Here is a 41,597-nt window from a genome sequence, read left to right as displayed (position 1 = left end):
CGTCATCAAAGGCTTCCTCACAGAAGTCGGCTACGCCATGACTGTCGAGGCCCAGCAAGTCTATGGCGGCCACGGCTAAATCGAAGAATGGGGCATGTCGCAGTTCACCCGCGATGCGCGCATCGCGATGATTTACGAAGGCGCCAACGGCGTCCAAGCGCTTGATCTTGTCGGCCGCAAGCTCGCCCAAGACGGCGGCAAGCATGTCATGGCCTTCTTTGAAATGATCAAGAGCTACTGTGCCGAGCAAAAAGATGTTGAGGGCATGGAACCCTTCATCGAGCCGCTCAAAAAAGCCTCGAAAGATCTTCAGGCTGCAGGCATGTTCTTCATGCAAAACGGCATGAAGAACCCGAACGCCGCCCTCGCTGGCTCGACAGACTTCATGCACATAATGGGCCATGTCTGCTTGGGTCTGATGTGGGCGCGTATGGCCCGCGCCAGCCTTGATGCCCTCGCGTCATCCCCCGCTGACGCAGCGTTCTACAAGACGAAGCTCGCCACAGGCCGCTACTATATGGCACGTCGCCTACCAGCGACTGCGCTGCATCTGGCCCGTATCGAAAGCGGAGCAGACACTGTCATGGCGCTGAGTGAAGACCAGTTCTAACGTTTTAAAAAGGAGCCATGCCCAATGCCAAAACGCTTCCGCCTGACCCGCCGTTTTCCCGCCGCAATGACGGAAGATGGCTACCGAAGGCTCAAGCGCTTCGCCTCCGACGCGGGGCTGGATGAGGGCGAGGCGCTGAGTTTTCTTTTTGAAAACTTTGAAAGCGTGATGAATCACGAAAACCTGACAGCGCGCCTGCGGCTCTTCAATTCGGAGCTGGATGCGCGCAAAAGATAAAATCTTCTGGGGAGGAGAGACACTATGGCTTCCACATGGATGACTGAAGAACACCAAATGATCGCCGACATGACGCAGAAGTTCATTACTGATGAATGGATGCCGCGTTACGACAAATGGCGCAAACAAGGCGAGATGGATCGCTCCACATGGAACGAAGCTGGTGCGCTTGGCCTCCTTTGCCCCAGTATCCCCGAAGAATACGGCGGCGCAAGCGGCGACTTCGGCCATGAAGCCGCGATCCTGATTGAAGCCTCCCGCGCCAACCTCGCAAGCTGGGGCAATGGCATTCACTCGGGCATCGTCGCGCATTATATCCTTGCCTACGGCTCTGAGGAACAAAAGCAGCGCTGGCTCCCCAAGATGGTATCAGGCGAGATGGTCGGCGCACTGGCCATGACAGAGCCGTCAGGCGGCTCTGATGTACAACGCCTCAAAACCCGCGCCATCAAAGATGGCAACGCCTACCGCCTGACAGGCTCCAAGACTTTTATCACCAACGGCCAGCACGCTGACCTCATTATTGTTGCAGCCAAAACAGATCCGAAAGAAGGCTCCAAAGGCACATCTCTCATCGTCGTTGAAGCCGACAACGCGACAGGGTTCTCACGCGGGCGCAACCTCGACAAAGTCGGCTGCCACGCCGCAGACACCTCCGAACTCTTCTTTGACAACGTCGAAATTCCGCCTGAAAACCTACTGGGTGGCGAAGAAGGCCAAGGTTTCTATCAGATGATGAAGCAACTCCCCCAAGAGCGCCTCATTATCGGCTGTGGCGCAGTTGGCGCCATGCAAGGCGCTGTCGAACGCACGATTGAATATTGCCGCGAGCGCGAAGCCTTCGGTGGTCCGATCATGCAGTTCCAGAACACCCGCTTCAAACTGGCCGAATGCAAAACCAAGCTTACAGTCGCCCGCGCTTTCCTTGACGAGTGCATGGCCGAGCACCTGCGCGGCGAGCTGACGGTCGAAAAAGCCGCCATGGCCAAATACTGGCTCACCGACACCCAAGGTGAAGTCCTTGACGAATGCGTCCAGCTTCACGGCGGCTACGGGTATATGCAAGAATATGCCGTCGCGGAAATGTGGGCTGACGCGCGTGTTCAACGCATCTACGGTGGCACCAACGAGATCATGAAAGAGCTCATCTCCAGAAAGCTCTGACGCTCTTCTATATGCCCAAAACATCCTGCGGGGATCTGGGGGTGTAAAACCCTCAGCCGCGCCAGCCACAAGGACCACGACATGACGATCAAACTCCACTGCTTCGGCGAAAGCGGGAACGCTTACAAAGCCGCGCTCGCCCTAGAACTCTCTGGCCTGGCGTGGGAGCCCGTCTTCGTCGACTTTTTTGGCGGTGAAGGCCGCTCGCCCGAGTTTCGCGCAAAGAACATCATGGGCGAAGTACCCCTCTTGGAAGACGGCGATATCCGCCTGACCCAGTCGGGTGTGATCCAACAATATATCACCGACAAAAGCGGCAAATTTGGCGGCGCACCAGAAGACAAATACGAAGTCCTGCGCTGGGTGCTCTGGGACAACCACAAAATGTCCTCCCAAGCAGGCATGACCCGTTTCCTGATGAACTTCCTGCCAGAAGACAAACGGCCCCAAGAGGTCATCGGCTTTATGCAAGGCCGCCTCAAAGGCGCCTACGCCACGCTTGAGAGCCACCTTGAGGGCCGCGACTATATCGTTGGCTCAGGCCTGACAAACGCCGACATCTCAAACTGCGGCTATCTGTTTTATCCAGAGCCTTTCGGCTTTGTGCGCGCCGACTGGCCCAATATCGACCGCTGGCTTGCCAACATCGAAAACACACCGGGGTTCAAATACCCCTACGATCTCATGCCCGGCAGCCCCGCTGACCGCGCCTAAATTCTTGCCAAAGACAGGAGTCACACCATGACCGAAGCCTATATCTATGACGCTGTGCGCACCCCCCGTGGCAAAGGCCGCAAAGACGGCAGCCTGCATGAAGTCTCTGCCGCGCGTCTCTCCGCCGTGGCGCTCAACGCCCTCAAAGAGCGCAATGGCCTCGAAGGCCACGCCGTTGAAGACGTTATCTGGGGCAATGTCACACAGGTTGCAGAACAGGGCGCATGCCTTGCCCGTACAGCCGTTCTCGCCTCCGATCTCGATGAAAGCATCCCGGGCCTCAGCATCAACCGCTTCTGCGCCTCGGGTCTTGAGGCCGTAAACGTCGCCGCCAATCAGGTCCGCGGCGGCGCAGGCAACGGCTATATCGCCGGCGGTGTCGAGTGCATGTCGCGCGTTCCAATGGGCTCCGACGGCGGCGCAATCGCCGTTGATCCCAGCATCGCGATTGACAACTACTTCGTCCCCCAAGGCATCTCAGCCGACATCATCGCCACCAAATATGGCTTCACCCGCGACATGGCCGATGCCATGGCCGTTGAAAGCCAGAAGCGCGCCAAAGCGGCGTGGGATGCGGGCCACTTCTCCCGCTCCGTCGTTCCTGTTTATGATGTCAACGGCCTGCCCATACTTGCCTATGACGAGTTCATGCGCCCCGAAACAGATATGCAAAGCCTCGGCGCGCTGAACCCCTCGTTCAAGCAAATGGGCGAAGTCATGCCCGGCTTTGATAAAATTGCGATCCTCAAGTACCCGGAGCTTGAGCGCATCAACCACATTCACCACGCGGGGAACAGCTCAGGCATCGTCGATGGCGCAGCCGCTGTCCTGATTGGCAACAAAGAGCTGGGCGAACAACTTGGCCTTAAGCCGCGCGCGCGCATCCGCGCCACCGCCAAGATCGGCACAGACCCGACAATCATGCTCACAGGCCCCGTCCCCGTCACAGAGAAAATCCTGCGCGAAAGCGGCATGAGCATCGGCGACATCGACCTCTTCGAAGTCAACGAAGCTTTCGCCTCGGTCGTTATGCGCTTTGAACAGGCCTTCAATGTCGATCACGCCAAGGTCAACGTCAACGGCGGCTCCATCGCCATGGGCCACCCTTTGGGCGCGACAGGCGCGATGATCCTCTCCGCCCTGCTGGATGAGCTTGAGCGCAGCGATAAAGAGACAGGCCTCGCCACGCTCTGCATTGGCTCAGGCATGGGCGCAGCAACAATCATCGAACGGGTCTAAGCCAAACCGATGATGTGCCCTAAAGACATATATCAAGCTCATATCAACACCGTCGGGCAAGCCTTATGGGATATGGATTTTTCCACAATACTGGATCACCTCCACTATCCCTGCTTTGTCGAGACAGATGACACGATCTTGCATATTCCCACGAGAGAGACCTACCTGCCCTCTCTCAAAAGCCTGCGCGACAACCTCACCAGGCGTGGGGTTACAGCCTACCACAGAATCTGCCGTGAAGCGGTTTTCGCCCACGATGATCCAAACCGCATCGAAGGCATTCACGAGGTCTATGCCCTTAGCGGTGCAACCCCCGTGATCGAGCCTTGCCTCACCCATATGACACTGATCTATCGCGATGAAAAATGGCTCGGCGCAGGCCTGCGCTCGGCCACTTCAAACACGCATTGGCAGATGATCAAACACCCAGAGCCTATCAAAGCCTCACCGGTCCCTGAGACCGCGTTAAAGGAGACACAAACATGAGTGATTTTACCCTCACAAAAGACGCCCAAGGCATCGCCACCATCACATGGGACACGGCTGGAAAGTCGATGAACGTGATGAGCATCCAAGGCTTCTCTGATCTATCCGACGTCGTCGATGACGCCCTTGCAGATGACGCAGTCAAAGGCATCATCATCACCTCTGGCAAAGAGGGCAGCTTCGCAGGCGGAATGGACCTCAATGTCATCGCCAAGATGAAGGACGACGCGGGCGATGAGCCAGCCAAAGGCCTTTTTGACGGCGTCATGAACATGCACGCCATTCTGCGCAAAATCGAACGTGCAGGCATGGACCCAAAGACAAACAAAGGCGGCAAGCCTATTGCCTGCGTCATGCCAGGCACAGCCCTCGGCATCGGCTTTGAAATCCCCCTTGCTTGCCACCGCACATTTGTCGCCAACAATCCAAAGGCCAAAATCGGCCTGCCCGAAATCATGGTAGGCATCTTCCCCGGTGCGGGCGGCACAACCCGCCTCGTGCGCAAGCTCGGCGCAATGGCGGCAGCACCCTTCCTATTGCAAGGCAAACTCTCTGATCCCGCCCGCGCCAAGCAAGCAGGCCTCGTTGATGAAGTCTCCGACGACCCCATGTCAGACGCCCGCGCATGGGTGCTCTCCGAGCCAAACATCGTCAAGCCGTGGGATGAAAAGGGCTACAAAATGCCGGGTGGCACGCCTTACCACCCCGCTGGCTTCATGACTTTCCTCGGCGCTTCCGTCATGGTGCACTCAGAAACCCAAGGCGCATTTCCCGCCGCCAAGGCGCTCTTGTCCGCCGTCTACGAGGGCGCGCTTGTGCCTTTTGACACCGCGCTCAAAATCGAAACACGCTGGTTCGTCCACACCCTGATGAACCCGAGTTCCGCCGCCATGATCCGCTCGCTCTTCATCAACAAAGAAGCGCTCGACAAAGGCGCAGTCCGCCCCGCCGATGTGCCTGATCAGCGCGTCAAAAAGCTCGGCGTCCTCGGTGCGGGCATGATGGGCGCAGGCATCGCGCTTGTCTCGGCTCAAGCAGGCATCGAAGTGGTCCTGATCGATCGAGATCAAGCCGCAGCCGACAAAGGCAAAGCCTATACAGCGAGCTATATGGACAAAGGCATCGCCCGCAAAAAAGCGACGCCCGAGAAAAAAGAAGAAATGCTTGCGCGCATCACAGCCACGCCTGATCTTGATGCGCTCAAAGGCTGTGATCTGATCATCGAAGCCGTCTTTGAAGACCCAGCCGTCAAAGCCGAGATGACCAAAAAGGTCGAAGCCGTGATCCCCGAGGATTGCATTTTCGCCTCCAACACCTCGACCCTGCCGATCACCGATCTGGCCCGCGCCAGCACGCGCGCGGAGCAGTTCATCGGCATTCACTTCTTCTCACCCGTTGAGAAAATGCTTCTGGTCGAGATCATCAAAGGCGCAGAGACAGGCGACCGCGCTGTTGCCAAGGCGCTCGACTATGTGCGCCAGATCCGCAAAACCCCTATCGTTGTGAATGATGCACGCTTCTTCTACGCCAACCGCTGCATCATCCCCTACATCAACGAAGGCCTGCGTATGGTCACCGAAGGGGTCGCGCCCTCGCTTATCGACAACGCCGCACGCCAACTTGGTTTCCCTGTCGGCCCGCTTCAGCTCAACGATGAAACCTCGATTGATCTGGGGGCAAAAATTGCCCGCGCGACCAAAGCTGCGATGGGCGCGGATTATCCCGAAAGCCCAGCGGACGACCTTATCTTCTGGCTCGAAGCCGAAGGCCGCTTGGGACGCAAAGCCAACGCTGGCTTCTTTGACTATGACGACAAAGGCAAGCGCACAGGCTTCTGGCCCGGTCTCAACGAAAAATACCCCTTGCCCAAAGAACAGCCCACGCTCATCGAAGTTCAAGAGCGCCTCATGTTCGCTCAGGTGCTTGAGGCCGTGCGTGCGCTCGAAGAAGGCGTGCTCATGGACATCCGCGAAGGCGATGTCGGGGCCATTCTCGCTTGGGGCTTCGCACCGTGGTCTGGCGGCCCCCTCTCATGGCTCGACATGATCGGAACGCCCTATGCCGCCGAACGCACAGCCGAGCTCGCGGACCAATACGGCCCACGCTTCGCGACACCTGCGTTGCTTGAAGAAATGGCCAGAAAAGGGCAAAGCTTCTATACTCGCTTTGCCCCTGCCTCTGACAAAGCGGCCTAAAGGCTAGCGAGTGGGTGCGCGTGGAAGGCGCACCCACTCTACTATGACCGGACGTTGCAAACGCGAGACTCTTACGAGCCGGGGATTACAGAACGCAGCATTGCACAGGCACAGGTACCTGCCGAATGCCATGTGAACCTAAAGGGGCGTCGCTCAAAGGAGCGGCGTCTTTTGTGTCGCACGGACCGCTTCCCCCAAGTGTTCAGTCGCTGGCAGACGACGTGTAACTCTTGATTCAAATTGTCTCTCAATCCTGTTGGCCGTGGGGCCAAATTACGACAATTTCGCGGCATTTCTCACTCAATTATGGCAACAATGTGGCAGATTGGAGCTTATTGTTTCCAATTTCAGATCAACACGCGCCATAATTCACCGTCAATCTGTCCATATTTCATAAAGTTTCAGGCCCAGACCGCCCCGCTCTGAATCACCTCAGTCGCCAAAACAAGCGAGAGCACCGTGTAGGCTGGCGTAGCGTCAAACGCCCGTGTCGCTGTGTCGAGCATATCGCCCCCAGCCGCACAAAAAAGCAGCGCGCCCTGCTCCGCAAAAACAACCTGAGCGCAGTCAAAATGCAGCGTCACAACGCACATGTCATCCTGCGGAAAGACCCGCTCGATCCCATGCACCCCCTCAAGTGCCGCCGCAGGAACAATCGCGAACGGATCGCCAAGCGTTTCCTCCGCCACATCACTTTCAAGCATCACGCCCTGACGCGGCAACAGAACCATCGCCACATCGTTTTCCAAAATGCCCGCAGGCACAAGCAGAGGCCAGAAGCTTCTCGGGCAAGCCCCCTCCCCGCTCCAGAGCGGCGTGCGGCTGACTGAAGTGATAGGCTGCAGACCGGCGTCAAACGTCAAAACCAGATCGCCTGCTTGCAGCGAGGCAACATCGCGCCAGCCAAACTCTGTGGCCACTTTTGTACCAGACACAACTCCAGACATCACGCCTGTCTTGGCGCGATAGCCCCCCTCTGAACCCTTCGATGCCAAATAGGTTTTCTGACGCTTTGCGCCATTCCATCCAAACATTTTATCGTCCCCAGGTTTTCTAACCGCTGGCAGGCGGTTTTTTGTAGCGCCGCTGGCAGGCGGCTTTTCATAAGCAGTGAAAAGATATGGCCTGATTCTCTTGCAAGTTGTGGGGCGGGTTTGCGAGAAGTTTTAGGCACTGTCCCGCCCAGCGAAACAGCGCAGCATCACGCGACCAAATTGTTCTGATTTTTGACGTTTTAATCGAAACTGTAGTTAAATTTCTCAATATCTTCCGCACAGAGCTCCGCCACAACCTCCGAATCATCGGCGCTAAAATAGCGACGGCAATCATCCTCTCGTGCGCTGGCATTTGCCCGTGGCAGCTCAAGCTCAAAGCCCAGATGCTCCATGAGTGGAGCAGCATCTTCGGCAAAATGCTCCAACCTGATATAGAGCGCCTCGCGCGCCCGCCCGTCACTCGCGCGCAAATAGCTCTCGTAAGGATGCGTCTTTATCGGACCAGCCACAGCCGGCGCGCGCAGAAAGTCGCTAAAGCCCAGCGTCTTGGCCGTCGCTACTGCGGGGTGTTCAAAGTTCTGCACTTTCAGCCAATGATAATAGCTCACAATGCGGTCCCAAGGGTTACGCACCAAGGTAAAGCACAGCATCTCTCGCATCTCATCGCGGCTCACCAGCCCCTCGATGTCGGCCAGTGTCGAGTGCTTCCAAAGCCGCCCACGCGCCTCCGCACCCATCAGCTTCTTGCGCCGCTTCAGCGCTTTAGGCGTATCGCCCAGCATCAAGTCGTCGCGCATCGCCCGCGCCTCAAGCGCGAGAGCAAGCGAGGTTCCCCCCGTCTTCGGGATATGCACAAAAATATACTGTCGCCCGCGCGAAATAATCATGGCCGAAGCCTAGCTTTGCCGCGAGCGCAAAGCAATCACCGAGCCCGCGACAATGATCAGCGCAACCCCCGCCATCTGCACCGCGCTCAGGCTTTGCCCAAACCAGACAAAAGCAAAGGCAGGCCCGAACACCATGATCGAATATTCAAACACAGCCACATGCGAGGCCTCACCGAGCTGATAGGCTTTGGTTAGGCAAAAGACGCCCACGATCGAGCCGAGCACATGCGCCACCACAAGCAGGCTCACCCCTTCCATCGGCCAGACCCAGCCCCGTGTCACAAAGGCCAGTGGCCCGCTGATCTCTTCCACTCCAAAGACTGTAATCGCAAAAAGCCCGAGAATTCCGAGCACACCCTGCATCCCCATCGTGGCCGCCAAGAGCGTGCAGGTGCTCTCCGCTCCGCACATCCGCCGCGTAATCACAGCATTCAGCGCATAGAGCACCCCGCCGATGACCGGCACAATAACAAGCGGGCTAAAGCTGCTCGGGCTGACCTGAAGCACAACAAGTGTTCCGACAAAGCCTGCAATCACCGCACCAATGCGATAGGCGCCAATCGGTTCTCGCAAAAAAAGCGCGGTGATCAGAACAACAATGATGGGCGAGGTAAACAAACCTGCAAGCGACTGCGCAATCGGTAAAAAGGCGAGCGAGGCAAAGTAAAACACCATCGCCGAAGCAAACAGAAAGCTGCGCAACAAAACAGGCCACCAGTTCACAGGCAAAAACGGCTGCCCCAAAAGTCGCGCCACACCAAAGACCACAGGAATGGATATGAGCAAACGGATCACATACATCTGCCAAAGGCTGATCACCTCTGCCATCACGACGATAAAGTTATCGATCACCCCAAGGATAAGCATGCTCGCAAGCATCCAGACTGCCGCCGCTACAGGTCTTGTCTCAGTCACGTCATTTCCGTCCCCAATTTGTCGCACATAGGCTTTTCAAATATGCCTTCCTGCGCGTAGTCTCTCCCGAACCCGACATAAGCGGGAAAAAACAGGGAGAAGACAATGGCTCAAATGCGCGATGAAACTGGCTTGGATAAAAATGCCGCAAACTTTGTGGCCCTGACGCCGCTCTCTCACCTCAAGCGCGCTTCCTATATTTTCCCCGATCGTCTGGCTGTTGCCTACGGCACGCAGCATCGCAAAACATACGCCGAGTATCATGCCCGCGTCAGCGCGCTGGCCTCTGCTCTGTCCCGCGCAGGTGTTCAGCCAGGCGATGTCGTCACAACGCTTCTGCCCAATATCCCGGCCCATTGTGAGGCACATTTCGCCGTTCCTGCCGCAGGGGCCGTTCTCAATGCCGTCAACACACGGCTCGATATCGAAACCATTCGCTACATCTTCGAGCACGGCGAAGCCAAAATGGCGCTGGTCGATACAGAGTTCCTGCCCTCGGTCGAGGCCGCCATTGCGGCCATGGACGGCAAAGGCCCTCAAATTATCGAAGTCGCCGATCCCTCCCATGGCCACCCCGCCACTGGGCGATATCCGGAATATGAAGCCTTCCTCGCTGGCGGGGATGCCGCGTTCAAATGGATCATGCCACAAGATGAGTGGGAAAGCCTCGCACTCAACTATACGTCTGGCACAACGGGCCGCCCCAAGGGCGTTGTCTACCATCACCGCGGCGCATACCTGATGACCATGGGCACTGTCGTAAGCTGGCAACTCACCCTGCGCCCTGTCTACCTGACAATCGTGCCGCTGTTTCACTGCAACGGCTGGAACCACACATGGATGATGCCGCTTCTGGGCGGCACAATCGTCTGCTGCCGCAATGTCACAGCCAAGGCGGTCTATGATGCCATCGCCGATGAAGGCGTGACCCATTTTGGCGGCGCCCCCATCGTGCTCAACACGCTGGTCAACTGCGATGATGAAGACAGACGCGGCTTTGATCACACCGTCGAGGTCTTCACCGCAGGCGCGCCGCCCCCCGCCGCAACCTTGGCGGCGATCGAGCCGCTCGGGTTTAACGTCACACAGGTCTACGGCCTCACCGAAACATACGGCCACGTCACAGAATGCCTCTGGCGCTCGCGTTGGGATGAGCGCCCCTCCGAGGAGCGCTATGCCATCAAAGCGCGCACAGGTGTTCTCATGCCCATGATGGACGAAGCCGTGGTGCTGGATCCCGACACAATGGCCCCCGTCCCCCATGACGGCCAAACCCAAGGCGAAATCATGATCCGCGGGCATACCGTCATGAAAGGGTATTTGAAAAACCCCGAGGCCACAGCCGAGGCCTTCAAGGGCGGCTTCTTTCATTCGGGCGATCTCGCGATCCAGCACCCCGACACCTATCTGCAGATCATGGACCGCTCCAAAGATATCATCATCTCGGGTGGCGAAAATATCAGCTCTGTGGAGGTCGAAGGTGTGCTCGCCAGCCATCCCGCCGTTTCGCTCTGCGCCGTTGTCGCCAAGCCCGATGACAAATGGGGCGAAGTGCCCTGCGCCTTTGTTGAGCTCAAGCCCCGCGCAACCGCCAGCGAAGAGGAGCTGATCGCTTTTGCCCGTACAAAACTTGCTGGCTTCAAAACGCCCAAGAAAGTGGTCTTTCAAGACCTCCCCAAAACCTCCACGGGCAAAATCCAGAAATTCGAGCTGCGCACAATCGCCAAAACCCTCTAAAACCGCTCAGCTTCCTCTTTCCAAAACACCCTGGGGGAGGGGGCGAGCTCCCTCCCCCCCGCGCCGTGGCAAAGCCTCGGCGCAATCCCTCTTTCCACTGGCGCACACCGCATGCTACCCTCTGTAAAAAGAGGCAGGAGCAGCCCCATCCGATGACCGCGCTTAAAGAGTATGACCGTATAGAAGCCACTGGCCTCTGGCGTGCCAATGCAGACGCCCAGCGCCGTGAGGTGATCGTCTCGATTGGCGACGCCACGCTCACAATATCAGATCACAACGACCGCGCCCTCGCCCATTGGTCCCTCCCCGCGATAGAGCGCGCCAATCCGGGCACCCGCCCCGCGATTTTTCACCCAGATGGGGACCGCACCGAAACTTTGGAGCTTCCCTCAGACGAAGCCACGATGATCGACGCCATCGAAAAGCTCCGCTCCCGTATCGAGCGCGCGCGCCCACATCCGGGCCGCTTACGCCTCTGGGTTAGCCTTGGTGTCCTTGCTACAGTCGCCGCGCTTGGTGTCTTCTGGCTGCCTTCTGCCGCGCGCGATCATGCTGTGCGCGTTGTGCCAGATGTCAAACGCACAGAGCTTGGCTCTGCCCTCCTATCGCGCATCACCCGTGTCGCAGGCCTGCCCTGCACAGCCCCCGAAGGCACACGCGCCCTGCGCAAACTCGGCGCGCGCCTGCCTTCCCCGGATGGCGCCGCGCGCCTCGTCGTCTTGCCAGGCGGTGTGCTCGAGGCCGCCCATCTCCCGGGCGGGGTCATATTGCTCAATCGCGCCTTGATTGAGGACTTCGAAGAGCCTGACGTTGTCGCAGGTTATATTATCGCCGAGCACCTCGCAGCCGAACTGCACGACCCGCTACATGACTTTCTCACCCACGCAGGCCTCGTCACAACGCTGCGCCTCTTGACGACAGGCCAAGTGCCAAGTGCCGCCCAAGACGCCTACGCCGAGCACATGCTCACAGAGCCTCGCAGCTTTGTGCCCCAAGACACCCTGCTGCGTGGCTTTGCCGCTTGGTCTGTGCGCGCGCGCCCCTACGCCTATGCGCGCGACATCACAGGCGAAGAGACACTCGAGTTGATCGAGGCAGACCCTTTCGCCACTGTCACGCCAGAGCCGCTCCTCTCGGACAATGACTGGCTCCGCCTCCAAGGCATCTGCGGCAGCTGAATTTCGCACCCGCGACATTTCTTGTCGCCCCACGCCCTTGCCAAGCCAGCCCGCTTTGGCGAGACTGCCTTCAAAGGGCAGTCCTGAGTCTCGCCCGAACACAATCTTGAGACATGAACCGTAGGGAGACGGCAATGCGATTTGAAACTCCAGAAACAGTTGAGGGCGCCGTCGCGCTTCTCGCCGCCAACGCAGGCGCGCGTGTTCTGGCAGGCGGCACAGACCTGCTCGTCCGCCTGCGCGCAGGCCATATCGAGCCCTCTTCCATCGTTGATATCAAGCGCATCGCTGGCATGAACGAAATCACATCCGAGGAGGGTGGCTGGCGCATCGGCGCAGGGGTCTCCTGCGCGGCCATGGGCGAACACGCAGGCCTCAAGGCAGATTACCCCGGTGTTGTCGAAGGCGCAGAGCTGATCGGCTCCACTCAGGTTCAAGGCCGCTGCACTATGGTCGGCAATCTCTGCAACGCAGGCCCCGCGGGCGATAGCGTTCCCGCCATGGTCGCGGCAGGCGCAACCGTCCGCATCGCTGGCCCCAATGGCACAAGAGATGTTCCCGTGATCGAAATCCCCCTCAGCCCTGGCAAAAACTCCCTCGCCGCTGGCGAGTTCGTTACGTCGGTCTTTCTGCCCGCGCGCGCCCAAAAGGGCAGCGATGCTTACCTGCGCTTTATCCCGCGCACAGAGATGGATATCGCCGTGGTTGGCTGCGCTGTAAATATTATTCTTGGCGAAGACGGCACGGTTGAATGCGCTGGTGTCTCGCTCGGCGCGGTCGCCCCTAAGGTTCTGCTTGTCAAAGAAGCTGCCCAAGCTCTCATCGGCTCCAAATGCGAAGATGCCGCGCTGGATGCCTGCGCCGCGGCCGCTTCTGCCGCTGCCAAACCGATTGATGACAAACGCGGCACAGTGGCGTTCCGCAAAGACGTCACTGCCGTCCTCGCCCGCCGCGCCGCCCGCCTTGCTTACACCCGTGCACTGGGAGAACACTCATGAGCCGTATCCACGTCAACACAACCATCAACGGCGACAGCGTCGATTACCTCTGCGAAGCCGAGGATACACTCCTTGATGTGTTGCGCGACCAGCTTGATCTAACAGGGTCCAAAGAGGGCTGCGCCTCAGGCGATTGCGGCGCTTGCTCGGTCATGCTGGATGGCCGTCTCGTTTGCTCCTGCCTCGTGCTCGGAGCCGAAGCAGAGGGCCGCTCTGTCGAGACCATCGAAGGCATGGCCGATGGCGAAACGCTGCACCCTTTGCAGAAAAACTTTATCGACAAGGCCGCGCTCCAGTGCGGTATCTGCACACCGGGTATCCTTGTCGCAGCCAAAGATCTGCTCGCGCGCAATCCCGACCCGACCGAGGAAGAAGTCCGCTACTGGCTCGCAGGCAATCTCTGCCGCTGCACGGGCTATGACAAAATCATCCGCACCGTCCTTGAGACAGCAGCCGAAATGAGAGGAGCAGCCTGATGGCCAAAGACGAGTTCCAGACCCGCAGCTTCAAAGTTGTCGGCACACGCCCTCCTCGCCCCGACGGGCTTGATAAAGTCACAGGTCGCGCCCGCTACGGCGCGGATATGTCAGCACCCGGAATGCTCATCGGCCTTTGCCTGCGCAGCCCCCACGCCCACGCGCGGATTGTGTCCATTGATACCTCAGCAGCGGAAGCGATGACCGGGGTCAAAGCCGTGGTCACCCGTGCGGATTTCACCCACACACCCGAGGACCAAGGCACACGCGATGTGCTCGACAATGTCATGGCAGGCGAAAAGGCCCTTTACGATGGCCACACCGTCGCCGCCGTCGCCGCCACCTCGCGCTCTGTCGCCCGGGCTGCTCTAAAGGCCATCAAGGTCGAGTATGACGTGCTGCCTCATGTGGTCGATGTCGACGAGGCCATGAAAGAAGGCGCCCCCGTTCTCCACGAAGGTCGCCAGCAGGAAAGCGTCCCCCCAGGCTATAGCCAAAACGTGCTCGCGCGCAGCCAGTATGGCCACGGCGACATCGACGCAGGTTTTGCAGAGGCCGATCTCATCATCGAGCGCAGCTTCACAACGGCCGCCACCCATCAGGGCTATATCGAGCCTCACGCCTGTTTGGCGACCATGGGCAACGATGGCCAAGGCGATCTCTGGTGTTGCACCCAAGGCCACTACATGGTCCGCAACACCTGCTCCGCCATCATGGGCATGGACGCAGGCCGCCTCAAAGTCACGGCCTCCGAAATCGGCGGCGGCTTTGGCGGCAAAACAACAGTCTTTCTAGAGCCTGTCGCCCTCATGCTGTCCAAAAAGACAGGCAAGCCCGTCAAGATGACAATGGCGCGCGAAGAAGTTCTGCGCGCCTCCGGCCCGACATCCTCAACCTCGATTGATATCAAGATCGGCGTAAAAAAGTCAGGCAAGATCACCGCAGCCCAAGGTGAGTTCCGCTATCAGTCAGGCGCGTTTTACGCCATGAATGGCGCGCTCGGCGCCATGTGCGGCTTTGCGCCCTATGATCTGGAAAATCTCCAGTCTGTCGGCTGGGAAGTGGTCACAAACCGCCCCAAAGCCGCGGCCTACCGTGCCCCTGGCGCGCCCATGGCCGCCTTTGCCGTCGAAAGCGTGATGGACGAACTCGCCAAAGAGCTCGACATGGACCCGATCGAACTGCGCCTTCTCAACGCCGCCGACGAAGGCGCAAAGTCCGCCTATGGCCCGACATATCCCGCCATTGGCCTCAAAGCCACGCTGGAAGCCGCGAAGGCGCACCCGCACTGGAGCGCGCCACTTGGGCCAAATCAGGGCCGCGGTATGGGCTGCGGCTTCTGGTTCAACTTCGGGGGCGACACTTGCGTTTCCATTATGATCAACCCTGACGGAACCGTAAGCTTGTCTGAGGGCAACCCCGATATCGGCGGCTCCCGCGCCTCCATGTCTATGATGGCCGCAGAAGAACTCGGCATTCCCTACGAGCAGGTTCGCACCGTGATCGCTGATACAGCCACACTCGGTCAAAACGAGGTCACAGACGGTTCCCGCGTAACGTTCGCAGTCGGTCTGGCAACAATCAAAGCCGCCCGCCACGCCATCGAAATCATGAAGGCCCGCGCCGCCGCCACATGGGGGATCGAGCCCGAAGCCGTAGAGTGGGTCGATGGCGCTGCCCAGCCCGCTGGCCCCAACGCAGGCAAATTCCCTCCTATGACGCTCAAAGACATTGCCGCCATCGCCTCAAACACAGGCGGGCCGATCTCAGGTCACTTTGAAGTCAACGCCGAAGGCGCAGGCGTCAGCTTCGGCACGCATATCGCCGATACAGAAGTCGACCCCGAAACAGGCGCTGTCAAAGTGCTGCGCTACACCGTCTTCCAGGACGCGGGCAAAGCGGTCCACCCCGACTATGTCGAAGGCCAGCTTCAGGGCGGCGCTGTGCAAGGCATCGGCTGGGCGCTCAACGAAGAATATATCTACGGTGACGATGGAACGCTGCAAAACGCGGGCTACCTTGATTATCGCATCCCAGTCGCCTCCGACTTGCCGATGATCGACCCTGTGATCCTTGAAATCCCAAATCCCGGCCACCCCTACGGTGTCCGCGGCGTGGGCGAAACAGGGATCGTCCCGCCACTGGCCACACTGGCCAATGCCGTCAGCCGCGCCGCAGGCGTGCGCATGACAAGCCTGCCGATGTCGCCGCCCAAGCTTCTGGCGGCCATCAAAGCGCGCTGAGCCGTGGTCACGGTCACACTCTGGGGCTCCCTCGCCGATCTGGCGGGGGGGCAACGCGAGCTAGAGGTCAACGCCTCCAACCTGCGCGAACTCCTCACAGAACTGCAAGCAAATCACCCCGCCCTGCGTCCCCAGCTCGCCCGCGGCGTTTCCGTCTCCATTGATGGCAAAATCTACAACGACAGCTGGTTCCAGCCGATCCTTGAAACAAGCGAAGTCGTCCTGCTCAACCGCCTCGAAGGCGGCTAAAGCCCTATCCCTTTTTCTTTCCAAAAATATCCCGTGGGGGTCTGGGGGAGCAGCGCTCCCCCAGCGGATCGGATTTTCGCAAAGCGAAAATTCGATCCCAATTACCGCCGCTTCACATGCTGCAAAAGCGCTTCCGAGGCATAACCATCCGCCATCAAGCCGTTGCGGCTCTGATAATCCTTGATCTGCGCCTTGGTGTTCGGCCCGATCTTGCCGTCAATCTTCTCAAGCGCATACCCTTTGCGCTTCAAATGGCGCTGCAGCTCTTTGGTCTCATCCTCTGTCAAAGGCCGCTCACCGGGGCCAAAATTACCCTTGAGTGGCACACCGCCCAGCAAACGGTCCGCCAGATGCCCGACACCAATCACATAAGCATCCGCCGCATTATAGCGCTCGATCGCACGGAAGTTTTTCTCGAAAATCATCAAAGCAAGTCCACGCCCGCCATCAGGAAAAAGGATCGACGCCGATCCATAATCCCGCACCGGCTGGCCGTTCACATCCCTCACCCCAAGCTTGGCCCAATCGCTCGGCATCTTCTGGGTCTTGCGGCTCGCGAGCCCGCGGTTAAAGCCAGCGGGCAAACTCACTTCAACGCCCCAAGGCATCCCCTTCTGCCAGCCCGAACGCGCAAGGTAAGCCGCCGTTGAGGCCAAGGCATCACTCGGATCATTGCTCCAGATGTCGCGCTTGCCGTCGCCGGTAAAGTCCACAGCAAACAGCTCGTAAGACGTGGGGATAAACTGTGTATGCCCCATAGCGCCGGCCCATGAGCCTTTCATATTCGCTGCCGTCGTATCGCCCCGCTGCAAAATTTTCAGCGCCGCGATCAGCTGCTTGGTGAAAAAGTCGCGTCGGCGCCCGTCATAGGCCAGCGTCGCCATCGCCTCGATCACATTGTAATCGCCCTTTATGTCCCCATAAAAGCTTTCAAGCCCCCAAACCGCCGTGACAATCTCTTTTTCCACGCCGTATTTGCGCTCGATCGCTTCCAAGGTGCGGCGGTGCTTGCGCAACATTTTCTGCCCGTCAGAAACCCGTTTGTCAGAGGTCGCGTTCGACAGATATTCCCAAATCGTTTTGGTAAACTCGGCCTGATTGCCGTCGCTCTTGATCACATCGGTGTTGTACTGAATGCCACGAAAGGCTTGGGTGATCACCCGCTGGCTGATCCCTGCACTGGCCGCACGCGGCTTAAAGCTCTCAACCCAGTGTTCAAATCCCGCATTGCGCGGATAGCTCTTCACCTCCAGAAGCGGAGCTTCAGGCGTGGCCTCAGGGCTCAAGTCAGCAGGGCGTATCACTGGGCGCAACGTCGGCTGCACCTTACTCACGCGGATGACAGAAACAACTTCGCCGCCCGCGCCCGAACCAGGGCGCATGACTGGGCGCAAGGAGGTATCCACCGTGCCGCTCGCCGCCACAGAGCCCGAAAGCCCTGCCATCAATACTGAAAGTCCTAAATATCGTTGAAGCATTTTTGCCTCTTTCACTGCTCTCATGAAGCCTAACGCGAAACAGTCGTTTCCGAAAGAGAAACCCTCAAGCGCAGGCCCCCGACAAGCGAATGCTTGCCGCACGCAGAGATTCACTGCTTATATTCAAGTTCGCGGCGCGCAGTCGGCCCCGGAGATATTCTGGCAAGAGGAAGGCCTATTTACGTTTGCGCTCGATCTTGCGTTTGGTTTTATCACCTTTGATCTTGGCTTTGGCTTGAGCGCGTTTGGGCGGCTTGCCCCGACCGCGTGGACCATTGCCACGGCCTTTGTCGACGGCGCGACCATCCAGCTCCAGAAGCTCAAGCACAATCCCCCCCGTCACGGGGGCCGCCTCGGCAAGCTTCACTTTCACCCGCAAGCCAAGGGTGATCTCGCGGCGGGTCTCGGAGCCAACGAGCACGCCGCGGTCGGCGTCAAAGTTGAAAAACTCGCGCCCCAGCTCGCGCATCGGCACAAGACCGTCTGCGCCCGTCTCGTCGAGTTTCACAAAAATCCCAAAGCGCGCAATCCCGCTGACCTTGCCGTCAAAGGCCTCGCCCACCCGCTTGTTGAGATAAGATGCAAGGTAGCGATCCGTTGTGTCGCGCTCAGCCAGCATGGAGCGGCGCTCTGTAGCGGAGATATGCTGCGCCGTTTCGGTCAGATCGGCCTCATCCTCAGGGGTCAACCCGTCCTCGCCCCAGCCATGGCTCGAAACAAGCGCGCGGTGCACGATCAGATCAGCATAGCGGCGGATCGGTGAGGTGAAATGCGAGTAGGCCTTGAGCGCAAGACCAAAGTGGCTGAAGTTCTCGGGCGAATAATAGGCCTGTGTCATCGAGCGCAATGTGCTCATGTTGATCAGCTCGGCCTCTTCCATGCCCTCTGCCTGTTTGAGAAGCGTGTTGAGGTGCATCGTCTTGAGCACTTGCCCCTTGGCCAGCGTCAGCCCAGACGCCTGCGCCACTTCTCGCAAAGCATCAAGCTTCTCGGTGCTTGGCTCTTCATGAACACGAAAGAGCTGTGCCGTCTTGCGCGCAATAAGCTCTTCTGCGGCACAAACATTGGCAAGCACCATGAACTCCTCGATCATACGGTGCGCATCAAGCCGCTCGGCATAATCAATCGAAACAACCTCGCCCTCGTCATTCAGCACAATCTTGCGCTCTGGCAGATCAAGCTCAAGCGGCTGGCGCACAGCCCGCGCCGTCCGAAGCGCATAGTAAGCCTCGTATAGTGGCGCGATGACCTCTTCCATCAAAGGCGCGCACTTCTCGTTTGGTGCGCCATCCTGCGCCGCCTGTACCTCCTGATAGTTCAGGGAAGCTGGCGATTTCATCAAACCACGCACAAAGCTATGGGAGAGTTTTGTGCCCTGCGCATCCACTTGCATCCGCAGCGCAATACAGGCGCGCGGCACACCCTCATGCAAAGAGCACAAATCGCCAGACAAACGGTCAGGCAACATCGGCACAACCCGATCAGGGAAATAGCTTGAGTTGCCGCGCTTGCGCGCCTCACGGTCAAGCTGCGTGCCAGGGCGCACATAATGCGCCACATCCGCAATCGCGACCCAGATGATATGACCGCCTTTGTTCTTCGGGTCCGTATCCGCCTCCGCATAACAGGCGTCGTCGTGGTCGCGCGCATCATGCGGATCAATCGTCACAAGCGGCAGCTCACGCAAATCTTCGCGCCCTTTGAGCCCCGCAGGTTTCATCGCATCCGCCTCCGCTATCACAGCGTCAGGAAAACGATCAGGAATGCCATGCTGGTGGATCGCAATCAGGCTCACAGCCCGCGGCGCCGAAGGGTCGCCCAAGCGGTTGACAATCCGCGCCTTGGGCAGGCCCATGCGCGCCTTGGGGCCAATATAAGCCCCCTCCACAAGTTCGCCGTCCTTCGCTCCGTTCACAGAGCCCGCGTCAACGGTCCATTCCTTCTGCTCGCCCTTGTCGATCGGAAGGATACGCCCCCCGTCCGAGCCAGCACGGTAAATCCCGAGCACAAGCGTAGGGTTCGTCCCGATGCGGCGAATAAGACGGCCCTCATAGGCATAGGGCTCGCCCGTCACCTGCGTCAGCCGCGCAAGGATCTGATCACCCGCACCAAGAGCCGGGTCGGACGCCTTCGTGATCATCATGATCTTGGGCATATCGCCCTCGCCCTGCCACTCCAGCGGCTCAGCCATCAAATCCCCGTCAGCGGTCGGCCCGGCCACACGCAAAACCGAGACAGGCGAAAGCTTGTCACTGTCGCGGTAAGTCTTTTTGCGCCGCTTCAAGTGCCCTTCGTCTTCGAGCTCTTTCATGATGCGCTTAAGGTCAATCCGCCGCGCGCCTTTGATGCCAAAAGCTTTGGCAATATCACGCTTTGCAGTCTGGGTCGGGTTCTCGGAAATCCATGTAAGGATTTCCTCTTTCGAAGGGAGCTTGTTCATGGCTCTCCCGCTATCATGCCCTTATGGGGAAGGGAATATTTACCTTCTCTTCACAAATGGCCTAACGCATCGAGCGGCGCACGCAGGCTTATCTAATATTCTCTTAACAAAAACACGTTTCAGGCGGTGCACGGGTTGTGCACGGGTTGTGCACGCATATCACCCCCCTAGAATCAGAGTCACTCACCCCCCGTTAACCCTCTGGCGCGTAGGGCTAAGGCTTTGGTAAGTCGCGCGCCACGTCGACATCCGACAGCTCCGCCACAAGCCCGTAGGATTGCCCCTGAAGGGTCGCGAGACTGTCTGACAACGTCTCTGCACAAGACCACCTCACCCCTTCAAAAAGCTGCGGTGGAAGGGGGCGCGTACGGCGAAACCCCGTGAGCCAAAAGCCCCCGTCCGTGGCAGGCCCAAAGACTGCCTCATGGCGTCCCAGCGCCGCGAATGCCTCTGAAATATGCGCCTTTTGCACGCTCGGGATATCTCCGCCAATCAGGCAGGCTCGCCCCTTGGGAAGCGCCTCGAATGCCCTTCGCATCCGCGCACCCAAGTCACCCTGACCTTGCGGAATTCGTGGCAAATCTAGGGGCCAGACACTGCTCTCCAAAGCCGTGTCTGGAGCCACGCTTAACCATATCTGCCAGCGCGGATCATCAAGCCGCCTCAGCAAACTTCGGACCTGATGACGAAACCACCATGCCGCCGCGACACGGCCAATATCCTTGGCCAAGCGCGTCTTGACCCGCCCCGCAGCAGGGAATTTTACCATCACAATGAGGTGCTGGTCAGCCCGCAAAATAGTCGCTCAAAATGCGTTTGTAGATCGCTTTCAACTCGTGAATCTGTGCTGTCTCAACGCGTTCATCCACCTGATGCATCGTCTTTCCAACAAGCCCGAACTCCACAACAGGGCAGTGATCCTTCACAAACCGCGCATCGGATGTGCCGCCTGTCGTGGACATCTCAGGCGTGCGTCCTGTCACAGCCTCAACACTTTTCGCCACAAGAGCTGACAGCGCTCCAGGCGGCGTGATAAAGCTTTCACCCGAAATTTTTATTTTTATATCAATGTCTACGCCAAAAGCATCGCGCACCTTGGCCGCTTCGCCCTCCAGCCAAGCCGTGAGGCTCGCGCCCGTGTGACTGTCATTGAAACGGATATTCACGCAGGCGCGGCTCTGCGCAGGAATCACATTTGTCGCACCATTGCCCGTATCAATCGTCACAACAGCAAGCGTCGAGGCATCAAAATGCTCCGTGCCTTGGTCAAGCTCGGCACTGGCCAAACCGTCCATCAAACGCACCATTGCACTCAGCGGATTGTTGGCACGGTGCGGATAGGCCGAGTGGCCCTGAACGCCCGTCACAGTAAACCAAGCCGTCATGCTCCCGCGCCGCCCGATCTTCATCATCTCGCCCATCTCGTTGGGGCATGTTGGCTCGCCAACAAGGCAGACGTCTATGCGCTCGCCCACTTTTTGCATGTGCTCCAGAAGCGCAGTTGTGCCGTCTACGGCGTCGCCCTCCTCATCGCCCGTAATGGTGAGGATCACCGCACCATCAGGAGGTGTGTCTTGGACAAACTCGATGGCAGCAGCGACAAAGGCCGCAACACCCGACTTCATATCAGTCGCGCCGCGCCCCCAGATCATTCCGTCTTTTTCCACCGCCCCGAAAGGCGGCACACTCCACGCGGCTTCATCGCCCACAGGCACAACATCCGTGTGGCCATTGAAGCCGAAAGACTTGTTCGCGCCCCGCGCCCCCCAGCGCGCAAAAAGATTGCTCACCTCGCCACGGTCCGCGCGCGCGCACTCAAAGCCCGCCTCGGAGAGCAGCGTTTCAAGCAACGTGAGTGCGCCCCCCTCAGCAGGCGTTACCGAAGCGCATTGTATAAGAGATTTCGTCAGCTCTGCCGCGTCTACCTGAGAAGCCATAATTTCCGCCTTTCGCGATTTCGGTGCACACAACACTACATATCGTGGCTTTTGCGCCGCCGCAAACAACAGACCGCCGCAAATTTGCCACGTTTGTGTTGCGATAGCGCCTTAATCACTTAACAGGAGCAAATTTTTCGTGTTAACCTTTCGGTAATAATAAACCAGAGGCAAAGCAGGTGCGCAGGGTCCTCCGATCCTGATCATCCACAGAGCGAAAAACGCCAACGATAACTGTATCTTACAGATCCGTACCGTCCGCTTTGCCCTGAAAGAGGCAGTAGTAGTATGGTCGCGGCGTCAGAATTGCCGATAAACACGAGTGCGTCCGCTATGCAAATGGCGCAGACGATTTTCGGAGACGGGGCAACCGTGTCCAGCGCGTACTATTCGGGCAGCAACTACTCGTCAGGCATCTATTCAAACGGCGATTCAGTCGCCCCCGGTGTCACACCTGGAGACACAGGCGTAATCCTCTCCACAGGTCGCGCCACCGACTTCACAAACTCAAGCGGTTCCTCCAACCAAAGTAACTCGACCAGCACCAACACTGGCGGAGCAAACAACCTCGCAGACTTCAACGCCGCTGCAAACACGCGCACTTATGACGCCTCCTATCTCGACATCGATTTCGTACCCACAGGCAGCGTGATGACCATGCAGTTTGTGTTTTCGTCTGAGGAATACCCAGAGTATGTAAACTCACTCTATCAGGATTTTATCGGCGTCTGGGTCAACGGTAGCTTTGTTGATATTAGCATCGGGAATGGCGATCTGGACCCCGGAAATATCAACCAAGGCAACAACGAAAACCTCTACGTCGACAACACTAACGACGATTACAATACCGAAATGGACGGCTTCACCGTCACCATGACGCTCACAATGAATGTCAATCCAGGGGTCACCAACTCGATCCGTATCGGCATCGCCGACGTGCTCGACGGCAGCTATGACTCTAATCTTCTGATCGCCGCCGACAGCGTTCAAACCGTGCTTATCGCCAACGATGACTCGTATCATCTCGCCGATCCCAACCAAGTCAAAATCATCAACGTTCTGGACAACGATATCCGCCCAAGCGGCGCAACTCTCACAATCACCCACATCAATGGCGTCGCCGTCACAGCTGGCAGCACGATCACTCTCGCCACAGGTCAAACCGTTCAGCTCAATGCGGACGGAACCTTTACGCTCACCGCAGACACCAACGCCAAAGCTTTCAACTTCACCTATACAATCGATGATGGAACCAACACCGATGTCGGCTATGTCATCATCGACGCAGTCCCCTGTTTCGTGCGCGGCACGGCCATCCTGACAGAGCGGGGCGAAGTGAACGTCGAAGACCTACAGATCGGCGACATGGTTCAAACCCGCGACAATGGCTTCCAACCAATCCGCTGGATGGGCAACCGCACCACAGCGGCCCGCGGCAAGCACGCACCAATCCGCATTCGAGCAGGTACATTTGGCGCCCACAAAGAACTTTGGCTCTCACCCCTCCATCGCGTGCTGATCCGCGATTCACTCGCTGAACTTCTCTTCGGAGAATACGAGGTGCTTGTTTCCGCCCGTGACCTTGTAAATGACAAGTCCGTCACGGTGGTTGAGGGCGGCACAGTCGAATATTTCCACCTGCTCTTTGATCAACATGAGGTAATTTACTCCGAAGGCTTGCCCACCGAGAGCTTCTTGCCAGGACCACAGCTTGCTGACAGCTTTGAGGAAGAAATCGCCGCTGAAATTTATGAGTTGTTCCCCGAGATCGATCCCGCAACAGGACTTGGCTACAGCCCTGCAGCGCGCCGCACACTGAAGCCCTTTGAGGCCCAGTTGCTCAGCGCTACAGAAGCCAAGGTCGCCTAGACGCAGATGGCTTGGTTCGCCATCTCCGATACCGACCGCCAACACTTCGGCTGGTCTGAGGCACAAGGATTTCTGGCTCGTGGAAGCCTCGTGGTCGAAACCCGCCTCTCAACCGATGATCGCCCCCAGACGCTCCTGTCCTTCCGCGAGCGCTTCCCGTGGGAACGCAGCCTATCGCTGCAAGCCATACCAGGCGGCGGCATTATTCTGATAACCTCCCAGCAAGGCGAAAGCTCCCACATCGCACTTGATCTGGACGCCTCCGAGCGCTCGGACCTCTTGCGCATCACATATAGCTGGGATGCCCCTGCCCGCTGGGGCCGCTTGGCAATAGAGCGCCCCGAGCGCGGCTCTGTCCGCTCGATCTTGGCCCCACGCCCGCGCCCTCTCTGGCTCGACGACATCAAAACCATGACGCTCTCTCACAAACTGATCCATCTTGACAGTGATATCGAATTTTTTGCGTTTTCAGACGAGATAGAGCCTCTTGGCCCAATGCCAAGTCTCACAGCCAATGTCCCGCTTCTGGCTCAAGGTGAGTATCGCCCTGTCGCCCAGCTGATGCGCGGCGACCTCGTCCATACGCTGGAGCACGGCCTTGTGCCCATCCTAGCCCATGTCTCACGGACCGTGCCTGCGCGCGGCAGCTTCCGCCCTGTACGCCTACGAGCGCCCTACTTCGGGCTGCAAAAGGATATCATCGTCGCCCCCGACCAAAAGCTCGTCGTGAGCAAGCCAATGGTAGAATACATGTTCGGCTGCGAAGCGGTGCTTGTACCAGCACGCCACCTCGTCAACGGCACCTCAGCGATCTGGCATGATCTTGATCTGACAACGACCTACCACCAGCTTGTTCTCCCCGAACACGAGACTTTGCTCGCCGCAGGCTCGGCCCTTGAAAGCCTGTTTATCGGACGGATCAGACGCAAGCCAGAACACCACGCCCAGAGCCTTCTCAGCCCGTTATCGCGGTCCTATCTGCCAGAGCACATGCTCTCGGCACACCCTGTCTTGCGCCCATTTGAAGCAATCACATTGGTTGAGCAGTCAGCCGCTTAAACGCCCAGATGTGTCTGGGTAATGTCATCAGACAGATCTGTCATCGCTCCGCGCCACACAGAGCGTCCCCGCTCAAGGATCACTGCGCTATCGCAAACAGCACGCAGCTCCTTCACGGACTTGTCGATCACCAGAATAGACAGCCCCGTCTGCGCCTTAAGTGAACCTACCGCCGACCAAATTTCCTGACGGATGATCGGTGCAAGCCCTTCTGTGGCCTCATCCAGAATAAGCAGGCGCGGGTTTGTCATCAAAGCTCGTCCAATCGCAAGCATTTGCTGCTCCCCGCCCGAAAGGGATGCTGCACGCTGATCTTTGCGCTCTGCAAGCCGAGGGAAAAGCGCAGTGACACGAGACATATCCCAGTGGCCCTTGCGCGCAGCCGCAACCAAATTCTCCTCGACAGTCAGCGAAGCAAAACAGCGCCGCCCCTCAGGCACAAGCCCGATCCCGAGCCTCGCAGCCCGATGGCTTGGAAGGCGCTCAAGATCGTGGCCATCAAAAACAATCTGCCCCTGTGCGGGCAACATACGACAGATGCACTTTACCGTCGTACTCTTACCCATGCCATTGCGCCCCATTAGCGCCATGACTTCTCCCTCAGACAGCTTCAGAGAAACACCAAACAGCGCTTGGCTGACCCCATAAGAGGCAGAAACTTTGGAGAGCGTCAAAAGGCTCATGCCTCCTCCCCCAAATAGGCTTCGCGCACCTCTCGGTTTGCGCGGATATCATCGACTGCCCCGGTCGCAATCACACGGCCATAAACCAAAACGCTGATGCGATCCGCCAGCGCAAAAACGGCGTCCATATCATGCTCGACAAGCAAGATAGGAGCCTCCTGCTTAAGCTCCTGTAGAAACCTAGTGAGCCGTTGGCTGCCTTCCATGCCAAGGCCCGCCATAGGTTCATCCATCAGGAATGCTTTTGGCGACAGCGTCAACGCCACAGCAACTTCAAGTTGGCGGCGCTGCCCGTGGCTTAATTCGGCTGTGCGCACGTTGCGAAAGTCTTCCAGTCCCACACGCTCCAACGCCGCGTCTGCCCGCGCAACAAGGGCTTTGTCCTTCAAGGCAGGCGTCCAGAATCGCCATGGCCGCCCGCTTGCGCCCAGCGCCCCAAGCACCGCATTTTGCAAAACAGTGTCTTCCATCGCCAAGGCCGAAATCTGAAACGTCCGCCCCAAGCCCGCCTTGGCACGTGCGCGTGCACTCAGCCCTGTCACATCCCGTCCCATCAGCTCCACACGCCCCACATCGGGCTGGAGCGTGCCACAAATCTGTGCAATCAGCGTAGACTTCCCCGCCCCGTTCGGTCCGATGATCGCGTGAATTTCGCCAGCCCGCAGATCAAGCGAAATATCCTCACTCGCTTTGAGCGCTCCAAAAGACTTGCTGATCCCATAGGTTGCCAAAACCGCCTCAGACATCGCTACGCTCCCGCCCTGCAATCATCCCGATAATCCCGCCACGCCCGAAGAGTACGATCAGCAACAAAAGCAAACCAAGATAGACATGCCAATAGTCGCTCAATCCCCCGAGCCAATGCTCAAGCCCGACAAAGATAAGCGCGCCAACCACAGGTCCGAAAAGCCGCCCAACCCCTCCAATGATGATAAAAACCATAATCTCGCCAGAGAGCTGCCAGCTAAACATCGTTGGGCTAACAAAACGGTTGAGGTCGGCAAAGAGCGCTCCAGAAAGACCTGTGATCGCCCCCGAAATCACAAAAGCAACAAGCTTGAGGCGTATCCCGTTCAATCCCACGGTCTCGACACGTTGCGGAACCTGCCGCACTGCCCCAAGCGCCAAACCAAAAGGCGACTTCGCCAGCCTGTGAGCGGCAAAAAGTGCCACGCTTAAGATCACAAGGCAGATGCCATAGAACTGGATCGGATCAAGAGTGTTCAGCCCAGGGAAACCATTGCGCACGTAGATAGAGAGCCCGTCTTCGCCCCCGTAAGCCGACCAGCTGATCGCGAAATAATAAAACATCTGCCCAAAAGCGAGCGTGATCATGATGAAGTAAACGCCTCCTGTGCGCAGCGAAAGCACCCCGATCAGCAGGGCAGCTAACGTTGAGACAAGTATCGCAATAAGCCAGATGACTGGCATCGACTTTGTCCCCTCGATAAGAAGAGGCGCCTCCAAAAGCGGCGTATATGCCTGCGCATGATAGGCCAGAATGCCCATAGCATAGCCGCCAAGCCCAAAGAAAACGGCATGCCCAAAGCTCACTAGGCCCCCAAGGCCAAGCGCGATATTGAGGCCAACAGCCGCCAGTGCAAAAATAGCTGCACGCGTCATTAGCGTGATGGTGAAAGGCTCATCCATCCAAACCGCCCAAACAGGCAACACCACGAGGATCGCAAAGATGACGGCATTGAGATAGCGCTCCTGCATCATGCCCGCACCCCGTAAAGGCCTGTTGGCCGCCAGATCAGAACCGCACCCATTAGAATATAGATCGCCATAGAAGCCAGCGATGACCCGACGGACGACGCGGCCGCAGGTGCCATGAAAAGCCCGAAGAACGGGGGCAGGAAGACCCCGCCCAGAGTGTCAGTTAATCCGACCAAAAGCGCGCCAACAAGAGCGCCTTTGATAGAGCCGATACCGCCAATCACGATCACGACGAAAGCAAGGATCAAGACAGGCTCGCCCATCCCGACCTGCACCGATTGGATCGCACCAACGAGTGCGCCCGCAAGACCCGCAAGGGCAGCCCCAAGTGCAAAAATGAGTGTGTAGAGCCGTGAGATATCAACTCCCAAAGCAGCAATCATCTCACGGTCGTTTTCGCCTGCCCGAATTTGAATCCCTATACGCGTACGCGTGATCATGAGGCCAAGCCCCGCCGCCACAAACAAACCAGCACCAATCAGAACAAGCCGATACAGTGGATATTCTATGCCACCAGGCAAACTGACAGGGCCACTTAAATAGGGTGGAATTTGCAAGAAGAGCGGGAACGAACCAAACATCCAGCGCGTCCCTTCAGAGAAGATCAAGATAAGAGCAAATGTTGCCAGAACCTGATCAAGATGATCCTTGTCGTATAGCCGACGTATCACCAGAAGCTCGATCAAAGCCCCTGCGGCCGCCGCAGCAGCCATCGCAGCGGCGAGCGCAAGCACAAACGAACCAGTCGCTCCCGCGACAGCCGCTGCAGCAAAAGCACCGACCATATAAAGAGAGCCATGGGCAAGGTTGATTAAGCCCATCACGCCAAAGATGAGCGTGAGACCAGCAGCCATGAGAAACAGCATGATACCAAACTGAAGCCCGTTCAGCACCTGTTCTGCAATGAGGATAAAAGACATGCGCTTTGCAAACTGGCCGCGCCCGTCAAGGCGCGGCCAAAGTCACTTACATTTTGCAATCAGCCGCATAAGCGTCTGCGTGGTTTTCCAGCGCAGGACCAATCAGTTTGTTTGTGTAGACGTCACCCTCTTTAACAACCTCGCGCGCGTAAATCGTCTGGATAGGGTGATGGTTGTTGCCAAACTTGAAGTCACCGCGTGTGCTGGCAAATTCAGCAGCCTTGAGAGCCGCCCGGAAGGCCTCTGCATCACTTACATCTGCTTTTTCCAGAGCAGAGATCAACAGGTTCGCAGTGTCAAAGCCCTGACTCGCATAGAGCGAAGGCAAACGGCCAAACTCGGCTTGGAAGCTTTCAACGAATGCAGCATTGGCGGCATTGTCGAGGTCTTTATTCCACTGCGAGGTGTTCACAACGCCAATGGCGGCATCCCCCACAGCTTGCAAGATACCTTGATCAAACGAAAAGGCTGGGCCGACAACAGGCAAATCCACGCCCGAGTCTGCATATTGTTTCAAAAATGCAATCCCCATCCCACCAGGCAAGAAGAAGAAGACAGAATCCGCACCGCTCGCACGGATCTGGGCAATCTCTGCTGCATAATCTGTTTGGCCAAGCTGAGTGTAAATTTCGCCTGCAAGCTCGCCTTTAAAGAAGCGCTTGTAGCCTGTCAGAGCATCCTGCCCAGCAGGATAGTTTGGCGCAAGAATAAAGGTTTTTCCGTATCCAGCGGAGTTGGCATATGCCCCAGCCGCTTCGTGGAGGTTATCGTTTTGCCATGCAACGTTGAAATAGTTTTGATGACAGCCTTTGCCCGCAAGCGCCGAGGGGCCAGCATTGGGCGACAGATAAAACTTGCCCTGCGCCGTCACCGAAGGGATCACCGCCATCGCGAGGTTTGACCAGATGATGCCTGTCATGACATCAACCTTTTCTGACTGCACCATCTTATCCGCAAGCTGCACTGCCACGTCAGGTTTGCGCTGATCGTCTTCAATAACAACTTCAATGTCGTTCCGGCCTGACTGCTTGATCGCGAGCATAAATCCGTCGCGCACATCAATTCCAAGGCCCGCGCCGCCGCCCGAAAGCGTTGTGATCATGCCAACTTTAGTGTCCGCAATGGCCGCTCCTGCAAAGCTCAAACCTGCGACAAGCGCGGCTCCCAGCTTCAAAGTGGTTCTTTTCATTTTCGTCTCCCTGATTTGCGCCACATCACCCGCCCTGTCGGTTGGCGGACTGCACAGCTGCTTTTTATGGGGAAAGCTTCCCGCGAATCCCTAGGAATTGGAAGCACTTTTTCAGGTGTGAACGATTTAGGCACAACACTTACAGAAGCGCCGCTCAGCCTGATACGCACCCAAAAACAAAAAACCGCAGGCATATCTTCGGATTTTTTCACCTTTGACTTCAGGAAAGAGCGACAGTCGCACCCGACACGATCCGAACTGTGCAATTTGAGCAATCATTCCATGAGGCAGAAAGCCCGCAGACTCTGCGACACGAGGAAATGACCACACTTAGCAGCCTTATGCCGATCAGTTGCGACATAAGCGCTCCAAGCGGGCCCCATCGGGATGGTGTGATTTGTTGTGATCAAGGTTTGCCCAAACACAGGCAAGCAGGGCCTTGATACTCGCTTGCAAGAAGTCCTCAGCCAGAACAGAAGGGTCCTTGGCATTTAGCACGCGCTTACGGGTGGTTTGCCAGCGCTCCAAAAGCATGACCGCCTTTTCGCTTGACAGACGGCTTGCTTCTTTTTGCAGGTAGCTGACAAAAGCGTCTCCAGCTGCACTCCCTGCGAGGCGTGTTGCCATCATACGCGCATGAATACCGTTGGTCCCTTCGTAGATCGGGGTGATACGTGCGTCGCGATAGGTCTGTTCGATCCGGTATTCGCGCAAGTAACCATAACCCCCAAGAACCTGCATCCCCAGCTCTGCTGCGCGCATGCCTGCCTCGGTGCAATAGACTTTCGCCAACGGTGTCAGAAACTCAACAAGCGCAGAATTGTCACCACGCTCCATCGTCACACAGGCCAAATGGGCAATTGCACGCGCGCCCAATGCGAGCCGATCGATCTCATCGATCATGCGGCGTACATCGGCATGCTGGTCGATGGTGACAGGCGCGCCCTCGGGGCTGCGTCCCTGCTGCCGTTCGGCAGCATAACTGGCTGCGATATCATAGGCCCGCGCCGCATGTGCAACACCCTGAAGGGCGACGTCGGTGCGCGCGTGGTTCATCATAGCGAACATCGCAGCGAGGCCTTGCCCCTCATCACCGACCAGTTCAGCCTCGGCATTGTCAAAAGCCAACTGGCACGTCGGTGACGCATGCAGGCCCATCTTTTCCTCGATCCGCGTAACCGTAACCGCGTTGCGGCTGCCATCACTGCGCGTGCAGGGGCAAAGAAACAAGGACAGCCCCTTGACGCCGTTATCGGAGGTGCGCGCCAGAACGAGATGCAGGATATGCTCTGATATGTCTTGATCACCCCCCGAGATGAATATCTTCTCGCCAGAAATCCACCAGCCATCGCCCGTCTGTTCGCCACGGCAACGGATGCGGGCAAGGTCAGACCCCGCGCCCGGCTCGGTGAGGCACATGGTGGGCAACATCTCGCCCGTTGCCAGCTGGGGCATGATCTTTGCGCGCTGCTCCTCGGTTCCGAAGCGTTTCAGGACCCGCACCGCGCCCGGTACAAGACCGGTGACCATCTGCAATGAGTGGTTGGCTCCTGAAAATATTTCGGATGTCACGGCCAACATGAGCGCGCCCATACCTTGCCCGCCATAGGCTTCGGGCACCGTCAGGGCAGGCCAGCCTTGTGCGCAATAAGCCTGATAGCTGGTCGCAAAACCATCAGGCATTTTCACGCGCCCGCCTTCAAGGCGGCAACCTTGAACGTCACCCACTTCATCAAGCGGAGCAATCTCGCCTTCAGAAAAAGCAGCAAAATGCTGGCCGATTTCGCGGGCAAAATCAGCGTCATAGTCAGATATCTCTTCTGCTCCAGCCACGCGAAGCGAGAACAGGATATCTTCCAGCGGGGCTTTGAATGGCTTCATGCCAAACCCAGCAGCCGTGCTGCATTGCCCTTGATGATATCTTCGCGCAAGTGATCCTTGATCGCGATTTTCTCAAAGTCCGAGAGCCAGCGCTCGGGTGTGATCATCGGCCAGTCAGAGCCAAACAGCACCTTTTTCTTCAGGATGGAGTTGCAATATTTCACCAGAATTTCGGGGAAATACTTGGGGCTCCAGCCCGAGAGGTCAATGTAGACATTTGGTTTGTGCTGCGCCACAGCCAACGCCTCTTCCTGCCAAGGGAAAGACGGGTGGGCAAGGATGATCTTCAGCTCGGGAAAGTCGACGGCAACATCATCCATATACATCGGGTTCGAATATTTCAGACGCATCCCGTTGCCGCCAGGCATACTGCTTCCCACGCCAGTTTGCCCTGTGTGGAATAGCGCGATACCGCCTTCTTCGGCAATCGCCTCATAGAATGGGTAAGCCATGCGGTCATTTGCGAAAAACCCCTGCATTGTCGGGTGGAACTTGAACCCTTTAACACCGTACTCACGCATCAGCCGCTTGGCCTCGCGCACAGCCATTTTGCCTTTCCACGGGTCGATCGAAGCGAACTGGATCAGCACATCACTGTTTTCGGAAACGGCCTCATAGACCTCGTCGTTGTTATAACGGCGATAGCCCGTTTCACGTTCGGCATCGACAGGAAAGATCACCGCTGCGATGTTCTGTTCGCGGTAGTGCTGGGCCGTTTGATGGATCGTTGGCGGGTGGCTCCATGGCGCACCAAAATAGCTGGCCATGGTGGATTGCAGATCATCATACCCATCATCCGAGTGGCAACCGCAGGGCTCTTCTGCATGGGTGTGAATGTCGATGGCACGGACTTTGGATAGGTCTACCATAGTGTATCTCCTAGAGAGTGGTGACGGCCGGATCGGCCTCAGCATAAAGGCGTTTGAGAAGGTCTGCGCGGCGCGCCAGAACCTTGCGGAAGTTGAGGTTGCCCTTGGCGGTCATCTCGCCCTCGGGCATGGAAGCTGGCTCTGAAAGCACAATCGCACGGACAACGCGTGTCGAGCTGCTTGCGCCCGTCGCTGCATGGGTTGCGAGACGCCGGTGAATCTCTCCCAGCAACAAGGGGCAACGGTAAGCGCCGGCCTCCTCTTCGAGTTGGAAGCCTTCGGCCTCCAATTCAGTTGTATTCGGGAAGATCATAACACCGATCTCGCTCTTATCGGCGCCTGTTACCACGAGGTCTGACGCCAGCGGCGACAAGGCTGCCAATATGTCGATGCGAAGCTGTGCCGCGCGCACCCATGTGCCGGTGAGAAGCTTGAAATCCTCAGAAATTCGCCCATCAAACTTCATCCCTTTGTTGATGTCTTCAGGGTTGACAAAGCGCATCGCGTCGCCGGTGATGAAGAACCCCTCGTCATCAAAGGCTTCGGCTGTTTTCTCTGGCGCTTCAAAATAGCCAGGCATGAGATTCGGACCCTTCACGCGGACTTCGCAGCGCATTTCCCCATCCGGAATTAGTTTGGCTGTCACACCGTTCAAGGGAACACCAACGACGCCTGAGTTCTCGGTCGGCTCATGCTGGAGCATCATGGCAGGCGCTGTTTCCGTGAGCCCCCATGATGACGTAATCAAAGGTACCTCGCCCTTTGTTTCGACCGCCATTTTCTCAAAGCCCTGCCAGATATCTTGCGGCAACGAAGCGCCAGCGTAGAAAATCATGTCGAGGTCTTCAAAAAAGCGCTGGCGCAGGCCTGCGTCTTTTCGCAATGCGCCGAGCAACATCGAGAACCCGACCGGCACATTGAAGCAAAGCGTGCCCGTGATGAGCGAAAGGTTTTCGACAGTGCGCTCGAACAGGCCTTTGACGGGTTTACCGTCATCAATGTAGAGACTCCCGCCATTGGCCAGCATCATGTTAAAGTTATGCGAGCCGCCAAAGACGTGGTTCCAGGGCAGCCAATCAACAATGCGTGGCGGACGGGCCCGCAAAAACGGCATGGCATCGGCCAGTTGCACCTGATTGGCGCACATCATGCCTTGCGTGGTCATCACGGCCTTAGGGCTGGATGTAGACCCCGATGTCATGAGAAGTTTTACCACGCTATCGGGTCCGACTTTTGCGCGCGCCACATCGACATCCGCACGATCTCCTTTGAGCATATCTGCAAAGGGCGTGGTCTTCGCGTCAGCGCGCGTGGCGATCACCTCGATGCCGTCCAGCGCATCCAATGCGAGCGCTTCGCCATATTGGGTTGCATCAACCACATAGGCCATGCGCGGGCGTACCAGCTCAATCGCGTGGCGCAAACGGCCATGCGCACCGTGAATCAGCGAATATTGCTCGGCCACAGGCACAGTTGGGATCCCGACATACTGAGCCGCAAGCGCCAGCAGCCCGTGATCTACCCCATTGCCTGACATGATTAGGATCGGCGTATCAGGCCCCATGCCACGCCCCAGCAGGGACGATGCGATTGCGCGCACCTTTTCCAGGGTTTCGGCATAGCTTTCCTCGCGCCATCCGGCGCCATGGCGCTCGGCGATGAAGATATTGTCAGGCGTCTGCTGGGCCCAGCTGTGAAGCCAATCGCCAGTGGTGTTTGCCACCTCACTCAGCGGCTCGGCAGAGCGCAGAAGGATTGTGCCATCGGCTCTGTTCTCGCGAATTACATTGTGTGGCTTGAAATTCGTTGTCCGTTTCATGCGCCTCTCACCTTCGATAGAATGGCAACCATCTCGGAGCGCATATCACCGTTGAGCCCGGCAAAGAGCTTGGCTTCATGCGTCTCGACAGCTGCAACAGCCTGACCGCACAGACGGCGCCCTTGAAGCGTAGGGACCAATGCGTAAGCCCGACGATCCGTCGGAACGCGGGTACGGTTGATCAGCTCGCGGCGCTCTAGCTCATCAACGATCACCACGATATTGGGACGTTCCACATCCATCGCAGCAGCCAGTTGCGCCTGACTCAGGCCAGGGTTGTCGCAGATCAAAACCAAGGCCGTATAGGTCAACATGCGCAACTCAAACGGCTTCAGCGTGGCGACCAGATCAGCCTGCACAACGTTGAAGGCACGCTTCATGTGATAGCCCAGAAAACGGCGCAACGTGTCATCGCTTACTGTTGTGGGCGGGGTAATGGTTTGCTCAGGTTGGCTCATGAGATCACCGGAATTTGGGCGCGCGCTTTTCAAGGAAAGCTCTCAAGCCTTCCTCTGCGTCAGGCGTGGTTTGTGACAGGGCTGCCGCGAGACTTTCGGTAAAGAGCCCGTCGGATTGCGACATGTCATTGATACGTGGAATGGCCTGTATCATCAGATAGTTTGACAGCGGTGCATTGCGCGCGATCTTGCCAGCCAGCTCTTGCGCAAGGGCCAGTGCCGCTCCGTTAGCAACAGAGTAATGCGCCAAACCCAAAGAGACACCGTCGTCAGCCCCATACTTGCGCCCCGTCAGCATCATTTCTGTCATCCGGTCCGCACCAAGCAAGCGGCCCACACTGGCCGTGGCCCCGCCACCCACAAAGATACCGCGCCGCCCTTCGGGCAGCTGGAAAATCGTGGAGGCTTCAGCAATGCGCACATGTGTGGCCGCGGCAAGCTCAAGCCCGCCACCAATAACCGCACCGAACAGCGCCGAGACCGTTGCCAGCCCACCAAGCCTGATTTGGTCCATCAGCTTATGCCAGCTGCGCGAATGGTAGAGGTTTTCTTCAGCCGAACGGTGAACATGTTCTGCCAGGTCTAGACCTGAACAAAAATGTCCTTCTATCCCCGTGAGGATCACAACACGCACGCCTTCAGGCGGGTTGAAATAGAAGCCCTCCAGTGCTCCGAGCAGCTCTTCGCACATGGCGTTGCGCTTTCCCGGCCGATTCATCGTCAGAGTGGCAATCTGCCCCTCAACCTCAATTTTCAAAATATCCGACATGGTCATTCCTCAGCGTGGGGGAAGGCGCGTAGCGCCATCAAGGCGAATGGTCGTGCCGTTCAGATAGGGATTTGTGATGATCTGCACGGTCATCAGAGCATATTCCTCCGGTGCGCCCAAACGGGCAGGATGGGGGATGTTGCTCGTGATCTGTGCCGTGACATCGTCGGGCAAGCTTTCCATCATTGGTGTGTTGAAAAGCCCCGGCGCGATCGTCATCACACGGATGCCTGCGCGGGCAAACTCTCGCGCAGCAGGAAGCGCCATCGAGGCAATAGCGCCCTTGTATGCGGTATAGGCGGCTTGACCGAGCTGCCCGTCCTGAAAGGCGACAGAGGCGGTGTTCACGATAACTCCGCGCTCTCCATCCACAGGCTCAAGCTCCATCATGCGCCGCGCGGCGTGTGTCATGACGGCATAAGTACCGAAGAGGTTCACATCAAGCGTCTTACGAAAGACATCAAAGCTTGTTTTGCCCTCTCGCCCGACAATACGGGCGGCTGTTCCAATGCCAGCGCAGTTCACGGCGATACGCGGTGTACCGAGGGCTTGCACAATCTCGGACAAGGCCACATCGACCGCCGCATCATCGCTTACGTCAACTTGAGCCGCCGCACCGCCGATGTCTCTGGCAATGCGCTTTGCCCCCTCACCGTCAAAATCCAGAATACCGACTTTGGCGCCATTCACGGCCAGATAGCGCGCCGTTGCCTCGCCAAGCCCGCTCGCGCCGCCAGTGACAATCGCCACGTTTCCCTCGATCTGCATCCTTCGTCCCCTATAGGTATTAGAAGTAATAGATATGATCTATATCTAAATAGATGTGAACCTGTCAAGCGGCGCTTGCCAGCCTGTCTCGGAGGCCGCGCCTGAACAAGCACGATGGAAAACAGGTTGCCGATGAGCCACCCCACTGACCCAAGATTGCGCCCCAGTTAGGATGCACAGCAGCAAGACTTCACTTGCAATTTGATCTGCTGAAAGTCTGGCCCTTCCCTTTGAAAGGGATGTCGGGTCATGCATCGACCACCTCGAAATTCCGTAAGGTGTGCATCCGCTCAAACTGAAGCATAGCTCCGCCGCGCAAGAGAAGTGCCGCTCCAAATTCTCCGCTAAGCTATTCAAGCCACGCCCACTGGTGAATAAGCCAGTGTCTTATCGTTAGGCACGCCAAAACAACAAAGCCCGCGCTGAATGCACGGGCCTAGTCGATTACTTTGGTTGCGGGAGTAGGATTTGAACCTACGACCTTCAGGTTATGAGCCCATATATTAGCAATTTCAATAGCTTATGGAATTCAATCACTTAGGCCACAAGCCTTTGAATTCTCAAATTTTCAGCCCTAACACTCGCTGACAATGGCCCACATTCATCATGACTCACATTGAAAAAATGACGTATGCTCGTTGACATGGCGTTGACATGGATGATCGTTCGACCAACGGTAAGATAATCGTTTTCGGCACATTGCGGTCGTTCATAATTGTCGCAGCGGATGGTGACTCCCAGCTCATTGACTCCCATCGCCCTATGCGAATTGAACTATCACATCCTGCCTTCTATAGTAGACTGTTGCCGGCTTTTAGTCGGCGACCGGTTTCTTCACAATCCGCAGCATTGCATCGTAATGCTTTCTATCACGCTCTCGAATATATTTCATTGCGCCATTTGCTGCGCGATGGCTCTCTTCGACGGTAAGTGCCGGAAGCGAATTCACAGCCTCAATGTCACCATGCGACTCAATTTGGCAAACTCGCTCAAGTTGGTTCATTTCCGCCTGGTCTAAACCGTTGATCTTCCCAGAGTCGTCAAATAGCGCTTCGGTGAAACTGGATTTGTCTGGTGCGGCGAATGCCGTGAATATCTCTAGAAGCTTCCGGATCGCGTTGGGCAACAAATACAGATAGTCGGTGCTCTGCTGATCCGAAGCCCCAAACACAACGGAGAAAAGGTATTGATATTCTGAGTCGTACTTCGCCAAGTACGACGGCATCTTCACCAGCGCAGATTTGCGACTGCCTTTTCCGTCGTCGCGGCAATCCACGAAAAGTAATCCTTGAGGAACGGTATCGCCGAAGTTGACCCCCCGGAAGAAGGTCCGCTTCGCCATGTGCATGAACTTTAAGTTATGGGTTAACAGGATGACCTGCGCGACACGTTTAGTGTGCTTCTTGATAAGGCCGAATGCGTAGGTCTGGGCATTGCTGTCGAGGCTCGACACCGGGTCGTCGATTACAACAACTAGCTTCTTCTTGTCCCGACCCTCGGCGCCAAACTGAGTTAGGAAGAAGCAGAAGGTAAGCGCGGTTTTCTCGCCTTCGCTGAGGTTCTGCGCGATCGAGCCATCCGCACGAACCAATTGATACCCGTCGTCCTTTGGCTCTAATCGGATGGTATTGTGCCCAAGGTACTCATGAAGCAATTTGTTGAGCTCATTGGCCGCAATTCCATGTTTGCGAATTGCATTGCGCAACGTTTCGTCTTTCTCTTTCAGATCTTTCGCCGTGCGTTGTGCCTTTTGAGCCTCTTCTTCAGCCTCCGCCGCTTTTCGTTTCAACTGCCGGTATGAATCTTGCTCGGCGAAGAGCACATGGCCCTTCAACGCGTTGGCGGCGGCGTCTTTGCGCTGCCTAAACTCATCATTAATGGAATTGTGCTCACTGATAACGTTGAACAAACGGTTCTTAGCATCGTGGAATCCGGCTAACCAGTCAACGTCCAAGAGCTTGGCCACAGTGTCTGGAACCATCTGATTTTTCATAGGGTTCTGTTGGCGTTCCGCAAGCGCTTCTTGCAGCTGCTTTATCGCCGTGCCGGTGGAAATGAGCTCAGCGCGAAATGCCTTTTCGACCTCGCCTAGGCCTTTGGCTAGAGTGGGCTGAATGGCTGACTGCGTTGGAAATCCCTCCAGCCATCCTCTGAGCAGCGAACATGACCGCTCGCACCATTCAATAGCTGATGTGACCGCGTTTGTTTGCTCTTGCCAGCTCTCGCTGAACAGGGCCGCCAGGGTCTCTCTGCGTTGGTCTGATATCTCATTGCCACAATAAAGGCATGATCCGAGCTGCTTTTCTTCGTGGTATTGGTGGCCTTCTGCTACCCACGTCAACATGTTGGAATGGGCAATGAGGTCGGACGAAAGCTGCGCGGAGAAGTCCTGCTGCACCAGCTCACAAGCAGTTTCCAACTCGTTCTGAAAAAACTCTGGCAGTTCGAGTGCTAGGTTGATTTTCGGGAGAGGGTCGGATTGACGAATGATTGCGCGGCACTCGTCAATCTTGTCTTCCGCGAGGTTATCTTGTTCCGTGAACTCTTTTTCGGAGTACTCGCGCTCGACATTTCCTCTATTGAACTGCTGAGTGTAGCCCGTGCCCCTGGCTTCGCGAACGCGGCCGCCGATTTCGGTGCCTTTGTCTCTGTATTCTCGTTCTGCGGTGTCCTGCCGAGTCTTGGCTGCGCGAGCCTCGGCTGACGCAGTTTCTAGGTCGGCTTCCAGCTGGCGAAGCTCATTCACCTTTTCGATGTTCTCTTCGTCTATATGAAAGATCGGCAACGTCGAACCTTCGTCCCACTGGAAGTTTCGTGAAATGAAGTCTGAGTTGAAGACCAAGAGGTGGTTTCCGAGCGGATGCACGAAATCGGCTTCTGTCGCGGTAGTCCCGTCGGAAAACTTCAACTGGAATGACGCATCCTTGCCAAGGCCATCGACCGGAGCGTTTGCTTCGAGTGAGGAGAAGACACGGGACAGGCTGGTCTTCCCTGTTCCATTGAACCCATAGACGATGGTCTTGCTTGCGAAATCGGCATTAGGGCTCTGGGGTTTGTGGTCATGCCAAATACCAACGCCCGTAATGTAAGCCAGCCTCTCAAAAATAGTGCGTTCTGGCATTACTCTACCACCATAAATTCTTGCGATCATAATCCAGTAAGATGCTTACATAAATTACGATGGGTTGCCATCACTCCCCGTCAGCGGTAAAAGCTGATGGCTCTTTGCGTAGCCGGGTCTGAGACCTCATGCGCCTGTGTGCACACTCAGTATAGCTACAGTACGTCCAAGCCCCGGCCCTGTTGGATCCCGAATCATGGCAACACGCGAACTGATGCATTCCGGTATGCTACTGCCATCTCACGCAACGCTACTGGCTCAATCACTTCGACCTCCCTGCCCCATTTTGCGAGATGCCACGCCATCTCGACCAGACCGCTGGCCTCGAAGTTGACCATAAGCTCGCCATCCTCCAACTCGGTCATTTCCTGCTTGGGATGAAACTCAAACTCCCGGGCAGTCGGCGCGGCGGCAGGGCTGAACCGCCATACAACGCGGGTGAACTCCGCGTCCGAGTGAAACGACCCGAATGACCGCGCCGCATAGGCCTCAAGATCGAAGTCCTTGTCCTTCTCGAACCAATCATTGGTGATCTCGGCCTTTTCGATCCGATCCATGCGGAAGCGCCGCAGGTTGGCATCTTTGGCGGTATCACGGGCAATCAAATAATGCCGCGTGCCGAGCAGGATCCCATAGGGCTCGATCACACGCTTGCGCGGTTTTGCATCCTGCGCACCCTGGTATCGGATGATGAGCCGGAACGGCCCTCTGAGGGCAGCCGAAACAACGTTCAGCACAGCCGGAGAGGTTTTAACCTTTGGGCCTGGGCGGCAGGCATAACCTTTCGCCTCGAGGATCGCCTCAGCATCCACCTCCATGCTTCGGGCCTGCGCTGACGGCAAGGTTGCCACCAAGCGGTCCCGCAGTGACCGTAGCGCATCCACCTCCATATCCGCACCCTCCCGCTCAGCCCGCGTGATACTGGCCTCGAGCGCGACGAGTTCGCGGCGGTAAAGCCCCTGCATGCCGAGCATGCTGGTGTCGCGCAGCTTCCACCGTCGGCGGCGCTCGCTGTCCGTCTGGTGGGAAATACTTGGAAAGACATCTTTCAGGGCAGCGATCATGCGCTGGGCGGTCCGCTCATTCACGCTGAACGCTTCGGCGACCTCCTTTACAGTGATGCCGCCGTGCCGGCTGGCCGACATGCCAGCGAGCTTCAACAGGTCTTGTGCCTTTTGGAACGACATGGCGCGCATCCCCGACAGTTCTTGACGTAGTGCCTGGGTTATAATCCGAGAGAGGACGATTCGTCCTAAGGATGCCGATCGATTGGAGAATTTGGCAGTCGCCGCATGAGCATGAGTGCGGGGTGCACTTCATGCGGTCGGCATATTGGAGTTTCGACCTCACGGCCGATTGGGCGGCTTCTGCACCCCGCAAGGCCGTCTGCTATCCTCTTTAAACATCAGAACTGGAGCCCACATGGCACTACCTCAAAGAGCATTCTTCACCCTGCACGAAACCGCTTCCCGATGGGGCTGCACCATCGCCGACATCGGCGGCTGGGCCACGGAAGGCAAACTGGACATCGTCACTGGCGTATCCCTCGCTGTCTGTGGCGACGAGAAGGTCTCCGGCAAGATCACGATCTCACCGATGGATATGCTGCCCCTCTTTCGCCGCGCAGGCACTGGCCCGACGGTCATCAAGCTGCAACGGATCAAGCCAGAGAATGCGCAAGACTGGTGCTATGTCACCGAACCTGCCGACGGGGTCGAAGTCTCGATCGCCGATCTCTTGATCACCGGTCAGGACGTCCTGAGGTTCGAAGACGAATATGACCTGCTGCGCCGCATTGGCGGCGGCACAGGCGCGCTCTCGCCCTATGACTGGGAAGGCATGTATGTGGCCCTGCTGAAGCGCGTCCACGAGCATGGCATCCCTGAGACCCAGGCAGAGTTGATCGGCAATCTTCAAGACTGGTTTGCTGATGCGGCAGAGAACGGAGAAATCCCCGACGAAAGCACCATCCGCAGGCGTTTGCGCCCCTTCTGGCGCGCGCTTCGCGGCGAGAAGTAAGCGGCCCCGATTTTAGGCCCGCTTGGCCTCTTTCTCGGCATCCACGTCATGCACAATCTTCGGCCGTGGCCGGAACATGCCGGCCACAGCGTCGACACCCGCGCGCAGAGGCGAGTCCATCAGATGCGCATAGCGCAGCGTCGTTTGCATCTGACTGTGGCCCAGAAGCTTGCCAATCATTTCCAGCGAGGCGCCGCCGCTGACCAAGAGCGAGGCGAATGTGTGACGTAGGTCATGGATGCGCACATCCGGCAGGTCTGCCTCGCGCTGCACCTT

General features: G+C 57.4%; 36 protein-coding genes and 1 pseudogene. 16 read left to right on the top strand and 21 right to left on the bottom strand.

Annotation, left to right across the window (positions count from 1 at the left end; genetic code table 11):
* From P8O11_RS10255 to P8O11_RS10225, 7 genes and pseudogenes are all read left to right on the top strand, one after another.
* Positions 1 to 610 (top strand): annotated as a pseudogene (locus P8O11_RS10255) (acyl-CoA dehydrogenase); the annotation flags it as partial.
* Between the two features lie 24 nt (positions 611 to 634).
* Positions 635 to 847 carry a hypothetical protein gene (locus tag P8O11_RS10250; RefSeq protein WP_089887152.1) on the top strand — a complete coding sequence of 71 codons (213 nt, stop codon included), beginning with the start codon at positions 635 to 637 and terminating at the stop codon, positions 845 to 847.
* Positions 848 to 871: 24 nt separating this feature from the next.
* Positions 872 to 2,011: an acyl-CoA dehydrogenase family protein gene (locus P8O11_RS10245; protein ID WP_300294009.1), complete on the top strand. Its 1,140-nt coding sequence runs from the start codon at positions 872 to 874 to the stop codon at positions 2,009 to 2,011.
* An 81-nt stretch (positions 2,012 to 2,092) separates the two neighbouring features.
* Positions 2,093 to 2,725: a glutathione S-transferase family protein gene (locus tag P8O11_RS10240; protein ID WP_089887148.1), complete on the top strand. Its 633-nt coding sequence runs from the start codon at positions 2,093 to 2,095 to the stop codon at positions 2,723 to 2,725.
* A gap of 27 nt (positions 2,726 to 2,752) precedes the next feature.
* Complete coding sequence (locus P8O11_RS10235) at positions 2,753 to 3,964, top strand: acetyl-CoA C-acetyltransferase (protein WP_300294008.1); 1,212 nt, start codon at positions 2,753 to 2,755, stop codon at positions 3,962 to 3,964.
* A gap of 72 nt (positions 3,965 to 4,036) precedes the next feature.
* Entirely contained in the window at positions 4,037 to 4,450 is a 414-nt protein-coding gene (locus P8O11_RS10230) for a hypothetical protein (RefSeq protein ID WP_300294006.1), read from the top strand.
* Complete coding sequence (locus P8O11_RS10225) at positions 4,447 to 6,645, top strand: 3-hydroxyacyl-CoA dehydrogenase NAD-binding domain-containing protein (RefSeq protein WP_300294005.1); 2,199 nt, start codon at positions 4,447 to 4,449, stop codon at positions 6,643 to 6,645. Before P8O11_RS10230 ends, P8O11_RS10225 begins: the two co-directional genes overlap by 4 nt.
* 401 nt (positions 6,646 to 7,046) lie before the next feature.
* Here P8O11_RS10225 and P8O11_RS10220 read toward each other — a convergent pair whose 3' ends face one another.
* From P8O11_RS10220 to P8O11_RS10210, 3 genes are all read right to left on the bottom strand, one after another.
* The gene (locus tag P8O11_RS10220; protein WP_300294004.1) at positions 7,047 to 7,679 is read right to left on the bottom strand and encodes a Hint domain-containing protein; all 633 of its coding nucleotides are present in this window, start codon (positions 7,677 to 7,679) and stop codon (positions 7,047 to 7,049) included.
* A gap of 200 nt (positions 7,680 to 7,879) precedes the next feature.
* Positions 7,880 to 8,527 (bottom strand): sulfotransferase family 2 domain-containing protein, encoded by a 648-nt coding sequence (locus P8O11_RS10215; RefSeq protein ID WP_300294003.1) that lies wholly within the window; start codon positions 8,525 to 8,527, stop codon positions 7,880 to 7,882.
* A 9-nt stretch (positions 8,528 to 8,536) separates the two neighbouring features.
* Complete coding sequence (locus tag P8O11_RS10210) at positions 8,537 to 9,442, bottom strand: DMT family transporter (RefSeq protein ID WP_300294002.1); 906 nt, start codon at positions 9,440 to 9,442, stop codon at positions 8,537 to 8,539.
* A 105-nt stretch (positions 9,443 to 9,547) separates the two neighbouring features.
* Between P8O11_RS10210 and P8O11_RS10205 the strand changes: the two genes are divergently transcribed.
* From P8O11_RS10205 to P8O11_RS10180, 6 genes are all read left to right on the top strand, one after another.
* A complete protein-coding gene (locus P8O11_RS10205) occupies positions 9,548 to 11,179 on the top strand; it encodes an AMP-binding protein (protein ID WP_300294001.1) in 1,632 nt (543 codons plus the stop codon).
* 152 nt (positions 11,180 to 11,331) lie between these two features.
* On the top strand, positions 11,332 to 12,357 hold the full coding sequence (locus P8O11_RS10200) for a hypothetical protein (protein ID WP_089887135.1): 1,026 nt from the start codon (positions 11,332 to 11,334) through the stop codon (positions 12,355 to 12,357).
* A gap of 134 nt (positions 12,358 to 12,491) precedes the next feature.
* The gene (locus P8O11_RS10195; protein ID WP_300294000.1) at positions 12,492 to 13,355 is read left to right on the top strand and encodes a xanthine dehydrogenase family protein subunit M; all 864 of its coding nucleotides are present in this window, start codon (positions 12,492 to 12,494) and stop codon (positions 13,353 to 13,355) included.
* Entirely contained in the window at positions 13,352 to 13,831 is a 480-nt protein-coding gene (locus P8O11_RS10190) for a (2Fe-2S)-binding protein (RefSeq protein ID WP_300293998.1), read from the top strand. Before P8O11_RS10195 ends, P8O11_RS10190 begins: the two co-directional genes overlap by 4 nt.
* A complete protein-coding gene (locus P8O11_RS10185) occupies positions 13,831 to 16,074 on the top strand; it encodes a xanthine dehydrogenase family protein molybdopterin-binding subunit (protein ID WP_300293997.1) in 2,244 nt (747 codons plus the stop codon). Before P8O11_RS10190 ends, P8O11_RS10185 begins: the two co-directional genes overlap by 1 nt.
* A gap of 3 nt (positions 16,075 to 16,077) precedes the next feature.
* A complete protein-coding gene (locus P8O11_RS10180) occupies positions 16,078 to 16,323 on the top strand; it encodes a MoaD/ThiS family protein (protein WP_300293996.1) in 246 nt (81 codons plus the stop codon).
* A gap of 101 nt (positions 16,324 to 16,424) precedes the next feature.
* Here the strand turns inward: P8O11_RS10180 and P8O11_RS10175 are convergent, their stop codons facing one another.
* From P8O11_RS10175 to dapE, 4 genes are all read right to left on the bottom strand, one after another.
* The gene (locus P8O11_RS10175) at positions 16,425 to 17,801 is read right to left on the bottom strand and encodes a lytic murein transglycosylase (RefSeq protein WP_300293995.1); all 1,377 of its coding nucleotides are present in this window, start codon (positions 17,799 to 17,801) and stop codon (positions 16,425 to 16,427) included.
* 175 nt (positions 17,802 to 17,976) lie between these two features.
* Entirely contained in the window at positions 17,977 to 20,241 is a 2,265-nt protein-coding gene (rnr, locus tag P8O11_RS10170; RefSeq protein ID WP_300293994.1) for a ribonuclease R, read from the bottom strand.
* 214 nt (positions 20,242 to 20,455) lie between these two features.
* Positions 20,456 to 21,010, bottom strand: coding sequence for a TIGR04282 family arsenosugar biosynthesis glycosyltransferase (locus tag P8O11_RS10165; protein ID WP_300293993.1), 555 nt, complete (start codon positions 21,008 to 21,010; stop codon positions 20,456 to 20,458).
* A gap of 16 nt (positions 21,011 to 21,026) precedes the next feature.
* The gene (gene dapE, locus P8O11_RS10160; RefSeq protein ID WP_300293991.1) at positions 21,027 to 22,178 is read right to left on the bottom strand and encodes a succinyl-diaminopimelate desuccinylase; all 1,152 of its coding nucleotides are present in this window, start codon (positions 22,176 to 22,178) and stop codon (positions 21,027 to 21,029) included.
* 288 nt (positions 22,179 to 22,466) lie between these two features.
* Between dapE and P8O11_RS10155 the strand changes: the two genes are divergently transcribed.
* A complete protein-coding gene (locus tag P8O11_RS10155; protein WP_300293990.1) occupies positions 22,467 to 24,047 on the top strand; it encodes a Hint domain-containing protein in 1,581 nt (526 codons plus the stop codon).
* Positions 24,048 to 24,053: 6 nt separating this feature from the next.
* A complete protein-coding gene (locus P8O11_RS10150) occupies positions 24,054 to 25,106 on the top strand; it encodes a Hint domain-containing protein (protein ID WP_300293989.1) in 1,053 nt (350 codons plus the stop codon).
* On the opposite strand, the gene P8O11_RS10145 is transcribed toward P8O11_RS10150, so the two are convergent.
* From P8O11_RS10145 to P8O11_RS10085, 13 genes are all read right to left on the bottom strand, one after another.
* Positions 25,103 to 25,789 carry an ABC transporter ATP-binding protein gene (locus P8O11_RS10145; protein WP_300293988.1) on the bottom strand — a complete coding sequence of 229 codons (687 nt, stop codon included), beginning with the start codon at positions 25,787 to 25,789 and terminating at the stop codon, positions 25,103 to 25,105. The two genes, P8O11_RS10150 and P8O11_RS10145, sit on opposite strands and share 4 nt — an antisense overlap.
* Entirely contained in the window at positions 25,786 to 26,535 is a 750-nt protein-coding gene (locus P8O11_RS10140; protein WP_300293987.1) for an ABC transporter ATP-binding protein, read from the bottom strand. Before P8O11_RS10140 ends, P8O11_RS10145 begins: the two co-directional genes overlap by 4 nt.
* Positions 26,528 to 27,511, bottom strand: coding sequence for a branched-chain amino acid ABC transporter permease (locus P8O11_RS10135; RefSeq protein WP_300293986.1), 984 nt, complete (start codon positions 27,509 to 27,511; stop codon positions 26,528 to 26,530). The genes P8O11_RS10140 and P8O11_RS10135 overlap by 8 nt, the downstream gene beginning before the upstream one ends.
* On the bottom strand, positions 27,508 to 28,428 hold the full coding sequence (locus P8O11_RS10130) for a branched-chain amino acid ABC transporter permease (RefSeq protein WP_300293984.1): 921 nt from the start codon (positions 28,426 to 28,428) through the stop codon (positions 27,508 to 27,510). The genes P8O11_RS10135 and P8O11_RS10130 overlap by 4 nt, the downstream gene beginning before the upstream one ends.
* A 46-nt stretch (positions 28,429 to 28,474) precedes the next feature.
* The gene (locus P8O11_RS10125; RefSeq protein WP_300293983.1) at positions 28,475 to 29,617 is read right to left on the bottom strand and encodes an ABC transporter substrate-binding protein; all 1,143 of its coding nucleotides are present in this window, start codon (positions 29,615 to 29,617) and stop codon (positions 28,475 to 28,477) included.
* Between the two features lie 348 nt (positions 29,618 to 29,965).
* The gene (locus P8O11_RS10120) at positions 29,966 to 31,498 is read right to left on the bottom strand and encodes an acyl-CoA dehydrogenase family protein (protein WP_300293982.1); all 1,533 of its coding nucleotides are present in this window, start codon (positions 31,496 to 31,498) and stop codon (positions 29,966 to 29,968) included.
* Positions 31,495 to 32,367: an amidohydrolase family protein gene (locus P8O11_RS10115; RefSeq protein WP_300293981.1), complete on the bottom strand. Its 873-nt coding sequence runs from the start codon at positions 32,365 to 32,367 to the stop codon at positions 31,495 to 31,497. The genes P8O11_RS10120 and P8O11_RS10115 overlap by 4 nt, the downstream gene beginning before the upstream one ends.
* A gap of 10 nt (positions 32,368 to 32,377) precedes the next feature.
* Positions 32,378 to 34,186 carry a feruloyl-CoA synthase gene (locus tag P8O11_RS10110; RefSeq protein ID WP_300293980.1) on the bottom strand — a complete coding sequence of 603 codons (1,809 nt, stop codon included), beginning with the start codon at positions 34,184 to 34,186 and terminating at the stop codon, positions 32,378 to 32,380.
* Positions 34,183 to 34,644, bottom strand: a complete 462-nt coding sequence (locus tag P8O11_RS10105) for a MarR family winged helix-turn-helix transcriptional regulator (protein ID WP_089887109.1) — start codon at positions 34,642 to 34,644, stop codon at positions 34,183 to 34,185. The genes P8O11_RS10110 and P8O11_RS10105 overlap by 4 nt, the downstream gene beginning before the upstream one ends.
* 4 nt (positions 34,645 to 34,648) lie before the next feature.
* The gene (locus tag P8O11_RS10100; protein ID WP_300293978.1) at positions 34,649 to 35,419 is read right to left on the bottom strand and encodes a crotonase/enoyl-CoA hydratase family protein; all 771 of its coding nucleotides are present in this window, start codon (positions 35,417 to 35,419) and stop codon (positions 34,649 to 34,651) included.
* A 3-nt stretch (positions 35,420 to 35,422) separates the two neighbouring features.
* On the bottom strand, positions 35,423 to 36,181 hold the full coding sequence (locus tag P8O11_RS10095) for an SDR family NAD(P)-dependent oxidoreductase (protein WP_300293976.1): 759 nt from the start codon (positions 36,179 to 36,181) through the stop codon (positions 35,423 to 35,425).
* Positions 36,182 to 36,995: 814 nt separating this feature from the next.
* Positions 36,996 to 39,302: an AAA family ATPase gene (locus P8O11_RS10090; protein ID WP_300293974.1), complete on the bottom strand. Its 2,307-nt coding sequence runs from the start codon at positions 39,300 to 39,302 to the stop codon at positions 36,996 to 36,998.
* A gap of 194 nt (positions 39,303 to 39,496) precedes the next feature.
* Positions 39,497 to 40,489, bottom strand: a complete 993-nt coding sequence (locus P8O11_RS10085) for a WYL domain-containing protein (protein WP_300293972.1) — start codon at positions 40,487 to 40,489, stop codon at positions 39,497 to 39,499.
* A 235-nt stretch (positions 40,490 to 40,724) separates the two neighbouring features.
* Here P8O11_RS10085 and P8O11_RS10080 point away from each other — a divergent pair, with 235 nt between their 5' ends.
* The gene (locus P8O11_RS10080; RefSeq protein WP_300293971.1) at positions 40,725 to 41,321 is read left to right on the top strand and encodes a hypothetical protein; all 597 of its coding nucleotides are present in this window, start codon (positions 40,725 to 40,727) and stop codon (positions 41,319 to 41,321) included.
* 12 nt (positions 41,322 to 41,333) lie between these two features.
* On the opposite strand, the gene P8O11_RS10075 is transcribed toward P8O11_RS10080, so the two are convergent.
* The coding region (locus P8O11_RS10075; RefSeq protein WP_300293970.1) for a tyrosine-type recombinase/integrase at positions 41,334 to 41,597 on the bottom strand (264 nt) is incomplete at its 5' end.

The organism is Lentibacter sp. (genome assembly GCF_029254145.1).
Classification (GTDB): domain Bacteria; phylum Pseudomonadota; class Alphaproteobacteria; order Rhodobacterales; family Rhodobacteraceae; genus Lentibacter.
This window is presented reverse-complemented; position numbering and strand designations above follow the sequence as displayed.

Excerpts from the sequence above, each read along its gene's own strand:
- P8O11_RS10250 (WP_089887152.1), top strand. The coding sequence starts at position 635 with ATGCCAAAACGCTTCCGCCTGACCCGCCGTTTTCCCGCCGCAATGACG.
- P8O11_RS10245 (WP_300294009.1), top strand. The coding sequence starts at position 872 with ATGGCTTCCACATGGATGACTGAAGAACACCAAATGATCGCCGACATG.
- P8O11_RS10240 (WP_089887148.1), top strand. The coding sequence starts at position 2,093 with ATGACGATCAAACTCCACTGCTTCGGCGAAAGCGGGAACGCTTACAAA.
- P8O11_RS10235 (WP_300294008.1), top strand. The coding sequence starts at position 2,753 with ATGACCGAAGCCTATATCTATGACGCTGTGCGCACCCCCCGTGGCAAA.
- P8O11_RS10230 (WP_300294006.1), top strand. The coding sequence starts at position 4,037 with ATGGATTTTTCCACAATACTGGATCACCTCCACTATCCCTGCTTTGTC.
- P8O11_RS10225 (WP_300294005.1), top strand. The coding sequence starts at position 4,447 with ATGAGTGATTTTACCCTCACAAAAGACGCCCAAGGCATCGCCACCATC.
- P8O11_RS10220 (WP_300294004.1), bottom strand. The coding sequence starts at position 7,679 with ATGTTTGGATGGAATGGCGCAAAGCGTCAGAAAACCTATTTGGCATCG.
- P8O11_RS10215 (WP_300294003.1), bottom strand. The coding sequence starts at position 8,527 with ATGATTATTTCGCGCGGGCGACAGTATATTTTTGTGCATATCCCGAAG.
- P8O11_RS10205 (WP_300294001.1), top strand. The coding sequence starts at position 9,548 with ATGGCTCAAATGCGCGATGAAACTGGCTTGGATAAAAATGCCGCAAAC.
- P8O11_RS10200 (WP_089887135.1), top strand. The coding sequence starts at position 11,332 with ATGACCGCGCTTAAAGAGTATGACCGTATAGAAGCCACTGGCCTCTGG.
- P8O11_RS10195 (WP_300294000.1), top strand. The coding sequence starts at position 12,492 with ATGCGATTTGAAACTCCAGAAACAGTTGAGGGCGCCGTCGCGCTTCTC.
- P8O11_RS10190 (WP_300293998.1), top strand. The coding sequence starts at position 13,352 with ATGAGCCGTATCCACGTCAACACAACCATCAACGGCGACAGCGTCGAT.
- P8O11_RS10185 (WP_300293997.1), top strand. The coding sequence starts at position 13,831 with ATGGCCAAAGACGAGTTCCAGACCCGCAGCTTCAAAGTTGTCGGCACA.
- P8O11_RS10175 (WP_300293995.1), bottom strand. The coding sequence starts at position 17,801 with ATGCTTCAACGATATTTAGGACTTTCAGTATTGATGGCAGGGCTTTCG.
- rnr (WP_300293994.1), bottom strand. The coding sequence starts at position 20,241 with ATGAACAAGCTCCCTTCGAAAGAGGAAATCCTTACATGGATTTCCGAG.
- P8O11_RS10165 (WP_300293993.1), bottom strand. The coding sequence starts at position 21,010 with ATGGTAAAATTCCCTGCTGCGGGGCGGGTCAAGACGCGCTTGGCCAAG.
- dapE (WP_300293991.1), bottom strand. The coding sequence starts at position 22,178 with ATGGCTTCTCAGGTAGACGCGGCAGAGCTGACGAAATCTCTTATACAA.
- P8O11_RS10155 (WP_300293990.1), top strand. The coding sequence starts at position 22,467 with ATGGTCGCGGCGTCAGAATTGCCGATAAACACGAGTGCGTCCGCTATG.
- P8O11_RS10150 (WP_300293989.1), top strand. The coding sequence starts at position 24,054 with ATGGCTTGGTTCGCCATCTCCGATACCGACCGCCAACACTTCGGCTGG.
- P8O11_RS10145 (WP_300293988.1), bottom strand. The coding sequence starts at position 25,789 with ATGAGCCTTTTGACGCTCTCCAAAGTTTCTGCCTCTTATGGGGTCAGC.
- P8O11_RS10140 (WP_300293987.1), bottom strand. The coding sequence starts at position 26,535 with ATGTCTGAGGCGGTTTTGGCAACCTATGGGATCAGCAAGTCTTTTGGA.
- P8O11_RS10135 (WP_300293986.1), bottom strand. The coding sequence starts at position 27,511 with ATGATGCAGGAGCGCTATCTCAATGCCGTCATCTTTGCGATCCTCGTG.
- P8O11_RS10130 (WP_300293984.1), bottom strand. The coding sequence starts at position 28,428 with ATGTCTTTTATCCTCATTGCAGAACAGGTGCTGAACGGGCTTCAGTTT.
- P8O11_RS10125 (WP_300293983.1), bottom strand. The coding sequence starts at position 29,617 with ATGAAAAGAACCACTTTGAAGCTGGGAGCCGCGCTTGTCGCAGGTTTG.
- P8O11_RS10120 (WP_300293982.1), bottom strand. The coding sequence starts at position 31,498 with ATGAAGCCATTCAAAGCCCCGCTGGAAGATATCCTGTTCTCGCTTCGC.
- P8O11_RS10115 (WP_300293981.1), bottom strand. The coding sequence starts at position 32,367 with ATGGTAGACCTATCCAAAGTCCGTGCCATCGACATTCACACCCATGCA.
- P8O11_RS10110 (WP_300293980.1), bottom strand. The coding sequence starts at position 34,186 with ATGAAACGGACAACGAATTTCAAGCCACACAATGTAATTCGCGAGAAC.
- P8O11_RS10105 (WP_089887109.1), bottom strand. The coding sequence starts at position 34,644 with ATGAGCCAACCTGAGCAAACCATTACCCCGCCCACAACAGTAAGCGAT.
- P8O11_RS10100 (WP_300293978.1), bottom strand. The coding sequence starts at position 35,419 with ATGACCATGTCGGATATTTTGAAAATTGAGGTTGAGGGGCAGATTGCC.
- P8O11_RS10095 (WP_300293976.1), bottom strand. The coding sequence starts at position 36,181 with ATGCAGATCGAGGGAAACGTGGCGATTGTCACTGGCGGCGCGAGCGGG.
- P8O11_RS10090 (WP_300293974.1), bottom strand. The coding sequence starts at position 39,302 with ATGCCAGAACGCACTATTTTTGAGAGGCTGGCTTACATTACGGGCGTT.
- P8O11_RS10085 (WP_300293972.1), bottom strand. The coding sequence starts at position 40,489 with ATGTCGTTCCAAAAGGCACAAGACCTGTTGAAGCTCGCTGGCATGTCG.
- P8O11_RS10080 (WP_300293971.1), top strand. The coding sequence starts at position 40,725 with ATGGCACTACCTCAAAGAGCATTCTTCACCCTGCACGAAACCGCTTCC.